We start from the raw sequence: 57,671 nt of genomic DNA on the forward strand, positions 1-57,671 counted from the left end.
GTCCACCATGAAATCCTTGCGCAGCACCGGCAGGGCGCAAGCGGCGCGGGCTTCCTGCAGATAGGGGACACCGCCCTGGAAGAACGGCTGGTCGGTCAGCACGCTCAGGCAGGCCGCGCCATGCTGTTCATAGCTGCGGGCGATGGCGGCCGGTTGGAAATCCTGCCTCAGCACGCCCTTGCTGGGGCTGGCCTTTTTGATTTCAGCAATCACGGCGCTGCGGCCGGCAGCCACGGCCCGGCGCAGCGCGGCGCCAAACCCACGGGCAGGCGCCTGGCGCGATTCCGCTTCCGCCCGCAGGGCCGTCAGGGGCTTGAGCGCCTGCGCGGCCGCGACTTCCTCGCGCTTGACGGCATTGATTCGATCGAGGATGTCAGACACGGGCAGCCTCCTGCGTCGCGGCCACGAACTGGTCCAGCTTGGTCCGCGCGGCGCCACTGCTGATGGCTTCACGCGCCTTGGCAATGCCAGCGGCGATGCTGTCCACCACATTGGCGGCATACAGCGTGGCGCCAGCATTCAGCAGCACGATGTCCCGCGCCGGGCCGGCCTCATCGGCCAGCACCCCCAGCAGCATCCGCCGGCTCTCCTCCGGGCCACTCACCCGCAGATTGCGGCTGGCCACCATCTGAAGGCCGAAGTCCTCCGGATGGACTTCATATTCGCGGATCTCGCCATTCCGCAGCTCACCCACCATGGTCGAGGCGCCCAGGGAGATTTCGTCCATGCCGTCCTTCCCATAGACCACCACCGCATGCTCGGCGCCCAGGCGCTGCATCACCCGCACCTGGATACCGACCAGGTCCGGATGGAACACCCCCATCAGGATGTTGGTGGCGCCCGCCGGATTGGTCAGCGGCCCCAGGATGTTAAAGATGGTTCGCACGCCCAGTTCCTTGCGCACCGGGGCAATGTTCTTCATGGCCGGATGGTGATTGGGCGCGAACATGAAACCGATGCCGGTCTTGTGCACGCAGTCCGCCACTGCCTGCGGGGAGAGCGACAAACTCACGCCCAGCGCCTCCAGCACATCGGCGCTGCCGGTCTTGCTGGACACACTGCGGTTGCCATGCTTGGCGATCTGCGCGCCGGCCGCAGCCGCCACAAACATGGCGCAGGTGGAGATGTTGAAGGTGTGGGCGCCATCGCCCCCGGTGCCCACCACATCCACCAGATGCGGGCCAGGTTGCAACGGCACCTTCACCGAGAACTCACGCATCACCTGCGCGGCGGCGGTGATCTCGCCGATGGTTTCCTTCTTCACCCGCAGGCCGATCAGGATGGCCGCCGCCGTCACGGGGGACATCTCGCCGCCCATGATGCGCCGCATCAGGGCCAGCATTTCGTCGTGGAAGATCTCGCGGTGGTCGATGACCCGGGTCAGGGCTTCATTGTCGGTGATCGGCATGGCCTTCAGGCTCCCGTGCGCAGGCAGTGCTCGCGGATGGCGGCGATGGCGCGGTCCACGCCAGCAGCATCCACATCCAGATGGGTCACGAAGCGCAGTCGGTACAGGCCGGTGGCCAGCACACCGCGCTGTGTGAGATGGTCCAGCAGACCGGCGCCACGCTCGGGCGCCACGTCCACAAAGACGATGTTGGTCTGCGGTGCCTCCACCGTCACGCCCGGCAGTCCTTGCAGGCCTTCGGCCAGCCGACGGGCCAGCGCATGGTCATCCGCCAGACGGTGCACATGGTGGTTCAGCGCATGGTGGGCCGCTGCGGCGAGCAGGCCCGACTGACGCAGGCCGCCGCCGACCATCTTGCGCCAGCGGTGGGCGCGTGCAATGAGCTCGCGTGAGCCGCACAGCACCGAGCCGACCGGTGCGCCCAGGCCCTTGGAGAAGCAGACCGAGACGCTGTCGAAATGGCTGCAGATGCGCCGCGCAGCGGCATAGGGGTCGGCCACGTCCACCGCCACGGCGGCGTTGAACAGGCGGGCACCATCCAGGTGGCGAGCCAGCCCATGACCTTGTGCCAGTGCACTGGCTTCGGCCAGATAGGCCATCGGCAGCACCTTGCCGCCGATGGTGTTTTCCAGCGTCAGCAGCCGGGTGCGTGCGAAGTGCGCGTCGTCGGGCTTGATGCTGGCCTGGATGTCGCCCAGAGGTAGCGAGCCGTCCGGCGCATGGTTGAGCGGCTGCGGTTGAATGGAGCCCAGCACGGCCGCGCCGCCACCTTCCCAGCGATAGGCATGCGCCATCTGGCCCACGATGTATTCGTCACCGCGCTGGCAGTGGCTCATCAGTGCACACAGGTTGCTCTGGGTGCCACTGGCCATGAACAGCGCGGCCTCAAAACCGAGCTGCTCGGCCAGCGCCTGCTGCAGCGCCTGGACACTGGGATCATCTCCAAACACGTCATCGCCCAGCTCGGCGGCCATCATGGCCTCGCGCATCGCGGCGGTCGGCCGGGTGACGGTGTCGCTGCGCAAGTCCACCAGGGCCGGGGCGTTGCGGTCGGGCAAGGTCATGGGGCCAGCTCCAGGAAATTGCGCAGCATGGCATGGCCATGTTGCGAGAGGATGGATTCCGGATGGAACTGCACGCCTTCCAGCGGCGTGCCGGTGCCGGCCAGACTGCGGTGGCGCACCCCCATGATCTCGCCGTCCTCGCTGCGGGCGGAGACTTCCAGGTCGTCCGGCAGCGTGGCCTGTTCGATGGCCAGCGAGTGATAACGGATCACACTGAAGGCTTCGGGCAGCTTGGTGAACACACCCTTGCGGTCGGTGGTGATGGTGCTGGCCTTGCCATGCATCTGCACCTGCGCCCGGATGATGCGTCCACCCAGGGCCGCGCCGATGCTTTGGTGGCCCAGGCAGACGCCCAGGATGGGCAGCCGCCCCTTGAAGCGCTCGATGGCGGGCACGCAGACCCCGGCTTCCTTGGGTGTACACGGCCCCGGCGACAGCACCAGATGGCTGGGCCGCAGGGCTTCGATTTCGTCCAGGGTGATCTGGTCATTGCGGACCACCTTCACCTCGGCACCGAGTTCGGCGAAATACTGCACCAGGTTGAAGGTGAAGCTGTCGTAGTTGTCGATCATCAGCAGCATGGCTTCGCTCCTTCTTCCTCAGAAACCTTCTTCGACCAGCTCAGCGGCACGTAGCAGCGCCCGCGCCTTGGCCTCGGTCTCTTTCCATTCGAGTTCCGGTACCGAATCGGCCACGATGCCGGCAGCAGCCTGCACATACAGCACCTGATCCATGATCACGCCGGTGCGGATGGCAATGGCCAGGTCCATGTCGCCCCCGAAGCTGAGGTAGCCGCAGGCCCCGCCATAGATGCCGCGCTTGACCGGCTCCATTTGGTCGATGATTTCCATGGCACGGATCTTGGGTGCTCCGGACAGCGTGCCCGCCGGGAAGCTGGCGCGGAACACATCCATGTTGCTCACGCCGGGCTGCAGCAGCCCTTCCACGTTGCTCACGATGTGCATCACATGCGAGTAGCGCTCCACCGCGAAGGCATCGGTGACTTTCACCGTGCCGGTGCGGGCGATGCGGCCGATGTCGTTGCGGGCCAGATCGATCAGCATCAGGTGTTCCGCCCGCTCCTTCGGGTCGGCCTTGAGCTCCACTTCCAGGGCCTGATCCAGTTCCGGTGTGCCTCCGCGCGGGCGGGTGCCGGCCAGCGGGCGGATGGTGACCTTGCGGCCTTCCGGGGTCTGTTCCTGCCGCACCAGAATTTCCGGCGACGCCCCGACGATCTGGAAATCCCCCATGTCATAGAAATACATGTAGGGGCTGGGGTTGAGCGAGCGCAGGGCGCGGTACAGACTCAGCGGCGATTCGGTATAGCGCTTCTTCAGCCGCTGGCCGAACACGATCTGCATGCAGTCGCCGGCGGCGATGAATTCCTTGGCGCGGTCCACGGCGGCGAGGAAATCCGCCTTGGCGAATTCGCGTTCCACCGGATGCGCCTGGGCCCGCGCCACGCGGGGGGCGGACACCGAATAGCTGAGCTTGTCCCGCAGTTCGGTCAGCCGCTTCTTGCCCCGGAAGTACGCCTCGGGCTGGCCGGGGTCGGCATAAACAATGAGATAGAGCTTGCCGGAGAGGTTGTCGATGACGGCCAGTTCTTCACACTGCAGCAGCATCACATCCGGCGTGGGCAGGCCGCCCTCGGGCGTGGACTCGGCCAGGCGTGGCTCGATGTAGCGGACGGCGTCGTAGCCAAAATACCCGGCGAGGCCGCCGCAGAAACGGGGCAGGCCCGGCCGCAGGGCCACCTTGAAGCGCTGCTGGTAGGCCTCGATGAAGGCCAGCGGGTCGCCCTCATGGGTTTCGATGACCTCGCCGTCGCGCACGATGCGGGTGGTGGTGCCCTCACTGCGCAGCACTGTGCGAGCGGGCAGGCCGATGAACGAATAGCGGCCGAACCGTTCACCGCCCACCACCGATTCCAGCAGAAAGCTGTGCCGGCCCTGACCACTGCCGGCGCAGAGCTTGAGGTAGAGGGAGAGCGGGGTTTCCAGGTCGGCGAAGGCTTCGCTGATCAGGGGAATGCGGTTGTAGCCGTCGGCGGCCAGGCTTTGGAATTCCAGTTCGGTGATCACGTCGTCAAACCTCTCGTCTGCTGCGCGGCGGGCCGTGTCAACGGCGTCCAGCGCGCGCGAGCGTAGTCTCAGGTCGCCTGTTGGACCTGCCCCGTGCGGTCAGGGTGCAGAAGATGATGACGGTGGCCCGAGGTCCGGGATCGATGGATCCGCTGGGGGTGGACAACGGGCGGCAAGCAGCAGGCGGCTTCAGGTGAAGTCGTGCGGGCGTCGCCAGGGCCAGGCTCCCCGGTCGTTCGACCCCTTGATGTGCTTGCGCGTGATAAACATGGTGCGGCAGTGTAGCAGGATGACTCCCGATGGTGTTCGGGCTTGCGCTTCACGCATACTCTGTTGCAGAGCTGGTCCGCCGAGGTTGAAACATGCGTGCATGAGCGGAGCTGGCCGATCCTCTAGGAGGAAGGAGAGAGACATGCGATTGACCCTGATCACCGCCTCAGTGCTGGCGGTCACGTCCCTGCTGTCGGCGCCGGTCCAGGCGCAGACCCAGGCAGGTTCCAGCGCTTCAGGCACGGTGTCGCCTGCGGCGTCCGGCCAGATGAACCCGGCCACTGCGGCGCCGGGTTCAACACCCGGCACGGCGGCTGCAGCGGCGGCCACTGCCGCCCCGCCGCATCCGATGGAAGTGGCGGGGGTGAAGTACGACGGTCAGGCCGAAGTGGCCGGACAGAAGTTGGTACTCAATGGCGCCGGCATTCGCTACAAGGCGATTTTCAAGGTCTACACGGCCGGCCTGTATCTGACTGCCCGGGCCAACACGCCAGACGGTGTGCTGGGGAACAACGGGCCCAAGCGTCTGCACATCCAGATGCTGCGCGACATCGACGGCGAAGAGCTGGGCAAGCTGTTCACCAAGGGCATGGAGCAAAACGCGACACCGGCGGAATTTGCCAGTGCGATCAGCGGCGTGCTGCGCATGTCGGAGATCTTTGTGCAGAAAAAGAAACTCAACACCGGCGAGTCGTTCGGCGTGGACTACATCCCGGGGACGGGCACGGTGGTCTTTGTCAACGGCAAACCGATGCCCGGCGAACCGATCAAGGAAGCGGCGTTTTTCAACCTGTTGCTGAAGATCTGGCTGGGCAAGTCCCCGGCGGACAACGGCCTCAAGACGGCCCTGCTGGGCGGCAAGTGAAGCCCGGGGCGCCTGACGGGGCGCCCTTCAAAGGGTGTTTCAATGGGCGGCCAGACGGCGAGTTCCAGTCCGTACCCAGAGCACCCAGAGCCATCGCGCCAGGGATGAACCGTCTTGGCTCACACCAGCTGGATCAACTGGTCCAATCGGTCCAGGTAGAGGTTGGCGGGGACCTCGCGGATCGGTTGGCCGTGGTTGTAGCCGTAGCTGACCAAGGCCACCGGGCAACCCGCCGCATGAGCGGCCCGCGCATCATTGCTTGAATCGCCCACCATCCAGGTGGTGGCCAGTGCGCTGCCAAGGGCTTCGCAGGTCTTGAGCAGCGGCAGTGGGTCGGGCTTCTTGCGCTCAAAGTCGTCGCCGCCAAACACCTGGTCGAAATACCCCTCCAGCCCCTTGCGCTTGAGAAGCTCTCGCGCAAAGGCAGCCGGTTTGTTCGTGAGGCATGCCATCGGCAGGCCCAGGGCGCGCAGGCCTCTTAATCCTTCTTCCACGCCCGGGAAGACATCTGCATGCTGGCCGTTCAGCACCGCATAGTGACGCTGATAAAGCGACCAGGCCGCTTCATAGGCGTGCTGGGGCCCACCGACTTCCTTCAGCACGCTGCGGATCAGATGCTCACTGCCCTGCCCGATGGTCAGCTCGACAAAATCTCGGGACACCCGCGGCAAGCCCAGCTCGTCCAGCACCTGGGCCAGCACAGCGACGAAGTCGCCCAGCGTGTCCACCATCGTGCCGTCCAGGTCGATCATGAAAGCCGTGGGAGACGGCTTCAGTGAAGATGTCGGGGTCGCGCCCATCTCATTCATTCCTCTGTTCAATATCCACTGAACGCCTGCGGCTTCGCTGCCGTGGTGCAGGCGTCACAACGGCACCTGAACAGTACCTGAACGGCGCCTGCACACCCGCTCCACGCGGCCCGCACCTTCAGTGCTGAGTCACCACAATCGGCTCGCCCTTGGTGATGATCATGGTGTGCTCATACTGCGCGGACAAATTGCCCGGCACCCCCACCAGCGTCCACCCATCGTCGGTTTCATTCACGATGCGGCTCTTGGTCGACAGGAAGGGCTCGATGGTGATGACCATGCCTTCCTTCAACAGCCGCTTGTCCTTGGGGTCGAAATATCCCGCGATGTGCTCCGGCGCTTCGTGCAGCGCACGGCCCACCCCATGGCTGCCCAGGTTCTCGATGATCTTGAAGCCATAGGTCTTGGCGGTGCGCTCAATGGCCGCGCCAATGCCGCTGATCGGCTGGCCGGCCCGCGCCTGCTTCATCGCCTGCTCCAGCGCCGTGCGCGTGGCATGGCACAAGCGGGTCTTCTGCGGATTGGTCGGCGGCACGACACGGGTTCCGCCGGTATCGGCAAAGTAGCCGCCCAGTTCGGCAGACACATCCACATTCAGCACATCGCCTGCGCGGATCACCCGGTTGCCGGGAATGCCGTGGGCGGCCTCTTCGTTGATGCTGATGCAGGTGTAGCCCGGAAAGTCATAGGTCAGCTTCGGGGCAGAACGAGCGCCATGCGCCTCCAGCCACTTGCCGCCAAGTACATCCAGCTCGCGGGTGGTCATGCCCGGCTCCGCCGTTTCCAGCATCTGTTGCAGCACCAGAGAGACGATCCTCCCAATGCGCTTGAGGCCAACAACGTCGTCTTCGGATTCAATGGTCATGAGGATCTCCTAGGAGCTTGTTCGAGCGGTGGAGACCCACGTCAGAACATCACCAGGGCCGGCGGCCGAGGGTCAAGGGAGGGAGGTTACCAAATCAATTGATCAGCGGCCCCGGCTCGGTTTCACCTGCCGCCCCGCGACAATCCCCCACCATGACCGCATCTCGGCCTGCCTCCTCCCCCCGCGTTTCGGGCTCCGTGTGGGAGGTGTTTGTCGCTTTTCTGGTCCTCGGACTAACGTCCTTCGGCGGGCCAATGGCTCATATGGGCTACTTCCGCACGGAGTTCGTGCAAGGACGGCAGTGGCTGAGCGATGAGGAATTTTCCGACTTGGTTGCCCTCTGCCAGTGCCTGCCGGGGCCGTCCAGCAGCCAGGTGGGCATCGGCCTGGGGTTGGGCCGCGCTGGTTGGGGCGGAGCCCTGGCCGCCTGGGTGGGGTTCACCGCGCCATCGGCCGTGTTGCTCACGCTGGTGGCGCTGGGCATCCAGCACTGGGTATCGGCACCCGTCATCGGCGCACTTCACGGCCTGAAGGTGCTGGCCGTGGCCATCGTGGCGCAGGCGGTCTGGGGCATGGCCCGCAGCTTGTGCCCGGACTGGCCTCGAGCATTGCTGGCCTGCGGTGCGGCCGCCATCGCACTCAGCCTGCCGGCGGCCCTCGGGCAACTTGGGGCCATTGCAGTGGGAGCGTGTGTGGGGGTGTGGTGGCTGCCTGGCGCCGCAGCGAGCCCTCCTCCGGCGGCTGGAACGCGCTCCCCGGTCAGCCGACGCGCCGGTCTGCTGGCACTGCTGATCTTTGTCGCGCTTCTGGTGACGCTGTTCCTCATGGCTCAGGGCACAGATTCGCGCCTATGGGGTGCCCTCTGGGTCTGCTACCGCGCCAGCTCGTTGGTCTTTGGCGGCGGACATGTGGTGCTGCCGATGCTGGAGGTGGGCTTCGTCCAGCCCGGCTGGCTGAGTGCTGAGCAGTTCCTGTCCGGCTACGGTGCGGCACAGGCCGTCCCGGGCCCCCTCTTCACATTCGCCGCCTACCTTGGCGCAACCTCGTCCCTTCCTGGACTTCCCAGTCCTTGGCTCGGTGCCGGTCTCCTCTTGCTGGCCATCTTCACCCCGGCCTTCCTGACCGTCATCGCCGCCCTGCCGTTCTGGCATGCACTGCGCGAACGCCTGGCCGTACGCCGGGCGCTGGCGGGAGTCAATGCCGCAGTCGTCGGGATGCTGGGCGCCGCATTGATCACGTCCATCGGAACCAGCGCGCTTGGGTCCATCGGCGATCTGGTCCTGGCGGTCATCGCCTGGGTGCTGCTGCTCCGCTGGCGTTGTCCACCTGTTGCGCTGGTGGTGCTGGCGGCGATGGGCGGGGCTGTATTGGGCGGAGCACCGTAGTGGCGGTCCACCAGATCCCGAGATGCCGAGATTCTGTCGACGCAGGGGTGTCATGAGCCTCTTGCCACATGGGCAGCCGCTGCAGCCCGCCACCGGTGCGGACGCAGCGCTCCGTCCCGGGCAAGACGTCTCGCAGGGCAGGCAGATTCCCCCGTGGAGCTGGCCGAGTGGCACACGATGGGCACGGCATCAAGCCCATCCCGCCAGCGACGCCAGCAACGCCACATTCGCCACGCTGACCGCTGCGAAGATCAACCAGGCGATCCCCCGCAACCACACACCGTTGGCAAACCGCCCCATCAGGGCCGGATCGCTGGTCATGCGGATCAACGGCCACATCGCAAACGGCAGCTGCAGGCTCAACACCACCTGGCTGGCCACCAGCAGCCGCCCCACCCCTGCATCCCCCAACCACCACACCCCCAGAAAGGCCGGCACCAGGGCAATCGCGCGAGTCGCCAGGCGCCGCTGCCAGCAGGGAATCTTCAGCTGGAGGAAGCCCTCCATCAGCACCTGCCCGGCAATCGTGCCGGTGAAGGTGGAACTCTGCCCGGCCGCCAGCAGCGCCACGCCAAACAGCAGCGAGGCCAGCGAGCTCCCCACCAGCGGATCCAGCAGGTGATAGGCATCCTGGATTTCCGTGACATCGGTGTGCCCGTGGGCATGGAAGGCGGTGGCCGCCAGGGTCAGGATGGCGGCATTGATCAGCAGGGCCAGCGACAGCGACACCAGCGTGTCAAAGGTGCATAAGCGCAGCCCATCACTCAGGGCCTCGGGCGTCCGCTCGATGCGCCGGGTCTGCACGATGGAGGAATGCAGATAGAGGTTGTGCGGCATCACCGTGGCGCCGAGGATGCCAATCGCCAGAAACAGGGCCTGGCGGTCATGCACCGCCAGCCCGTTGGGAATGAACCCCTGCGCCACGGCCGCCCAGTCCGGCCCCACCAGCACCAGCTGCACCGCATAACAGACGCCAATCGTCATCACCAGGCCGAGGATGATGGCCTCCACCTGCCGGAACCCCCGCCCCTTGAGCCCCAGAACGATCAAGGTGTCCAGAGCCGAGATGGCGACGCCACTCATGAGGGAGACGCCAAAGAGCAGATGCAGCGCCAGCGCGGTGCCCAGCACTTCCGCCACGTCGCAGGCAATGATGGCCAGCTCCGCCATGAACCACAGGCTCAGGTTGACCGGGGCGCGGTAGCGGGCGCGGCAGGCCTGCGCCAGGTCCCTCTGGGTGACGATACCCAGTCGCAGCGACAGGGTCTGCAGCACCATCGCCGCCAGGCTGGAAGCCAAAACTACCCACAAGAGCGCATGGCCAAAACGCGACCCGGCTTCGATATCGGTGGCCCAGTTGCCGGGATCCATATAGCCCACTGACACCAGCAGACCCGGCCCGGCCACCTTGAGCAGGCGGCGCCACACGGGGCCGGTGGTGGGCATCGGGATGGAGCCGTGGACCTCGGAAGGGCAGAACGGCGCGGTGGCCGTGGTGGGAAGACGGAACATGCCCGAATTGTGCGTGCAGTGGGCCCATGCCGCCCTGGCCCATCGGTAAGACCTGCCCCCTGTCCAGAGACGCGAACTGAGACCAGGCCGTCCCGGATCAGCGCAGCATCCGGTACAAGGTATTGCGGCCAATGCCCAAACGCCGCGCCGCTTCCGACACATTGCCGCCGCAATCGACCAGCACCTGCCGGGCATGGTGCTGCGCGTGCTTGCGCAGTGCGGCCCCTTCGGGAGAAGGACGATCGTCCGGCTGTTCCGACCGGGCCACCTTCCCTGCGGCTCGATGGCCACGGGCCCATGCAAGACCGGATTCCGCTTCGCAGCTGTCTGCCAGTGCTGCCTGAAGATCTTCGGGCAGATGCTCGGTCTGGATGACCGGCTCCGTCGCCTCCAGCATGGCCACCGCCACCCGCAGCGCCTGCTCCAGCTGACGAATGTTGCCGGGCCAGGCATAACGCGCAAACTCCGCCATCAACGCGGGCGACACCGTCAAGCGCCGCTCCGGCGACAAGCCGTCCAGCAAGCGCTCGATCAGCGGCGCCAGATCCGAGCGGGCGCGCAGCGGGGGCAGCGTCACCGCCAGTCCGTTGATGCGGTAGTAGAGATCTTCACGGAAATGCCCTGCCTCCACCAGTTGGCGCAGCGGGCGATGGCTGGCACAGATCAACTGGACATCCACCGTGACCGTGGCGCCACCGCCCAGCGGCTGCACCTGCCGGTCCTGCAGCACCCGGAGCAAGCGGGCCTGCATGGTGAGGGGCATGTCGCCGATCTCGTCCAGGAACAAGGTACCGCCATGGGCCTGGCGCAAGCGCCCCGGAGCGCCTTCACGCGCCGCCCCGGTGAATGCACCGGCGCGGTAGCCAAACAGCTCGGCTTCCATCAGCCCCTCGGGCAGCGCAGCGCAATTCACGGCCACGTAGGGGGCCATGCGGCGGGAGCCGCTGTCATGCACCGCGCGGGCCAGCACGTCCTTGCCGACACCGGACTCCCCTTGCAGCAGCAGCGCGATCGGTTTGTCCAGCACCTTGTGCAGGCGGCGGAGCACCTGATGGACGGCGGGGTCTCCCAGATCGAGCGCAGCCAGGGGAGCGGGTCGTACGTCCGACGGGCTCGCGACCGGGAGCGCAGGGGCAACAGCCGTGGCAGGCGTGGCTGTCTGATTGGCGGCGGGGGCCGCCATGGCGGGATGGGTAAGCCTTGTCCCCATTTGGGTACCAGTCCCAGTGATAGCCTCAGTGCCAGCGCGGATGCCGTCACCCGATCGATCGCCTGTGCCGGTGTGATCAGCGCCAACGCCGGCACAGCCCTGAGCAGCGGCGTCGCCAGAGCGATCTCGCGCCGTCATTGCCGGCACCTCCACGGCACCGCGCTCCCGGGCCGACACCGTCCGCGCACTCCCACCCCGGTCCGCCTCCCCCACCGCCTCCCGCAGCGCCACCCCTCTGCGTTGCCACGCGGGTGGCACCGCCACCTTCATCCACAAAACCGAGGGCTCACCATCCCTGCGCAGCGGCTGCGGCGGCGAGTCTTCTCCGCAGGCCCACGCCAGGACGCTCTGCCAGTCCATCGGCAACACCGATTCCAGCCGCAGGGAGCGCACCGCCTCCGCCCCCAGCCATCCCAGCGCGGTTTCATTGCCGCCGATGATCCATCCGTCTTCGCTGACCGCCAGCAGGCCCTCCCCCGCCGTCCCCAAGCCCTCCCGCTGCGGATGCAGCTGCAAACGCAGGCTGTCGGCGTGCCGAGTGTCAAAAAGCCGATGCTCCACCGACCGGGCAGCCATCCTCACCAGCGCCAGCGTATGCCGATGGAAGCCGCGTTGATCCCCGGAGATGTCCAGCACCCCCAGCACCCGCCCCTGCGGGTCGCGGATCGGTGCGGCGGTGCAGCTGAGAAAGCCGTTGCGCTCCAGATAGTGTTCGCTGCCCATCACCGCCACCGGCCGCCGCTCCACCAGCGCGGTGCCGATGGCATTGGTGCCCCGCCAGCGCTCGTCCCAGATGGCGCCGGGCCGCAACGCCACCCGCTGCGCCCGATCCACAAACCGACCATCGCCCAGCGCCTGCAGCAACAGCCCTTGCCCGTCGGACAGGATCACCATGCCGTCGCTGTCGCGGGTCTGCGCAAACAGGTCCTGCATGACGGGCCGGGCATGCGCCACCAGCTCATGCTGCCGTTCCAGCGCCCGCCTCAGCTGCGCCGATGACGCATGCGGCGCCCCCGGGGGCCGGCCTACCGGGCTCAGCCCGGCCGCATGGCTGCGCAGCCAGCTGCGGCCCAGGCCGGGGTCGGGCAGCGTCAGGCGCAGCTCGCCGGTTTCCAGCAGCTCCCGACGGGCGGCCCGCAGCCGGCTCGGCGCCACTGCAGCGGTCGAAATCTTGGACATCAATTGTCTCCTGGCGGCGGTTTGTGCCCATTCAGGCACCGCACTGTTCCATCGTGGAACACCTGTGCCGGACCGGTCCGTTCCGGCGCAGATGCACCTGCGCATCCTGTCCCTTCCCGCCCCGCATGGGAAGAGGCTTTGTGCGGGTACGGGGTCATTCCGGCTGGAACCGGCGGCCCACAGCCGCATTCAATCCCTCTGTGCGGGCTGGCACGAGGTCTGCAAGGAGCGGGGGGCATTTCAACCACAACGGAGACAGTCCATGATCTATGCCCAGCCCCAGCAGGCCGGTGCCCCGGTGCAGTTCAAGAAGCGTTACGACAATTTCATCGGCGGCCGCTGGGTGGCCCCGGTGGAGGGCCAATATTTCGATGTGATCACGCCCATCACCGGCAAGGTCTACACGCAGGCGCCACGCTCCGGTGCCGCCGACATCGAACTGGCCCTGGATGCCGCCCATGCGGCAGCCGCCAAGTGGGGCGCCACACCGGCGGCCGAGCGCGCCAATGTGCTGCTGCGCATTGCCGACCGGATCGAGCAGAACCTGGAAACCCTGGCCTATGCCGAGACGGTGGACAACGGCAAGCCGATGCGCGAGACGCTCAATGCGGACGTGCCGCTGGCCGTGGACCACTTCCGTTATTTCGCCGGCTGCCTGCGGGCGCAGGAAGGCGCCCTCAGCGAGATCGACGCCCATACCGTGGCCTATCACTTCCACGAGCCGCTGGGCGTGGTGGGGCAGATCATTCCCTGGAATTTCCCGCTGCTGATGGCCGCCTGGAAGCTGGCCCCGGCCCTGGGCGCCGGCAACTGTGTGGTGCTCAAGCCGGCGGAGTCCACCCCGGTGAGCATCCTGCTGATGGCCGAGCTGATTGCCGATCTGCTGCCCCCAGGCGTCCTGAACATCGTCAACGGCTATGGCAAGGAAGCGGGCATGCCGCTGGCGCAGAGCAAGCGCATTGCCAAGGTGGCCTTCACCGGTTCCACCGCCACCGGCCGAGTCATTGCGCAGGCGGCTGCCACCAACCTGATCCCGGCCACACTGGAGCTGGGGGGCAAGAGCCCCAACATTTTCTTCCCGGACATCGCCGCGCAGGACGACGACCTGTTCGACAAGGCCATCGAAGGCCTGGTGCTATTTGCCTTTAACCAGGGGGAGGTCTGCACCTGCCCGTCGCGGGCGCTGATTCATGAGTCCATCTACGACCAGTTCATTGCACGTGCCATCGATCGCGTGAAGGCCATCCGGCAGGGTAATCCGCTGGACACCGAAACGATGATGGGGGCGCAGGCTTCCTCCATGCAGCTGGACAAGATCCTGTCGTATCTGGAGATTGGCAAGCAGGAAGGCGCGCAATGCCTGATTGGCGGGGGCCGCGCCGATCTGGGGGGTGAGCTCGCGGGCGGTTATTACATCCAGCCGACGCTGTTCAAGGGCAACAACCAGATGCGGATCTTCCGCGAGGAGATCTTTGGACCGGTGCTGGCCGTCACCACCTTCAAGACGGAAGAAGAAGCGCTGGCGATTGCCAACGACACGCCCTATGGGCTGGGCGCCGGGGTGTGGTCGCGGGACATCAACACCGCGTTCCGCATGGGCAGGGCCATCCAGGCCGGGCGTGTGTGGACCAACTGCTATCACGCCTATCCGGCCCACGCCACCTTCGGCGGCTACAAGGAGTCCGGCATTGGTCGCGAGACCCACAAGATGATGCTGGACCACTATCAGCAGACCAAGAACCTGCTGGTGAGCTACTCACCAAAGAAGCTCGGCTTCTTCTGAGGCGAGAAGGCCCCAAGGGGCCTATGCCCGAGGAGCCTCAGTGATGAGGCGCACAGCCCCCAGGCCACGGCCGGGGGCTGTGGATGCAAGGCCTCAGCCCAGCCGGAATACCGACACCGCCTGCACCAGTTGCGTCGCCTGTTTCTCCAGGCTGTCGCTGGCGCCAGCCGACTGCTGCACCAGGGCGGCGTTCTGCTGGGTATTCTTGTCCAGGTCACTCACGGCCGCACTCACCTGCGCAATGCCTGAGGCCTGCTCACGCGTGGCATGACCGATGTTGGCGATCAAGCCGCTCACGCTCTGGATCTGTTCCACGATGCCGGCCATCGCCCGGCTGGCCTCATGCACCTGCCGGCCCCCGGCTTCCACACGCTCCACGCTGTCGCTGATCAATGTCTTGATCTCCCTTGCCGCCTCGGCACTGCGCTGAGCGAGGCTGCGCACTTCACCGGCCACCACGGCAAAGCCGCGCCCCTGCTCGCCCGCTCGGGCGGCTTCCACTGCGGCATTCAGCGCCAGGATGTTGGTCTGGAAGGCAATGCCGTCAATCACGCCAATGATGTCGCCGATGCGCTTGCTGGAGGCGGTGATGCCTTCCATGGTCGTGTTGACCTGACGCACCACGTCACCGCCCTGGGCCGCTGCCGCCGTGGCCTGCACGGCCAGTTCCTCGGCTTGCTTGGCCGCGTCGGCGTTGCTCTTCACCGTGGCGCTCATCTGCTCCATGGACGCAGCGGTTTCCTCCAGGCTGGCGGCGGCCTGCTCGGTGCGCGCGCTGATCTCGTTGTTGCCGGTGACCAGATGGCCGCTGGACGATTTCACCGTCACCACCTGGTCCGCGATGTCGTCAATCACCCAGCGGAACATCAGCCCCAGCTGATTGACGGCACGCAGCGCCATGCCGATCTCATCCACGCGATTCAGATCCACGCCGTCACGCGCGTCGCCACCGGCCACACGACGCGCATGCTCGGCCAGGGTCTGGAGGGGGCCAATGATCTGGTGCTCCAGGAAAAACAGGGTCACCAGCCCGATCAGCACCAGCGCGGCTGTCCAACCCAAGGACGACATCAGGCTGGTGGCACTGGCCAGTTGCGCCACCACCGCCACGATCAGCAGTGCCAGCAGCGGCAGGCGCAGACGCCAGCGCACCGGCATGGTCTTGAGCCAGTTCGTGGCGGCACCCCAGCCGCTGCGCAGCACCACGCCCTGGTGAAAGCGCACACCTTTGGCCTTGCCTTCGCGCATGTCCCGGTACAGGGCTTCAGCGCCGGCCACCTCTTCGGCACTGGGCTTGGTCCGTACCGACATGAATGCAATGGGCCGGCCCTGCCGAAGAATCGGCGCGGCATTGGCGCGCACCCAGTAATGGTCGCCATTCTTGCGCCGGTTCTTCACCAGCCCGGTCCAGGACTGTCCGGACTGCAAGGTGTGCCACATGTCTCGGAAGGCTTCCGGCGGCATGTCCGGGTGACGGATCATGTTGTGGGGCTGCCCGGCCAGTTCTTCCGCGCTGAAACCGCTGGCCTCGATGAAGGCTTCGTTGGCATAGCGGATGTGGCTCTGGGTGTCCGTGGTGGACATCAACGTGGAATCGGCCGGGATTTCATAGGCCTGTTGAGTCACCGGCAGGTTTTGTCGCATCAGAGTCCTCCTGGTTGGATTCGATCCGGGCAGGCAGCGGTGCGGGCTACTTTTTCAAGGCCCCGGCCGGACGAAAGGGGCCGCCTTGTACCGCTGTGCCCTGCAAGGGTATTCCAAGGATGTGCGATCTGGGTAGCAGAGCGCCCCCTGTCTTGAGAATCGACAAACTCGGTTCGTACCAAATTCACACAACTCTGCAGGGCGATTGAAATCAAGACTTTTGTCCAATCGTGCAAACATTTGTCTAGAATCACCTCATGAATCATTCCAAGGACCAGTTGCTCGCCCTGGTCGAAGCCAACCCGTTCATCAGTCAGCAGGCCTTGGGCGAAGCCCTGGGCTTGTCCCGTTCTGCTGTCGCCGGGCACTTGGCCCAACTGGTCAAGGAGGGGCGCATCCTCGGCCGCGCCTATGTGCTGCCCAGCCGGCAGCCGCTGGTCTGCATTGGTGGCACCAACCTGGACCGCAAACTGCGGTCCGATGAACCGCTGCGCATGGGCAGCTCCAATCCGGCCCGCCAAATGGAATCGGCGGGTGGGGTGGCGCGCAACCTGGCGGAGAACCTCGCGCGGCTGGGCCTGCCGGTGCATCTGCTCACCGTCGTCGGACGCGATGCCGCCGGCCAGGCCTTGCTGGCCGAGCTGCAAGCCCTCGGTGTGGACTGCACCGGCTGCGTGCAGGCCACGGATGTCCCCACAGGCAGCTACACGGCGGTGCTGGATGCCCAGGGTGACCTGTTGCTCGCCATGGCGGACATGGCCCTGACCGATCGGCTGGATCCGGACTTCATCCGCCGCTGCGCGCCGCAACGCGCCGCCGCCCGCTGGGTGGTGGCCGACCTCAATCTGCCCGCCGCCTCGCTGGAGCTGCTGCAGCAGGAGGCCCTGCTGCGCAAGCAAAGCCTCGTGGTGGTGGCCGTGTCGGCGCCGAAGATGCGGCGACTCGGCCCCTTGCTGGAAGGCATTGAGCTGCTGGTGCTGAACCGCGCAGAGCTCGCTGCCCTGCTGGATCACCCCCTCGACACCGATGCCTCGCTGCAGGAGGCCTGGCTGGCGCTGCGTGAACGCGGCCTGCAGCGTTTGGTGGTGAGCGACGGTGCGCATGGCCTGCGGTTCAGCGACGGCAACACGCTGCTGTCATTGCCCGCGCCCAAAGTGCCTCGCAGCCGCCTGCGTGAAGTCACCGGCGCGGGCGACGCCCTGACCGCCGGCATCGTGGCGGGTCTGCATCGGCAGGCGGACGACCTGCGCGCCGCTTGCAAGCTGGGCTTGTCGCTCGCTGCGCTCACGCTGCAGACTGACGCCACCGTCAGCCGGGATCTCAGCCCGGCGTTGCTGGCCTAGGCTGCTGCCCGGCGCCATCATCCGTGACATCACCAGTGACATCACCCCTGACATCGCCTCTGACATCCCATGCGTCATCCACCCCGGTGGATCGCCCCGTCTTCTCCTCTGAAAGTAGCCCATGACTGCCCACGCTCCCTCCCTGCCTGCCGGCGCTCAGCCCCTGCTGGCCTTCTCACCGGAAGTCGCCGCCGCGCGGGATGCGGGTCGGCCCCTCGTGGCGCTGGAGTCCACCATCATTTCCCACGGCATGCCGTATCCGCAGAATGTGCAGACGGCGCGTGAAGTCGAAGCCATCGTCCGCGAACACGGCGCGGTGCCAGCCACCATCGCCGTCCTCGACGGCCGCATCCGTGTCGGGCTGGATCAGGCGCAGCTGGAGCTGCTGGGGCGCTCCCCCGACGCCATGAAGCTCAGCCGCCGCGACCTGCCGTTTGCCATCAGCACCGGCCGCATCGGCGCCACCACCGTGGCCGCCACCATGATCTGCGCCCACCTCGCCGGCATCGAGGTGTTTGTCACCGGCGGCATCGGCGGTGTGCACCGCGGCGCCGAAACCTCCTTCGACATCTCGGCCGACCTGCAGGAACTCGCGCGCACGCCGGTGGCCGTGGTGTGTGCGGGCGCCAAGAGCATCCTGGACCTCGCCCTCACCCTGGAATATCTGGAGACCCACGGCGTTCCGGTGCTCTCCGTCGGGCAGGAGAACTTCGCGGCGTTCTACACGCGCGACAGCGGGCTGAAGGCCGACTTCCGCATGGATGCCGCCCTGCAACAAGCGGCGTTCCTGCGGACGAAGTGGGCGCTGGGGCTGGGCGGCGGAGCGGTCATCAGCAATCCGGTGCCGGTGCAGGACGAAATGCCGGCCGCCGTGATTCAGGGCTTCATTGACCAGGCCTTGTCCGAAGCCGCCGCTGCCGGCATCAGCGGCAAGGCCGTGACCCCCTATCTGCTGGCTCGCATCAAGGACTTGAGCGGCGGCGCCAGCCTCGCCACCAACATCGCGCTGGTCAAGCACAACGCCAAGGTGGGCACGGCGCTGGCAGTGGCATTAAAGGCGAACAACGCCTCTGCATGAACAGCCACAGTGGCGTGACACCGCTTTGACGCCACGCTCCCACTGCCGCGCCCCCGCGACAACACCCTTCAGGCCATCAACGGAAAGTCCTTCAACCGACTTCGGCTTCCCCGCATCAACGTGACGTCCGGCACCCCGCCTCCGGGAAAACTTCCGGCCATGCGGACAGGGTCACGCTCCAATCGCACAGGTTCGCCGGGACAATCCGGCGATTAACGAAAGCGAAACAATCGTCAGCAAACGCTGACCTAAGCTTTCGCGCCCTGCCAGCCGTCGTTGGAGAAAGTTAAAAGCATGCGCCGCAAGCCTGTTGTCCTGTCGCTGATCATCGTCCTGCTCCTGGCAGGAGGCGGCTGGTGGTGGAAATCCCATGGGGCCAAGACCGGTGCGGCGGACTCGGCCACAGCCCCGGGTGCGCGCGCCTCGGGCGCCGGCGGCACGCAGACGGTGGGGGTGGTGCTGGCACGCCAGCAGGATGTGCCGGTGGTGGTGGACGCCAGCGGCACCGTGGCCGCGCTGAATCAGGTGGACATCCGGGCGCAGACCAGCAGCATCGTGCGCGACGTGCTGGTGAAGGACGGCCAGACGGTGCAAAAGGGCCAGGTCTTGTTCCGCTTTGACGAACGGGCGGACCGGGCCAACCTGGACAAGGCCCGCGCCCAACTGGCGCGCGACAAGGCGGCCCTGTCCGACCTGCAGCGCCAGTACGAACGGGCCAAGGAGCTGGTGGCCCAGAACTTTGTTTCGCAGAGCGCGCTGGATACCGCCCTGGCGAACCTGGAGGGCGGACGCAGCCTGGTGGTGGCCGATGAGGCCGCCGTGCAATCGGCCCAAGTGGCCCTGGGCTACAACGAGATCCGGGCGCCGTTCAGCGGCCGTGCGGGTGCGGTGAATGTCTGGCCCGGCAGCCTGGTGCAGACCAATGCCACCGGCACGCCCCTGGTGAACATCGTCCAGATCGATCCCATCGGCATCACCTTCAACCTGCCCGAAACCGAACTCGCCCCGGTGCTGGAAGCCATGCGCCCCGGCGCCGAGGGGGCGCGCGTGACGCCGCCCGAAGTGCAGGTGGTGATTCCCAACATCGACGCTGCCGGCCGCAACAGCCGCAATGAGCCGGTGGTCCGGGGCAAGCTGATCTTTGTCGACAACCTGGTGGATGCCAGCACCGGCACCATCAAGCTCAAGGCTGAGTTCGACAACAAGCAGCAGAAGCTCTGGCCCGGCCAATACCTGCGGGTGCGGATGCTGCTGCGCAGCATCAAGAATGCGGTGGTGATTCCGCAGGCCGCGATCATCCTGCGCGGCACCGACCGTCAGGTCTACGTGGTGGGGCCGGACAAGACGGCCGTGCTCAAGACCGTTCGCCTGCGTTATGTCTTCGGTGAAATGGCGGTGGTGGACGGCGTCGATGCCGGCGCCACGGTGGTGCTGGACGGCAAGCAGAACCTGCGCCCGGGCGTGCCGGTACGCACGCAGCCCGCAGCGGTAGACCCGGCGGCGGCGGCGCGCCAGCAGGCCGAAGCCGCTGCTGCTGCGGCCTCCACCCAGCTCGCGGCCGCTTCGTCCGCGCCAGGCGCCTCGCATGCCAGCGGCAAGGCAGACGCCACCGGCGAATAAGGGAATCGGCATGAACCTCACCGAACTGTTCATCCGGCGGCCCGTCATGACGGTGCTGCTGAACATTGCGCTGGTCATCGCCGGCCTGGCGGCCTGGAGCCGGATTCCGGTGGCCGCCCTGCCCAGCTTCAACACGCCCATCATCAACGTGCAGGCCACGCTGGCCGGTGCCAGCCCGGAGACGATGGCTTCATCGGTGGCCCTGCCGCTGGAGAAGCAGTTCTCCACCATCGCCGGCATCACCACCATCTCGTCCACCAACACCCTGGGCAACAGTTCGCTGACGCTGGAGTTCGATCCCTCCCGGGACATCGATGCCGCCGCCGTGGACGTGCAGGCCGCGCTGTTCCGCGCCCTGCGCTCCTTGCCCACGGAAATGACCACGCCGCCCTCCTACCGGAAGGTGAACCCGGCCGATGCGCCGGTGCTGCTGGTGGCGCTGACGTCCCCGTCGATCAACCTTTCCGAGTTGAACGACTATGCCGAGAACCTGATCACCCCCAGCCTGTCCACCATCGACGGCGTGGCCCAGGTCTCCATCTACGGCCAGAAGCGGTATGCGGTGCGCATCAAGGCCCGCAATGAGCTGCTCCAGCAACGCAACATCACCCTGGACGAACTCCAGGCCGCCATCAAGGGTGCCAATGCCAACACCCCGGTGGGCACGCTGGATGGGTCCCGCCAGACGCTGACCATCCAGGCCAACAAGCAACTGCGCGACGCGCAGGCGTTTGGCGGCATCGTGGTGGCCACCCGCAACGGCGCGCCGGTGTTCCTGCGGGAGGTGGCCGATGTGCAGGACAGCTTCGAGACGGTGAAGTCCTTCTCCAATTTCAACGGCGAACGCTCCATCGTGCTGGCTGTGCAGCGCCAGCCGGATGCCAACACCGTCCAGGTGGTGGATGCGGTGAAGGACATGCTGCCGCGCTTTGCCGCGCAGCTGCCGGCATCGGTGAAGATGAGCACGCTCAACGACCGGTCGGTCTCCATCCGCGAATCCTTGCATGACGTCTACTTCACCCTGGCGCTGACGGTCGGCCTGGTGGTGATGGTGATCTATCTGTTCCTGCGCCGGCTGGTGGCCACCCTGATCCCCACGCTGTCGCTGCCCATTTCGCTGATCGGTGCGCTGACCCTGCTCTACGCGCTGGGCTACAGCCTGGACAACATCTCGCTGCTGGGGATCACCCTGGCGGTGGGCCTGGTGGTGGACGATGCGATCGTGATGCTGGAGAACATCGTCCGGCATGTGGAAGACGGCATGGCGCCGTTCGACGCCGCCATCCGGGGCGCGCGGGAAATGGCTTTCACCATCCTGTCCATCTCCATCTCGCTGGTGGCGGTGCTCATCCCCATCTTCTTCATGCCGGGGGTGATCGGCCTGCTGTTCCATGAATTCGCGGTGGTGGTGTCGCTGTCGATCCTGGTGTCGGCCGTGGTGTCGCTAACGCTGGTGCCCATGCTCTGCAGCCGCTTCCTGAGCCACCACCATGAGGCCAAGGAAAATGCCCTGGGCCGTGTCTTTGAAGCCGGTTTCACCGGGCTGGTGAATTTCTACACCCGCACGCTGGACTGGGCCCTGGCCCACCGCGTGCTGGTGGGCGGCGTGGCGGTGCTGAGCTTCATTGCCAGCGCCTGGCTCTACATCGCCATCCCCAAGGGCTTTTTCCCGGAAGAGGACATCGGCCAGATCCAGGCCAGCACCGAGGCGTCGGAGGACATCTCCTTTGCCGCCATGACGGTGCTGCAGGAGCGGGTGGCCGAGATCGTCAAGAACAATCCGGCGGTGGCCAGCGTGTCGGCTGCCGTGGGCGGTGGCGGCGGTGGGGGCCAGGTCAACACCGGCCGGCTCTTCATCAACCTGAAGCCGCGCGGTGAGCGGTCGGCCATGCCGCAGGTGCTGGAATCGCTGCGCAAGGACCTGCGCACGGTGCCCGGCATTGCGGTCTACCTGCGGCCGGTGCAGAACCTGCAGCTGGGCGGGCGCCAATCCAAAAGCCGCTACCAGTTCACGCTGCAGTCGGTCAGCGCGGGCGAGCTGAACAGTTGGGCGGAGAAACTGCAGGAGAAGCTGCGCAACGACACCCTCTTCCGCGACGTCACCAGCGACTCCCAACTGCGCGGCCTGCAGGCCAACCTGGTCATCGACCGCGAACGCGCCACCCTGCTGGGTGTGCAGATGCAAGACCTGCGCAATGCCCTCTACAGCGCCTTTGGTGAGCGGCAAGTCTCCAGCATCTATGCGGAGAGCAACACCTACCAGGTGATCATGGAGGCGACCGATGGGGACCGACTGAGCGAAGACGCCTTCAGCAAGATCTACCTGCGCGGGAAAAACGACACCTTGGTGCCGCTGACCGCCTTTGCCAGCGTCAAGCGGGAACTCGGCCCCACCGCCGTGAACCACCAGGGGCAGCTGCAGGCCGTGACGCTGAGCTTCAACCTCGCGCCCGACGTGCCGCTGGGCCAGGCCACCGGCCGCGTGGATGCCTACACCCAGGAGATCGGCCTGCCGCCCACCATCATCACCAGCTACGGCGGCGATGCGGCGGTGTTCAAGGACTCGCAGGGCGGCCAGCTGATGCTGATCGTGCTGGCCGTGGCGGTGATCTATGTGCTGCTGGGCGTGCTCTATGAGAGCTACATCCATCCCATCACCATCCTGGCCGGGCTGCCTTCAGCCGCCGTGGGGGCGCTGATCACGCTGCAGTGGGCCGGCATGGAACTGACGGTGATCGCCACCATCGGCATCCTGATGCTGGTGGGCATCGTGAAGAAGAACGCGATCATGATGATCGACTTCGCGCTGGATGCGCAGCGCAATGGGGGCATGTCGCCGGCCGACGCCATCCGCGAGGCCTGCATCCTGCGGTTCCGGCCGATCATGATGACGACGCTGGCAGCGCTGATGGGGGCCCTGCCGATCGCATTGGGGCTGGGGGCCGGTGCGGAATTGCGCCAGCCGCTGGGCCTGGCGGTGGTGGGCGGCCTGATCCTGTCGCAGGCCGTGACGCTCTACATCACGCCCGTGATCTATCTGGCGCTGGACCGCTTCAGCGGCACCGGCCCCGACACGCGTGAAGTGGCACCAACGCGCTTGACCGAACACCCGCATCCCCAGCCCCACCCGCAACCCGTCCCGGGACAGGCGGACTGACCCTCGAACCGCACAGCAGCAGGCCCGGCATGGGGCCGGCGCTTGCTCAGACGTCGAGGAAGTGCCGGTCCAGATCGGCCGGCCGCGGCCAGGCCAGCACCCGGGCTTCGATCAGGTCCATTACCCGCTCGAAGCCTTCGGTGGTGCCGAAATACGGGTCCGGGACCTCGTCCCGCCCCAGGCCGGTCATGCCATGCAGAAACAGACCCACCCGGGCCAGCGACCGGGCCGGCCGCTGCGCCAGCAGCCCGCGCAAGACCTCGCGGTCCATGGCCAGGATCAGGTCATGCTGATCAAAATCATCCGGACGCACCCGGCGCGACCGCCAGCGTCGGTCCAGGCTGTAGCCCCGCTGGGCCAAGGCCTGCACGGCACGCCGATCCGCCTCCTGCCGCTTGGACGCCGCAAAAACGCCTGCTGAAGCCACCTCGCTCAGGCCCAGGCTGGCGGCACGGGACCGCAACACAGCCTCGGCCATGGGAGAGCGGCACAGATTGGCCGCACAGACCAGCAGCAGGCGGGTCAAGTTCAGCGGGCCAGCTCGGCGCGCATGGCGTCGATCACGGCCTTGTAGTCGGGCTTGCCAAAGATGGCCGAGCCGGCCACGAAGGTGTCGGCCCCCGCATCAGCAATCTCGCGGATGTTGTCCACCTTCACCCCGCCGTCGATTTCCAGGCGGATGTCGCGGCCGCTGGCCAGAATCATGGCCTTGGCCTGTTGCAGCTTCTTCAGCGCCGAGGGAATGAAGCTCTGGCCGCCGAAACCCGGGTTCACGCTCATGATCAGCACCAGATCGACCTTGTCGATCACCCACTCCAGCACATCCAGCGGCGTGCCGGGGTTGAACACCAGGCCGGCCTTGGCGCCTTCACCCTTGATCAGTTGCAGCGTGCGGTCCACATGCTGGCTGGCTTCCGGATGGAAGCTCACCAGATCGGCCCCGGCGCGGCAGAAGGCCTGGGCCAGCGCGTCCACCGGCTGCACCATCAGATGCACATCGATGGGGGCCGGTGTGCCGTCCGGCTTGACCGCATGTTTCTTGAGCGCTTCGCAGACCATCGGCCCGAAGGTCAGGTTGGGCACGTAATGGTTGTCCATCACGTCGAAATGAATCCAGTCCGCGCCGGCGGCCAGCACCTGGCGGACTTCGGCACCCAGGTTGGCGAAGTCGGCGGACAGGATGCTGGGAGCGATGCGATGGGTGGGGGGCGTGGCGGAGGGCGTGGCGGAGGTCATGGCGGAAGGCCGCAGGGGCGGGTTGGAACCGGAAAGACCGTGATTGTAGAAAGGCCGGTGGGATTGGCGTCGGGATGCGGGCGATGGTGGAGGCGCTCAGCGGTAACGATCCACGATACGGCCCAGTTCACCGCTGGCCTGCAGCTGACGCAGCCGCTCCGTCAGCCGCTCCACCGCCGGTTCGGGCAGGCGGCGGGAGACGGCGGCCAGTTGGGGCTGCTCGTCAAACGCATGGGGGCCGAATTCGATCAGGGCGCCCTGGACACCGGACAGCCGCACCGCATGCCGCAGTGCCACATCCTGCCCATACACCGCATCGGCCCGGCCGCGCAGCAGCATCTGCACCGCGTCCACTTCGGAGCGGGCCGCCTCCACATGCGCCACATCGGCCTGCTTCAGCGTCACCGCCAGCTGGCTGCCCTGCACCAGCAGCAAGGGCCTGCGCCTGGCAAACGCCCGCAGCGCCGTCCAGCTTTGCGGCGTCGGGGTGCCCGCCCGCACCATCAGCACATGCCGAACGCGATACAGCGGAATCGGCAGAAAACGCATCATCTCCCGCCGCCGTTCCGACGGCAGCAGGCACAAAAACACATCCAGTTCATCCGAGGCCAGCATCAGCTCCAGCCGCCGCAGCGGCACCGTCCGGTCCAGGCCCTCCAGATGCAGATGAGGGTCGAGCCGCTGCAGGGCCACGGCGATCTCGGTACACAGGCCGGGGTGATCCCGGTCGCCTGGGGCGTACTTGAGCAGCGAGCCGCTCTGGGCGGCGCTGCGCAGCGTCAGTGGGGCCGGCGACACGGTGGTCGCCCCCAGGGGCGGAGGCGGCAACACCCGGGAGGGCCCGGGAGGACTGGCGGCCAGGGACAGGCTCGCCGATGCGGCCCCGGCGGCCTCTGCCCAGAGGGTGGCCGACGCCCCGGCCAGCGCGCCGGTGCAAAAACGGAGCACACAACCGCGCCGCGACAAGCGGTGTGCGGGCGTCGCATCAGCCGAGCGCTCGGGTGTCTCCATGGGTTCTGCAAATGTGTGATGGTCAGCATAAACCAAGCCCACCCTAGAATCGACGCAATGGCACATCCGCACTTTCACTGCACCGTGGTCGTGGAACCCCTGGCCGAACATACCGTCCCCGAGCGGGGCCAGTATGCGTTCAGCTACACCATCACCATCGAAAACCAGGGCGACGTGGCCGCCCAGCTCATCGGCCGGCACTGGACCATCACCGATGCCAATGGCCACACCCAGGAGGTGCAGGGTCTGGCGGTGGTGGGCCATCAGCCGCTGCTGCAGCCGGGTGAGCGTTTTCAGTACAGCTCCTGGGCCCAGATCGCGACCAAGCAGGGCAGCATGAGCGGCCGCTACCTGTGCGTCACCGACGCGGCGCAGGTGTTCTACGCCGACGTCCCGGAATTCCTGCTGGCCGAGGCCGGCTCGCTGCACTGATGCTGAAGCAACGCGGCTGGGATCTCACCGCGCTGCTCAACGCGGCGCATCCACAGGCGCCGCTTGCGGAGCGCAATCTCTGGCTGGTCCGCCTGGTGGACTGGCTGCGGCGGGCCCCGTTGAAGGACGTTCGTGCCGCGCCGCCGGCAGCCGACCCCACGACAGCTGGCAGGGCCGCCCCCACCGCGACGGCCCACGCCGTCCCCGCCGCCGACTACACCCCCCTGCCGGTGCGGCGGCTCAAGCATCTGCTGACCCTGCTGGAACGCCACCCGGAGCATGCCCAAGCCTTCGCGGGTGTGATGGCCAGCGTCTGGGCGGAAACCGACGCGATCAGCTTGTTTGCAGAGGTTGGCTTTGCGCCTCGCATGGCCCTGTGGGGCGAGTTTCTGGGCCGCCTGCGCCGACGCCTGCTGCCGATGACGGCCGACACCCGCGACCTGGCGGAACTGTTCGAGTTGCTGTTCCATGACGAAAACGATCCGGACTGGATCCGCGCCATCGACGATGAACTGCTGGAACGTCTGAGCCTGCTGTTTGCCGGTGCGCCCGAAGGAGACTGGCGTGACGAAATGCGCGCGGCCATCACCGTGCTGGTGAGTTCGGTCCGCTCGGCAGGTCTCTCCGGGGCGCTGCGGGTGCGCATGGATTCCAGGCGCCTGGTCAGCCGCCCCTTCCGCAATCTGGCAACCGCCTGGGAGCGGGTGGAACATTCGCTGGAGGACGAGGACCGGACCCATCTCCCCGCCCAGCTGCAATACCTGCGCGCCCTGCTGGATGAATGCCGCACGGCGGTCGGGTCGGTGCCGGACCATCTGGAAGAACACGGCGTCTCGGTGGACCTGATGTTTGGTGTGGAACAGATGCAGGCCCGTCTGCGCCGCATCGAGGAACTGCTGGACTGCCTGCTCGCGGCCCATCCGCGCCGGGAGTTGCTGCGCCTGGTGGGCAACCTGGTCCAGGTGGTGCATGAACGCCGCAGCATCCGCACCTTGTTCGGCCGGCACTATTCGCTGCTGGCCCGCAAGGTGGCCGAGCGCAGCGCGGAAACCGGCGAGCACTACATCACCCGCAACCGCGAGGAATATGGCGACATGCTGCGCCGGGCCGCTGGCGGCGGTGTGGTGATTGCCGGCACCACCTTTGCCAAGTTCGCCATCATGGCGGTGGGCCTGTCCGCCTTCTGGGGGGGCTTCTGGGCCGGCGCCAACTATGCGATCAGCTTTGTGATCATCCACCTGCTGCACTGGACGGTGGCCACCAAGCAGCCGGCCATGACGGCACCCGCGCTGGCAGAAAAGCTGCGCCACATCGACAGCGAATCGGGGCTGCAGAGTTTTGTGGATGAGGTGGCCCACCTCTTCCGTTCCCAGACCGCCGGCATCATCGGCAACCTCGCCCTGGCCGCACCGGTGGTGCTGGGGGTGCAGTTGCTGGCGGGGCTGGTGTTCGGTCGGCCGCTGGTGGGGGCGAAGGAGGCGGAATATGTGCTGCACAGCCTCACCGTGCTGGGCCCGACGCTGTTGTTTGCGGCCTGTACCGGCGTGCTGCTGTTTCTCTCCAGCCTGATTGCCGGCTGGGTGGAGAACTGGTTTGTCTTCTTCCGGCTGGACAGCGCCATTGCCTGGAATCCCCGCATCGTTGCGGTGCTGGGCAGCAACCGCGCCCGCCGCTGGTCGCAGTGGTGGCGCGAGAACATCTCCGGGCTCACAGCCAACATCAGCCTGGGCCTGATGCTGGGCCTGGTGCCGGCCCTGCTGGGCTTTTTCGGGCTGCCGCTGGAGGCGCGCCATGTGACGCTCTCCACCGGACAGTTGGCGGCGGCTGCGGGCGCGCTGGGGCTGGACGTGGTGAAGCACTGGCCCTTCTGGTTGTGCGTCATCGGCATCCTGGGCACCGGCCTGTTGAATGTGGGCGTGAGCTTCACCCTGGCCTTCCGGGTGGCGCTGCGGTCTCGTGGCATCAAGCTGGCGGACCGCCGCCGCGTGCGCGCAGCCATCTGGGGCCGCATCCGCAATCGGCCGCTCAGCTTCTTCCTGCCGCCCAAGGAATGATCAGCGCTCGTGGTCGTCCGGGCGTTCGCCGCCTTTGCGGCCGGAGAACATGGTCCACCAGACAATAAAAACGAGCAGCGCCAAGGCGCCTAAGGCCTCCATCAGAATCACGCTCATGATGTATTGCGGTCTCCTTCGCCCGGGCTCTGGGGTCCATCGAAACGTCCTGCTCAGGCCGATTCGTGCCTGCCGCCCCACGGCGGTGCTGACGATTCTAGGCCTGCTGGCCGCCTGCGCTGCACCGCCGGTGGTGCGGGAACCCGGGAGTGCCGGGCCGGCCACGCAGGGCTCCGGTGCGAGCCGGCCTGCCTCGCCCGGGGCCCCAATGGCGCCGCCCGCGTCGGTGCCAGCGTCTCCGGCAGCCCGCGTGCCTGTGGACCCAGCCCGGCTGCTCAATGGGGACATGGACACCACGCCGCGCCGCAGCCTGATGCGGGACCGCGCCCGCTGGGTGGAAGCGCAATGGAATGAACTGCCCGGCTGGGGGCAGGACCGTGCGCTTGAATGGTGGCCGGCCCTGCTGCGCGGCTGCGAGCGGCCGATGCCAGGCTGGCAGTCGTTCTGCGCCGAAGCGCTGCGCCTGCGCCCATCGGACGACTGGGTGGTCACCACCTGGTTGATGAAACGGCTGCAGCCCTACCAGGTGGAATCGCTGGACGGCGAAGCCAAGGGCCTGGCCACCGGTTATTACGAACCGCAGCTGGAGGCGCGCCGTCAGACTGCCGGGGAGTTCCGGGTGCCCCTGCTGGCGCCGCCCCAGGACCTGTCCACCCGCAAACCCTACGACACCCGCCAGCAGATCGAAACCAGCAACCGCCTGAACCGCTTCAGCCTGGCCTGGGTGCAGGACCCGCTGGATGCGCTGGTGATGCAGATCCAGGGCAGTGGCCGCCTGCGGCTGCTGGAGCCGGATGGCAGCAGCCGCTGGGTGCGACTGTCCTTTGCGGCCCACAACGAACAGCCCTACCGGTCGGTCGGTCAGTGGTTGGTGGCGCAGGGGGAACTGCGGCCCGGGGAGGCGTCCTGGCCGCTGATCAAGGACTGGGCGCGGCGCAATCCGCAGCGGCTCAAGGATGCCTTGTGGGCCAACCCGCGTTATGTGTTTTTCCGGGAAGAGCCGCTGCTGGACCCGGCCGTCGGGCCCAAGGGCGGCCAGGGCGTGCCGCTGACACCTGGCCGCTCGATTGCGGTGGACAAGGCCAGCATCCCCTACGGCACACCGGTCTGGCTGGACACCACCGAACCGCTCTCCACCACCCCCTTGCGCCGTCTGGTGATGGCGCAGGACACCGGCGCCGCCATTGTGGGCGCCGTGCGGGCGGACTTCTTCTGGGGCTGGGGCGAGCAGGCCGAAGCCAATGCCGGCCGCATGAAGCAGCCCTTGCGTCTCTGGGTGCTGTGGCCCCGGGACAGCTGAGCCGCCCCAAGCTCAATCCACCTCAATCCACCTCAATCGACGACTTGCACGCCCTTCCAGAAGGCCACCCGGTCCTTGATGGCGGCCGCAGCTTCGCTGGGCTCCGGGTAGTACCAGACGGCATCCGGGTTCATGTCACCGTTGACCAGCAGGCTAAAGTAGTGCGCCTGGCCCTTCCAGGGGCAGGAGGTGCGGTGATTGCTGAAGGTGGTGAATTCACGCTTCAGGGACGCGGCGGGGAAGTAGTGATTGCCTTCCACCACCACGGTGTCATTGCTCTCGGCGATCACTTCGCCGTTCCAGATTGCCTTCATCAAAGCTCCTCGTGCTTAAACGTTATTACGCCCATCGGGGCAAAGACATCTTCATCACCTCCGGGTCCGCCCGCGATCTTGCAGCGGGCAGCTTCGGCGTGTGTGCCATCGGCGGTGGGGCCGAGGGCTGGTCGGTGGTGCATGTCGGGCCGGAGGGCGATGTCGCCGACTTGGGTGGGGACTACTACTTTGCCACCGCTGAAGAAGCCCTCGCCTTCGCCCGTGAAATCATCGACCTGTTGATCGATGGGGGTGAGCCCGAAGGTTTGCAGGAGGATTGACCGGGTCCATCCAGGGTGAGCCGGTCCGCCCATGGCGCCTCGGCCGCTGGATCACGCCTTGATCAGAGCGGCCGCAGATCTTCCCCCACCAGGTTCACCAGCAGGGCCCGACCGTCCGGCAGCAGCCGGAATTCCCCATATCGCGCGGCGGACCATCGCTGCTCCTCCCCCTGGCGGAAGTACCAGGCATCGGTGACGAAGGTCCAGCCACTGCCGGAGGGGGAGAGCTCCAACAGCACCATGCCGGCCGGCACGGCCTCGCCCGGCTGCAGCAGGCGCGGGGTTTGCACAATGCCTCGCGCATCCAGGGTCGCCGCCACACGGGGACGCTGGCCCCACAGCAGGCGGTTGGCACGCCAACTGCTGAGGCCGGGCAGGGCGTAACTCAGCCGCATGTAATCGCCCTGCATCAGCGAGCGGGGGTCCACCGGCGCGAGCCGCACAAACACCGGCTGGCCCTCGTCGATCAGTTGTTCCTTTTGCAGGATCAAGAGATTGACCGTGATCAGCACCAGCAGGCCAAAAGCGCCGATGGCCGCCAGGGCCCATCGGCGAGGCGCAGGTGACAGCGGAGCCGGTATGCCAGCGGGGCTAGATCCACACGTTGCGCTGGGTACACCCGGCGCGCTCTGTACGCCCTCAGCGCACTGTGCACCCGACGCGCCCGATGTGCCATGAGCGGCCTGCGCTTGAAGCGCGCCCACGAGGCCCACCGCCGCAAGCGCGGGCGCCGCGACCGCCATCCATCGCGCCCAGGCAGCCAGCAAGGCACCAGCGCCCACCATCACCCAGGCCTTGTCCTGTAGCGGCAGTTGCCAGCTGTAATAGAAGCTGCCCAGGACCCACAGCGCCGCCACGGCCGCGAGCAAGGCCAGGGTCCAGCGGCGAGTGGCCAGCATCAGTGCCAGCACCACCACCGAGCCGCCCAGCACCGGCATCTGGGTGGCCACGGCGGCGATCACTGCCACGGGCGGCAGCAGCCGCCAGGCCTGGGCCGGTCTCCAGGCGCGCACCAGACCGCCCGCCCCGGCCAGCACCAGAGCCGCCGACACGCCGCCCCTGGTGGCACGCGCCCAATCGATGCCCCCCGCCGTGCGAGCCCCTTCCGTCTGCGCCCACGAATGAATGGACAGGGAGCCGCTCACCAAAAAGGCGGCGCCGGCCAACCACATCAGCATCAGCAGCAGCACCACCCACCATCCGCTCAGGGCCGGTTCCATCACGGCCGCCCACCGAGCCCCACGCGCGTGGCCTCCGATCCGATGCTGAGCCGCCATCAAGCCCAGGCCGATCCCTATGGCTGCGTGTACCTGCGCCCAGCCTTCCAGCGCGCCGCCCTCAAAGGCGGTGACATGCCAGAGCAGCATCATCACCAGCACGGCAGCCGCCGCGCCAAGCAGTTGCCGCATCCACGACAGCGGCAGAGCTTTGATGAGCACCACCGACATCAGCAGCCCCGCCGCTTCCAGTTGCGGATCGCTCAGGCTGCGATCCAGGGCATGGAGCAGACTCACCAGCCCTGTCAGCAGCAAGGGCACGCCGAGTTGCTCCAGGAACAGGGAGCGTTGTTGCCCCCGCAACAGCGTCACTCCCAGCCCCGTCATCAGCAGCCCCACAAAATAGTCGTTCGGGCCCTGCGCCCAACTGGCGCCAAACAACAGGGCCAATGCGCCCACCAGCGGCACCACGGCGATCCAGGCCGCCAGACCGGTCAACGCCACAACGGGCCAGGGCCGAGGCGACACCGCACTGGCACCCCCCGCAATCAGGCCCTGCGCTTGGGCCTCATGCATCCATGGGGCGCTCACCCTTGCACCCCCGTGCTGCGGACGCGCCGCACAATGAGCTGCACGCTCCCCGCCAGCAACACCGCTGCAGTGCCGCCCAACACCAGCAGATCAACCACCGAATCCAGGCGCCTGCCGTGGAACTGCCAGGCCACCAGCACGATGTTGAGGGACAGCGCCAGCAAGCTCATGGCGTACACCTCACGGTGCCACCAGGCCAGGCTAAGCGCCACGATCAGGGTGCCAAGACTCCACCAGAATTGCGGTGCAAGCTCCTTGTGGAACACACTGCCCAGGGCCAAGGTCACCACCAGCACACTGCCGGTCAACACGGACATGCGCCACGCCCACGGTTGTCCTGTGCGCACCTCCCGCCAGGCCATCACCAGGCTCAGCAACAGGCTGGCGCCCAAGCCGGCGCCATGAACAGGCAGCGTGCTGGCCTCGAAATGCCAGCCATGCCCGCCGAAGGTCTCGACCCACAGGCGGATGGCCAGACTGGTCACCACCACCCAGGGGGTCCAGATCAGGTCGGACCCCACCGCCAGCGCCAAGGGGAAGGCCAGACCGGCCCATAGCGCAAACAGCGTCCAGGCATCGGCCCCGGTCTGATAGGTCTGACCAAAATAGGCCAGCAGGCCGCCGAGGGTGAGAAAGGCCAGCAGCCCCAGCGGCCCGCGCCATCCCGGTCGCACAGCCGCGCCCAGCAGGCTCACCACCAGCAACCCCTCCAGCAGGCCAAAGCGCGCCGCACGCCCCAGCGTGTCCCAATTGGCTGCGACCCAGAGGATCACCCCAAATCCGATCAGCCCGGTGGCCAATACGCCCGTACCGCGCCGCAGCCAGGTCCACAGGCCTGCGGGGGGCTGCCCGGCGCCGCTGAGCTGCCATAAGCGGCGTGCGCTGATCGCATCGAGGCCACCTTGGGCCGTCCATTGGTACAACTGCTCGTGCAGACTCACTGATTCCTCCTCAGGATTCGTCCGCTGATCGCGGTCGTCTTGTGGACCTTGATGATACGGACCGGCGCCTTCATCCGGGACGCCGGTGATGCAACTGATCGATGGAGAACCCCATGGGACAAATGATCGAATTCAGCCGCCCGGACGGCGGCAAAAGCGCCGGCTGGCTGGCCTCGGCCGGTGCCGGTGCACCGGGCCTGGTGCTGATCCAGGAATGGTGGGGCCTGGCGCCGCACATCAAGAACATCGCCGACCGCCTGGCCGAAGCCGGCATCACCACACTGGCCCCGGATCTCTATCGCGGGCGTCTGGCCTCCAGTGCGGATGAAGCCAGCCATCTGATGAATGACCTGGACTTTGGCGACGCCACCCGGCAGGACCTGCAGGGCGCGGTGAACCATCTGAATCAGCTCGGCAGCGCCAAGGTCGGCGTGATGGGCTACTGCATGGGTGGCGCGCTGACCATCGCGGCGGCGGTGCATGTGCCGCAGGTGGCCGCTGCGGTCTGTTATTACGGCATTCCGCCGGCGGAGTTCGCCGATCCGGCGAAGATCAAGCCGCCCTTCCTGGGCCACTTCGCCACCCGGGACGACTGGTGCACGCCGGAGAAGGTGCAGGAACTGGAAACGCGCATGACCGGCGCGGGCCTGCATCCGCAGATCCATCGGTATGAAGCCGACCACGCCTTCTCCAATGTCACCCGGCCGGACGTGTACGACGCCAAGGCCGCGCAACTGGCCTGGGACCGCTCGCTGGCGTTCCTGAAGCAGCATCTCGCCTGAGCTTGACCCCGCCTGGCAGCAGCCGTCCGCGCGCCATCGTCCGCGCGCACCGTCTGCTCGCCAGGCATGACGGCTCTCCCCTTCCGCCACCTTTGCTTCGCCTCAACCGCCCATGCGTACAAATGCCCTGGCTCATGCCGCTGCCCTGACCCTTGTCCTCCTGTCCGGCGGGGCCTTGGCCCAGAACGCCAAGGGCTTCAATCCCAACGGCAAGGATCCTCTGGACCCGCGAGTGGCACCGATGCTGGCGGAGGTATCCGCCAGCCGCATTGAGCAGACCATCCGCACGCTGGCCGCCTTTGGCACGCGCCACACGGCCTCCGAGACCCAGAGCGACACACGCGGCATCGGCGCCGCCCGCCGCTGGATCGAGCGGCAATTGCGGGACTGCAGCGCCCGCACCGGGGGCCGATTGCAGGTCACGATGGAAGCCTTCATCGAGCCGGCCGGCCGTCGTCTGAGCCAGCCGACCGAACTGGTGAACGTGGTGGCCACGCTGCCCGGCGCTTCCGCCGGCACGCCGCGTGAACGGGTGCTGGTGGTGAGTGGCCATTACGACTCCCGCAACAGCGATGTGATGGATGCCAAGGGCGAGGCGCCGGGCGCCAATGACGACGCCTCCGGCACGGCAGCCGTGATGGAAATGGCCTGCGCGATGGCGCGGCAGAAGTTCGATGCCACCTTGGTGTTCATGGCCGTGCCGGGGGAAGAGCAAGGTCTGCTGGGGGCGCAGGAATGGGCGCGGCGGGCAAGGGCGCGCAACCTGAATGTGGAGGGGATGATCACCAACGACATCATCGGCAGCTCCCATGGCGACGGTGGGCAACACGACGCCAAGCGCCTGCGGCTGTTTGCCGACGGGTTTGACCCGGTGCTGCGACAGTTGGTGAACACCGGCAGCAACCGCACGCCAAGTGATGACGAGACCAACACCAACGCCGCCATCCGCGCGCAGTTGCAGCCGCTGGCGGTGGCCGGCGGGGGAGACGACCTGCCCACGCAGCAGTTCGCCCGCCATTTGAAGGCGCAGGGCGAGCGCTATCTGCCGGGCTTCAGTGTCGATCTGATCGAGCGCCGTGACCGCTATCTGCGCGGCGGGGACCACCTGCCCTTCCTGGAGCGCGGTTATGCCGCCGTGCGCTTCAGCGAGCCGTTTGAGGACTTCCGCCATCAGCACCAGGACCTGCGCTCCGACAAGGGCGTGGTGTATGGGGACCTGCCGGAGTTCGTTGACTTTGCTTATGTGGCCGATGTGGCCCGGGTCAATCTGGCCGGGCTGGCCACGCTGGCCTGGGCTCCGGCGCCGGTGAAGGACGCCCGCATTGATGCGCGCGAGCTGACCAACGACACCACCCTGCAATGGGCCGCCAGCCAGGATCCGGAACTGGCGGGTTATCGGGTGGTGTGGCGGCGCAGCGGCATCCAGCAGTGGGAAGGCGCCAAGGATGTGGGCATGGCGACCCGGGTCACCCTCCCGCTCTCCAAGGACAACCTGATTTTCGGTGTGCAGGCCCTGTCCAAGTCGGGCCATGCCAGCCTGGCGAGTTATCCGTTGCCGCTGGCGCGCTGAGTCTGCCCTTCATCACGGGATGCATCCCGCCCGCCACAGGCATGGCGCAGCGGGGCCCGCTTCAACTCAAACCATCAACCCGCGCAGCAACAGCCGCGCGCTGGACACGTTGGTGGCGCACGGGACGTCATGCACGTCACAGGCGCGCACCAGCGCATTGATGTCGGGTTCATGCGGCTGGGGCGTCATCGGGTCACGCAGGAACACCACGGCATCGATACCGCCCACGGCCAGGCGGGCACCAATCTGAAGGTCGCCCCCATGTGGCCCGGACAGCATGCGTTCAACCTCCAGGCCCACCTCCGCCTGCAGGCGCGAGCCGGTGGTGCCGGTGGCGACCAGCTCGCACTGCTTGAGCAGTCCGGCGAATTCGGTGGCCAGCACCACCATCTCGTCCTTTTTTCCATCGTGGGCAATCAAGGCGATGCGCAGGCGACGGCCGGCCACGTCCTGCATGTCGGCGGTGCCGGATTCAAGGGCGGTGCTGGCGGCAGCAGTTGGGAAGGAAGCAGATGCAGTCATGCCGTGATGGTAGGGCGCGAACGGGCCGGGCGGGTTACTGATCAGGTTCTTTCTGGGCACCCTGTGCCCGCATCCCCAGATTCATGGCGTTGAGCAGGTCGCCGTTGTCCTGGCTCAATTCCCAGGCGAACACACCGGCCAGACCTTCGGCGCGCGCTGCCCGCGCCTTGGCCCAGACCGCGCGGGGGTCGTCATAGCCCAGCCATTGGTGATTGCCGGCATGGAAAAGCGACCAGGCCTGCGTGACCGGGTCCCACACCGCCTTGTAGCCGCGTCGGCCCCGCCCCTGCCGGTCCAGCAGACGGCCGGCAATCTCCCGATACGGCGTAGCGCCCTCCCCGTCCGGAAACACACCGGTCTTGGCCGCGCCAGCGCGGGGCTGTTGAACGCCGGTGAAACCGCGTCCGTACATCGCCACACCGGCCACCATCTTGGCGGATGGCACCCCCGCCTCGCGCAGATTGCGGATGGAGCGCAGCAGGCTGTCGTCCGCATCAGGGGCGGAACTGGCCAGGGTGCTGTGATGCCCGGCGACCGGCGACCAGCCGCCGTAGAAGTCGTAGGTCATCATGAAGACCAGATCGAGTGCGGGCGCGGCCTGACGGAAGTTGATGCGCTGCACGATGGCTTGTGTCGTATTGACCGCCATCGTCACCAGATAACGGCGCCCCGTCTCCTGGCCGAGGGCATCCAGGGCGTGCCGCAGGTCCGTCAGCAGATCGGCATAGGCCTGACCATCCTGCGGGCTGCCCAGCGGGACACCATGGGCGGAACCGTTGTCTCCGGGATGCTCCCAGTCGATGTCGATGCCGTCAAAGGCGGGATGCTCGCGCAGGAAACGCTGGGCGGAGGCGACGAACACGGCGCGCCGGGCCGGGTCATTGGCCAGATGGAAGAACGGGTCGGAGCCGCCCCAGCCCCCCACCGATGCCAGCACTTTCACCTGGGGCGCTCGCTGTTTGTAGCGTGTGAACACCTCGTTGAAGCGGGTTTCCAGGCGGCTGACCGCCAGCTCGAAGTCTGGCCGCCCGTGGCAGTGGGCCGCGTCCTTGGCCAGTTGGCCGGGACCGCAGAGGCGCAGGAAGGCGTAGAGGATGTGGGTGAGGTTGCCGGGAGGCACCGGGTCGATGAGCGATTCCGGCATCCAGTTCGGCACGTAGACGCCAACGACTCCGGACGGGAGGGCCGGGAATGGGTGGGGCTTCCCGGTGAAGAGAATGGAAGGGGCGGGGGCGGGGGCGGCGGCGGGGGAGGAAGAGACGGCGGTGGCGATGGCGGCGGCGGACGCTTCAGGGCCCGCAGCCACTGCAGTGGCGGGTGCTGTGATGGGTGCAGGGCTGGCGGCCCATGATGCAAGCGGGAGCGCAGTTCCCACCGCCACAGCCAGCACACGCACGGTGACGGACACGCGAGCCGATAGCCCGGACGCCAGAACAAAAGGATCAACAGCAAGGCGGCGGCAGAACATGCGATCAGACTCCGGGACGGACAGTGCCTGAGCCTATCGCATCAAAACTACCAGTCAAATACCAATTAACCACAAGTCCACGACTGGTATGCAGCACGATACTTGCTGCATTGCGTCCCAGCAACGCGGTGGTATCAACGCGCCATCCAGGCTCAAGGCGCCAGATCCACCCGCACCTGCAGCTCCTTCATGCGCTGCACTTCGGCATCCCGTGTGCTGTATTGATTCGCCGAACTGCCGGCGTAATAGCTCCCCGAGCGCGCGATGGTCACCCATTGGCCCAGGGGCACCTGCACCGTGCTGAGCACGCTGGCATCTTCCGACGGCGGCTGGCCGCTCGGGTCGACCGCACCACTGGGCCGGACGGTCTGCTCCTGGGTCCGGATTTCAACCGTGACCGGTGACCGCCCGCCCGACCAGGAGGGTTTGACGGTCACGCCCCGGGAGCGTTCCGCCACCCCTTGGCGCGGGGCGACGTAGTAGCGGTCCTGGCGGCCTTGCTGCCGGTCCAGCCCGATATCCACCCACTGCAGCGGGGTCACCTCATTGAGTGTCACCGAGGCCTGCTGACCATTCAGCACCATCAACCGGGGCAGCGACTGCTCGCGCTGGCTGCGCCGCTCGGTGCTGAGGGTCACGCCGCCTCGGGGGGACACCGATCCTCCGGTGCTGACCACCACACTGCCATCCCGCACGCCGGCGGCGGCCGCACCGCTCAGCGCCTGATCCACCCAGCGCAGTTCCACCCACAGGTTCTGTCGGGGGAGTTCGGCCCAGGCCGGAGCTGCGGTCAGGCAAACAGCCGCAAGCATCGGGGCGCCGATCCGGCGCAGCATCCATCGGCGGTGTGTGTTCATGGGGAAAGGATACGAGATTCCGACCCCACTGAGGCGCTTGTGCCATTCAGCGCCCGGCACCGTTCAATGTCACAGGCGGTTGGCAGCATCGAGCGGTACTCAATGACACTGCCCCAGGTGGAGGGGTCGCGCAGGGTGCAGCGGTGGCCTTTGCCGTCGTCGTAATAGGACATCACATCCACACAACGCCGCGAGTGCGCGGCCATTCCATAGAAATGGCCCATTTCATGCGAAAGCACCATCTGCAAGGTCTGATCGGACGGATACCGTGGATTGCGCTGCCGCAGCAGGCGAAACGGGCTGGGGCCCAGTGACAGCGTACGCGCCTTCACATTGGCCACGCCGAACTGGCCCTGGCTGCCCAGGTCGGTCCAGACAATCTGGATGTCCTCATCGGCCGGCGCCCGGCCTTTGGGCAGTGCCTGCACGGTGGCGGGCACGCCGCAGGCCAACCACGCCTGCACCGCCCGCTGCGCCAGTGCCAGCACCTGAGCGGCCGTCATCCATTCCGGTGCGGCCTCATGCCGGTACACAAAGCGCAAGGGGCGAGACACCGCACTGCGGTCCCGACCGTCACCCCACGTACTCCATTCACCGGGCCGGCAGGAAGCGATTTCCTGGTCCCGCACCGAGGGCGCGGCCGAGGCGGCGGCCCCAGGCACCGCCGAGGCTGCAGCGCCTGCCGTAGACGGAGACGGCGACGGCCGCTGCGCCCAGCCCGCCAAAGGGCTGCACAGCCCCATGACCAGCACCGTGAGCAAGGCTTTCATCATGCAGAGCGCAGCCGCCACGCCTGGCGCATGCGGGGCCACAGCAGGTTGATGGCCAAACCGCTCATCACCAGCGCGGCGGCGATCAACTTCCAGGGCGGCAGTCCCTCGCCCAGCAACAGCGCGGAACAGCTCATGCCAAAGATCGGCACCAGCAGCGCCATCGGCACCACCGTAGCCGCCGGATGGCGGGAGAGCAGCCAGCTCCACGCTCCATAACCAAACAGCGTGTTGGCGGCCGCCTGCCAGATCACCGCGCCCCAGGCGCCCAGGCCGGCATGGCTGAAAGCCGTGGCGATGCGTTGAGGGCCCTCCATGGCCAAAGACAGCACCAACAGGGCCGGCGCGGCAAAGGCACTGCTCCACACCACGTAGGCCAGCATGTTGACGCCCACCGCCCTCTTTCCCACCACATTGCCGCTGGCCCATGAAAACGCTGCCAGCAGCACCATGGCCAGCCCCAGCACCGTGGTGGAGCCGTCGGTATGGGAAGCGATGATGCCAATGCCGCAAGCCGCCATCAGCAGCGCCAGCCACTGGAAGGGCTGCACCCGCTCGCCGCTGGTGCGCATGGCCAGCATCAGCGTGAAAAACACCTGGGTCTGGATGACCAGAGAGGCCAGCCCCGGGGAGATCTGTGAGCCCATGGCCAGATACAGCAGACTGAACTGGGCGACCCCCACCAGCGAACCGTACGCCGCCAGGTTGCGCCAGCTGACCTGGGGGCGCGGCAGCAAAAAGATGGCAGGGAGCGTCGCCAGGGTGAAGCGAAGGGCGGCAAACAGCAGCGGGGGAAACGCATTCAGCCCCCAGCGAATCACCACGAAATTGCTGCCCCAGATGGCGACAACGGCAAGGGCAAGCAGGAAATGGCGAAACGGAAGCGTCATGGCGCGCCAAGGCGTTGGGGGCTGAACGCCCACTATGCCAGCAACCCCCTGACGCGGCCCGGTACAGATCGGCGGCAAACCCGCCAGTACAGCGTGGATGCGCTTGCCAAGCGAACAGGCGGGCGCAGACGAAAAAAAAGAGAGCAGGGGGTGACCCCTGCTCTCCCTGGACGCTGTGGTAACCCTCTGCGTCTGGTTGGAATCCGAGGACGCTGGCTGACGTGTCCCCGTTCCATGCCCCTCGGCCCCTGATCGCCGGTGGCGGCGCCTTTGAGGCGTTGCCACCGGCGGGGTCGGCGCGCTTACTTGGCGGCGGTGAAGCGCAGCACCACAGCCCGCACCTTGTTGACGCTGGCACCCGTCGCGGCCTTGAGCGCGCTCAGCGCATAAGCGCTCAGTGTGTCGCGGCTCATGGAGGCCAGCGTATCCGGCACCAGGGCCACCAGCGTGCCGTCTTCCAGCAGCGTGAGCTGCATGACAGCGCGGTCGCCACCTTCCAGCGGCAGGACCGCCTGGGTGCGGACGCTCACCGAGCCGGTCAGTTGCGGCTGGCTGCCCTGCTGGCCGTCCTGTCGCTGCAGCGACAGGCTGGTGCCTTGATCGACCACACGATATTGGCCTTGGAAGCTGAGGGCAGTGTCGGTCTCGGCCACGAAGATCGGCATCACGGTTTCGGTCACCGTGGACGCGCCATTGCCGCTGCCCTTGCTGCCGCTCGATGCGCCGTTGCTGCCGTTACCGGACGAAGCGCTGCCATCGGCAGAGCCGGTGGAACCGGTGGAAGCGGAAGCACCCGCAGACCCGGCGTCATTGCCGGCTCCGGTGCCGCTGGCACCCGTCGAGGCATTGCTGCCGCTGCCGCTGCCGCTGCCGCTGCCGCCGACGGTACTCACGCTGACGCCATCGGCGGTGCGGAATTCACCTTCGGTGGTGAGTTGGACGGTCGTTGCAGAAGCAGTGGTGCCTTGAGCACCGCCGTCCGCCTGGCCTTGCGATCCCGAGTTGCTCGTCGACCCGGTGCCCGCTGCAGAACCAGCGCTGGAGCCGGCGTTGGAGCCTGCACCGCTGCCGTTCCCAGAACCCGAACCGGAACCAGAGCCGTCACCGTTGCTGGTGCTGTTGGCGTTGCTGTTGCCGTTGCTGTTGGCGTTGCCGTTGGCGTCGCCAGCACCGGATCCGTTGCCACTGCCGTTGCCGGAACCGTTGCCGTTGCCGGAACCGTTGCCGTTGCTGGAACCGTTGCCGTTGCCGTTGCTGGAACCAGCGTCACCGCCAGTTCCAGTTCCAGTTCCAGTTCCAGTTCCAGTTCCAGTTCCAGTTCCAGTTCCAGTTCCAGTTCCAGTTCCAGTTCCAGTTCCAGTGCCGGTGCCAGTGCCCGTGCCGGTGTCCGTGCCAGACCCGGAACCCGAGCCATTGCCCGAGCCATTACCGGATCCCGCAGAGCCACCGCCGTCAGTGCCGCTACCGCTACCGCTACCGCTGCCGTTCCCGTTGCCGGACGCGCCGTTGCCACTGCTGCCACTGCTGCCACTGCTGCCACTGCTGCCGCTGCCGCTGCCGTTGCTGCCGGAGCTGCTGTTGCCCCCCGTGCCGCCATTGCCGCTGTCACCAAACAGTTCCGTCGTGCCCGCCGCGCCCGGCAGCAGGGTCGAACCGGTGCCGCCCTGGCCACCGCCGCTGGAACCGCCGGTCTCGGAGCCCTTGGTCCCGTTGCTCGTATCGACCTTGGCCACCAGGCTGTCCAGCGCGCCCGTCGCCGGGTTCGCGTTGATGGCACCGCTGGTCGTCACCTGGCTCTTGTCCAGCTGATAGTTGGCCGCGTCCGTGCCGCTCAGGCCCAGGTCCACCGTCACCGTCTTCGACACACCCACGGCCGCGTTGTCATAGCTGCCGGACAGGGTCGTGTTCACCGTGTCACCCGCCACCACGCCGGACAGCGCGCCGCCACTGACCTGCGCCACCGTGCTGCCGTCATAGAGCTTGGTCGTGACGGTCACGTCACCGGCGGAGATCACCTTGGCCGTCACCGTTCCGGTGCTGGTCAACGCGCTCGACTGGAAGGTGTAGTTGCCGGCATCCCCACCGCTGAGCTGCAGGTCCAGGTTCACCGTCTTGCCCGTGCCCGCATTCTTGTTGGCAAAGGCGGCCGAACCGTTGGCAGCCACATCATCGCCCTCCACCACGTTGCTCAGGCTCACCGAGTTCAGCGTGGCCGAGGTGTTGCCGTCGTAGACCTTGGTGGCCACGTCCGCGCTCACCACCACCGTGCGCGGCGTGATGCTGGCCGTCGCCGATGTGTCAAACGCGTAGTTGGCCGCATCGGTGCCGCTGAGCGTCACGCCATTGATGGTGACCGACTTGCCGCTGCCGACGTTCTTGTCGGAGAAGCTGGCGCTCCCCACCGCCCCCACGGACACGCTGTCACCCGCGAGCACACCGCTCAGGCTGACGGTGCCGACGGTGGCCGTGGTGGTGCCGTCATACACCTTGTCCTGCACGCTGCCGGCAGCCGCACTAACGCTCTTGGGCGTGATGGCCGCAGTGGCCGAGCCGTCGAACACATAGTTGGCCGCGTCGGCGCCGCTCAGGCTCATGCCGCTGATGGTCGCTGCCTTGGTGCTGCCAGCGTTCTTGTCCGTGAAGCTCGCGCTGCCCGTGCCGCCGATGCTGACGGTATCACCCGCCACCACACCGCTCAGGCTCACCGTACCGAGTGTGGCGGAGGTGGTGCCGTCATACACCTTGTCCTGCACGCTGCCGCTGGCGGCACCAATGGCCTTGGGCGTGATGCTGGCCGTCGCCGAGGTGTCGAAGGTGTAGTTCGCAGCATCCGCGCCGCTCAGCGTCAGGCCGCTGATGGTCACCGCCTTGTTGGTGCCGGCGTTCTTGTCGGAGAAGCTGGCGCTGCCCGAGCCGCTGACACCCACGGCGTCGCCCGCCACCACACCGCTCAGGCTCACCGTGCCCAGCGTGGCGGTGGTGGTGCCGTCATACACCTTGTCCTGCACGCTGCCGGTGGCCGCACCGATGGCCTTGGGCGTGATCGTGCCGATGTTGCCGCTGGCCGTGGTGCTGGTCAGGGTGTAGCCATAAACCACCACACCGCCATTGCTGGCACCCGTCAGCGACACCCCGTCCACGCTCACCAGCTTGCCGGTGGCCACGTTCTTGTCGCCGTACTCCGCGCTGCCGGTCACGCTGTAGGTGACCACGTCACCGTCGATGGTGCCGCTGCTGGTGTAGTTGCCAGCGCTCAGGCTGGCCGACGTGGTGCCGTCGTAGACCTTGCTGGTGGAACCCGTCAGGCTCACCGTCACCGTGGGTGCCACGGTGTAGAGCAGGCCGTTGCCGGTGCCCAGCACCGTCGAGGCTGTGGTGGCCTGGTATTGCTTGAAGTCGGGGCTCAGCCCGCCCCGCACGTCGTTCAACGGCGAGGTGGAGTACACCAGCCAGCGGCCGGCATCCGACTGAAGCGCGGTGGCGCCCGCGTTGTTGATGAAGTTGCGGCCGGACGCCAGCAGGATGCCGGTGGTCGCGCCGCCGCTGTTGGTGGCGTGCACCGCCTGATCCAGCGTCAGATCCGAGGTGCTGCCGGTCAGGCGCAGGTCCACCGTCTTGTCCACGGTGATGCCGCTCACGCCGTCCACCGTGCCCACGGTCAGGCTCTTGCCGTTGGTCAGCGTCAGCGAACCGGCCTGGGCGGCCACGGTGCTGACTTGCTGGGTGCCGCTCAGGGCTACATCGCCGCTGCCGGCTTCGATCGCCAGCTTCGAGGCGGTGACCACCGTGCTGCCGGTGATGTCGCCGCCGGCGGTCTGCAGGATGACGGTGTTGCCGGCCGTCAGCGGTGCATTCAAGGTCAGGTCATCGGTCAGCACATGCAGGCGCAGGCTGCCGGTGTTGGCGGTGATGGCATAGGGCAGCGTCATCGAGTCGCCCACCAGGGTCAGCTCATGGCCGACGGTGGTGGTCACGGCGCCTTGCGCTTCCAGGGTCGTACCGGCACTGCCGATCACGATGTCCTGCGAGCCGTTGAACTTGCTCAGCGAGGTCTGGGTCAGCGCGCTGCTGGAACCGCCCACGGTCAGCACCTGGCTCTGATCGACCGTGTCGAAGCTCACCGTGGCCAGGCTCTGGCCGCTCACGGTGGCGCCGCTGGCGTCGAAGCTGAGGGCCTTCAGGTTCAAGGTGGCATCGCCGCCGCCGAGCTGGATGCCGGCGTTCAGGCCCAGGCTCGCCTGGGACACCAGGGTCACCGTGGTGGGCGTCGTGGTGGAGATGGTCAGGCCATTCACGCCGTCGACGGTGCCCAGGCCCCAACCGCTGGTGTTGCCGGTCTGCACCAGCGTGTCGCCGCCGACATTCAGCGCCAGATGGGTGAAGTCGAAGGTGCTGCTGGTCAGCGTGGCGCCGTCAGTGGCCGTCACCGCCAGATTGGCGGCCGACACGCCGCCGTTCACCCCTTCTACATGGCCGCCGCTGATGATGTGAACAGTGGAGGCATTGGTGCTGATGTCGCCATCAAACACCACGTCGCCGCCGTCCGAACGGCCGACCACCAGCGTGGCTGCGTTCACGGCCGAGGTGGAACTGCTCGACAAGGTGGAGCCCAGGTGCAGATCCGTCCCAGCGCCTTCCTGACGCAATGTCACGGTGCCGCTACCGCCATTGGCGGTGACGGTCTGTGCCACGTTGATGTTGTCACCGCTCAGCGTGACGTTGCCGGTGGTGTTGGTCAGCGTACCGGCGCTGATGTCGATGTTTTTGTTGACCAGTTCCAATGTGCCGGTGGCGCTGAAACTGAAGTTGTTGGCCAGCGTGATGGTGCCCGTGCCGTCTTCCCGGCCGATGGTCAGGTTCTTGATGCCTTGCAGCATCGAGAGCTGGGACACCGACGCAAAGCCGGTGCTGTCGCCCAGCACCATGCTGGTGGTGACATCCGCAGGCTCCAGTCGGATCGAGGCGGTGCTCAGGTTGTTCAGTGTGGCGCCGGTGAAATCGATGGCGCTGCCACGCAAGGTCAGCACACCGCTGCCGGTGTTGAGGTTGACCGTGCTGGAGAAGGTGATGACGCCATCCGTCAGGATGCTGGCGCCGGCGTTCATGGTGAAGGGTGTGTCAATGTCCACATCACCGCTGGCACTGAGCACACCCCCGAGATAGCGGGTGCCGGTGGTGTAGCTGCCGTCGGCCTTGAAGTAGAGACGGCCGCTGCCCAGCGTCATGCTGGAGTTCAGATAGATCTCACCGGTACCGGCGGAGATGTAGAGATTGCCGCCGTTGGTGGTGACCGGCGCGGACAGGGTCAGACCACCGCCGCTGGCGTTGTCCGAATCGGCCCAGATGCGCACGTAGCCGCCATTCGTGGTCACCGAACCGCCCACGGTGACACCGTCGGCGCCATACAGCGTGACCGAGCCGGCGCCCGGCGTGCCGCTGCCCACGGAGCTGACCGAGTGCGTCGGCAAGGTGGTCGGATTGGTGCCGGAGCCCCAGGCGATCAGGTTGCCAATGTTGGTCAGGTAGCCGGTGCCGGTGGAGCCGGCCTGCATGTAGATGCTGCCGGTGCCAAACACTTCCACCGTGTTGCTGGCGTTGGCAAAGGAGATGGAGCCCGAGCCCGTAGTGCCGGCTTCCAGCCGCAGACTGACGTTGTTGAGCATCGTCAGCCGACCATCGCCGCCGTTCAGGTTCAAGTCGGAGATCGTGATGTTGCCCGTGGCCTGCAACGTGACGTTGGCCTGCTGAGCTTCCAGATCATTCACATAGACGGTGCTCCCGGAGATGTCGCCGGAGCCACTGCCACCGCTGATGGTGACCGTGTCGGGGTCCAGCAGCAGTTCACCGGTGTTGCCCTTGTCAGCACGTGCATCGGTGACGCCGCTGTAGCTCAGCGATTGCTTGCCTGACACTTCCGCCTGACCGCCGTCGCCGCCATTGGCACCGCCGCGCACTTCAATGCGGCCGGCGAAGCGGGTGGTGTCGTCGGACCAGAACACCACCTGGCCGCCGTTCCCGTTGTCGGTGGCGCTGGCGGTGGCCTTGACCGTGCTGTCGGCGGTCACGGTGGTGGCATTCATCACGCTGCTGTCCGCGCCTTGATAGCCGCCGCCCACCTGGATGGTGCCGCCGCCGGTTGCGCCGTTGGCATTGAGGGTGGCCCCGCCATCCAAGCTGATCTGCTGGCCGGTGACGGTGATGCGGCCGCCCTGGGCGCCCGACGAGCTGGCGTCCAGCGAACCGGAGACATGCACGGCACCGTTGCTGCCGCCATCCAGCACGATGCGGCCGCCGTTGTCAGACAAACCGGTCGCCTCGATCACGCCTTCGTTGTTCACCACCGTGGTCATCGCGGTGCTGGCGCTGCGGGCGCTCAGGGTGACGTTGTCGCCCTGGATGCTGCCGGTGTTTTCCACCAGGCCGTCCAAGGTGGCGCGATCCACGGTGAAGCTCAGCAGGCCGTCCCCGCCGAAGTCCAGGGTGACCTGGTCACCGGCCGCCAGGGCCACGGTGGACGCCTGGATGCTGCCGCTGTTGCGCACCACCGGGGCGATCAGGGCCACCACACCACCCGTCGCCTGGATGTTGCCGGCGTTGGTGACGGCACCGGCAGAGCCGTTGCTGGAGAAGGTGTAGTTGCCCGACAGGAAGTCGTTGTCCGACACATTCAGCGAGCTGGCCACCAGGCCGCCCACATTGACCTGTGCGGTCTTGCCAAAGATCACCCCGGCGCTGTTGAGAATCCAGACATTGCCATTGGCCGTCAGCGATCCCTGGATCTGGCTGGGCACGCCGCTGTTGACGCGGTTGAGGGCAATGGAGGCGCTGTTGGGCTGGCTGAAGGTGACACCGGCGCCGGAGCCGATGTCAAAGCTGTTCCAGTTGATGACCAGCTTCTGGCTTTGCTGCTGGACATTCAACGCGCTGCCGTTCTGCGACATCGTCGCTGCACCGGCGGCCACGGTGGCGCCGGTGGGCAAGGTCCCCGCATCGAGGGCCGACGCGGCTTGGCCTGCCAGGCCCAGCACCAGGGCGGCGGCGGCGCAGCGGACGGCGCCGGAGGCGCGCTTGCCGCGCGCCCGGGTGGTTTCGGCGACGGCCACGTAGGCGCCGGTGGCCTCGTTCCAGACCAGGCGGTAGGCGTGATTCAGAGAGTTCTTCATATCGTGCGTGTTCTGCTTGGTGTGGGGGGGCTCAATAGGCGACGTTCAGCTGCACCCAGGCGCGCTGGCGGTCATCACGACCATCGGCATCCAGGCCGGCGGCACTGCGGCCGGCGTTGTGGCCGATGGCGTGTGCCCAGGCGGTGCGAACGCTCCAGCGCTCTCCCGACACGTTGAAGCCCAGGCCGGCGCCGGCCAGGCGGTAGTGATTGGTGGAGGGGTCCGCCAGCGCGCCCGTCCACGGGTTCTGGTGCTGGGTGATGCCGCCCACGTCCACAAAGCCCAGCCCCTGGGCCCGCAATCCGTAGAAGCGGAAGTCGCGACGCAGTTCCATGCTGGTCAGCCAGCCGCTGTCGCCAGAGGCCTCGCCCACGGCATAAGCGCGCACGCCGGCCGGTCCGCCCAGCATGAACTTCTCGGAAGAGTCCAGGTTGTCGGTGGCGAGCTGGCCGTTGGCCGAGACGAACAGCGTCCAGCTGCCCAGGCCCGGCAGGCTCTGGTTGCGGGCCACATGCCAGTTCACCTTGGTGAAGCTGCCCTGGGTGGATGCACCGGCGGCATCGGCGCGGGCATCATCCGGGTTGCGGCCCAGAGACACCTGGCCGCTGGCCACACCAGCGCCCCAATCGGTCTGGCCGCCGCCCAGCATGTCGTCCCAGGCATTGGCCGAAACGCCCACGCTCATGCGGTCCACCCGGCGCCGATGCAGGGACACGCCCAGCGAGTCGTCGTCCAGACGGCGCTCTTCAGCATCCAGCGTCAGCCAGACGTTGCGCTCCCGCGCACGCTGCAACGGGAAACTCAGGCCGCCACCCAGGCTGCGGGCGGTGCCACGCAGTTCCAGCGGCGCCAGGTCCAGGCCCACGCTGTAGCGCAGGTAGGAGGCATTCAGGTTGGCGCGCAGCCCCTTGGGCGACAGGGCCCAGGCGTAGGACACCGCCGCCTGGCTGGTGTCGCGGGTCTTGCTCAGCGAAACAAACGCCTGGTCTTCACGCTCCAGCGGGCGGTTCAGCACACCGCGCACCGTGGCGCGCGCCTCACCGGTGTAGCGGTTGGCAAAGTTGTCCAGCGAGGCGGAGGCGCCCCACGACGGCTGCTCTTCCACCTTGGCTTCGATGCGGCTGGTGCCGGGCTGGTCGCCCTTCTCCAGCGCGGAACGGACGGTGACGCCGGGCACGTCGCGCATCAGCAGCAGCGCGCGCTCCAGGTCCTCGGCACGGGCCGGGCCTTGCGGCAGGTTGGCATCGGCGATGGCGCGCAGGCGGGCCTGCAGTGCAGCGTTGCCACCGGTCAAACCGAGGCGGCCGGCGCCGTCCTGCAGACGGCCCGGCACCACGGCGATCTGAAGCTCCCCACCGCTGAGGTCCTGACGCGGCAGATAGGCACGTGCCAGCAGGAAACCCTTGGCCTGCAGCCGCGCCGTCACGCGGGCCGCCAGGGCCTGCATCTGGCTGTGGTTCAGGCGCTGGCCCACACCGTCGGTGACCCAGGTCTGGAGTTCGGCCTCGGTGGCCAATCCATCGGCACCGGTGAAGCGCACCCGCTCCACCAACGCAGTCAGGCCGTGGCTGGAGACCGCAGCACCCAGCGCGGTGTCGGCCTTGGGTTCGGTGCTGGGTCGCCCGACCGGTGCTTCCACCCGCTGTCGTTCGTTCAACAGTTGCCCGGCATCGGGCGTGGCGGCGATTGTTAACAAAGGCGACATGCTCAGCAGAGCAGCCGCCATGCGCAAATTCTTGATGTCTTGCACCTGGGTTCCCTTGGTCTTGTGTGCGTGGGTCGCGTTTATCCACGCGCCTGGACCGGGGGGGTTTTGCGAAAACGCCTGCACTCTTTGCCAAAAGGAATCGAGGCACACATTGAGTGCAACGATGTGAAATTTTTACGTGGCAGTTGTGCGCGCTGCGCGACGTCTCAGCGGGCGCGACCCGCACAAGGAAGGAGGGGCACCGGACAATCGATCCCTATGACGGAGACCGATACCGCCGTCCCCCCTGGGGCCGCGGCGCCACTGATACTGCTGATCGACGACGTGCCCGAGGATCTGCGCTGGCTGAACGAACTGCTGCGCAAGGAATACCGCATGGCCTTCGCCCACAACGGCCACCAGGGCCTGCAGCGGGCGCAAGCCTTGCGTCCGCAACTCATCCTGCTGGACGTGGGCTTGCCGGACATGGATGGATTTGCGCTGTGCCGGCTGCTCAAGAGCGACCCGCTCACTGCAGCCACGCCGGTACTTTTTCTCAGTGCTCACAACCAGCCGGATGACCGGGTGAACGGGCTGGGCCTGGGCGCCGTCGACTTCATCAGCAAGCCCTTCTGGCCGGAGGAAGTACTGGCCCGTGTGCGGGTGCATCTGGCACTGTCGGCCCAGTTGAACGGCAAGGACGACCCGGAGGCCTCCACCGACAGCGGCAGCGGCAGCCCGGAGGGTGGCGCCCGCAATCCGGACGGGCTGCTGGTGCAGGAAGCGGTGCGCTACATCCGCGCGCATCTGGCCGAACTGCCCCCGGTGCCGGAACTGGCACGCCGGGTGGGGCTGCATGAAAAACGCCTGCTGGCGCTGTTCCGGGATCATCTGGGGCAGACCGTCTCCGGTTTTGTCAGCGAAGAACGCATGCGCCACGGCGCGCGGCTGCTCGCCGAGACGGCCATGACCGTGCAGGACGTGGCGCTGGCCGTCGGCTTCAACAACCCCGGCAACTTCGCCACGGCCTTTCGCACCCGCTTCGGACAGAGCCCGGTGGCCTACCGCATGTCGGCGCGCGAAGGCACCCTGCAGTGACGCGGGGTGAGGGCCGCCTCACCGCCAAGGGGCGGCCCGGTGCGGTGGTCGAGCGGGGCCCATGGGAGGCCCGGTTTGAGGCGATGTTTGGCTTGCTCTTTCACTCGCTGCTTCACTGGCTGCTTCACTCGCTGTTTGGCTCAGGGATTCGCTCGCCGTGGAGCATGCGGCTGGGCGTCCTGCCAGGCACTCTTGCAGGCGCTTTCTTCCTGCTGCTGGCGTTGCCCACGCGCGCCCAGGCCATCCTGGAGCTGGACCCGCATCAACCGCAGATCGACCTGACCCCCTACGTGGCCCTGCATGTGGACCCGCAGGGAGACCAGGGCCTGGGGGCGGTGCTGACCGCCCAGGATTTCAAAGCCGCCAAGCGCAAGGACCTGCAGCCCAGCTACAGCCCGTCGGCCTACTGGCTGCGGATCCGGCTGCACAACCGGTCCCCGGAGCCGCTGCGGCGTGAACTGCGGGTGCCGCCGGCGCGGCTGGAGCAGATCACCTTGTTCACGCATGCCGAGGGCATGGGCTGGCGCCGCTCCGATGCAGGCACGGCCGTGCCATTTTCCCAGCGCGACCTGCCCCACCGGGTGAGCACCTTCACGGTGGAACTGGAGCCCGGCGAGCATGTGGAACTGCTGCTGCGCGTGGCCAGCCGAAGCTCCATCAACCTGCGGCCGCAGTTGTGGGAGCCTGCAGCACTGGCACTGCGTCAGCAGCGGGAACTGCTGGCTGACGGCCTGATGCTTGGCATGATGTGCCTGTTGCTGCTGCTGGCACTCGCCCTGGGTGCACTCCTGCGGGAGCGGGCCTACGTCTACACCGCGCTCTATGTGCTGAGCTACATGCTCTATGAATGTGGCATGCGAGGCACCAGCTTCATGCTGCTGTGGCCCAACGCCACCGACTGGGCGCTGCGTTCGCTGTCCACCTTTGCCATCCTCTCCACCTTGCTGCAGGTGCTGGCGTTGTCGCGCATGCTGAAGCTCTCCACCACCCAGCCGCGTCTGCAGCGCACCCTGCGCATCCTGGCGCTGGCCAATGTGCTGGGCATCTCGGTCTGCCTGTGGGGCAACTATCCGCTGGGCACCTTCATCACCGCCCAATTCAACACGGTGATCCTGCTGACCATGCTGGTGGCGACCTGGCGGGCGTGGCAGGCGCGTCATCCGCTGGCCAAGCCCTGGATGGGCATGCTGGTGGCCGGCATGATGGGCATGGCTCCCCGATATGCGGAGTTGCTGGGGCTGCTGCCTTACAGCGCGCTGAGCGACTACGCACCGCCGATCGCCAGCCTGCTGGGAACGCTGCTGGTGCTGGGCGGCCTGCTGCGGCGGATGCAGCGACAGAAGGCGCGGCAGGAACTGCGCCTGGAACTGGCCGTGCGTGAACGGACCCTGGCCCTGGACGAAGCCCGTCAGCGGGCAGAGCGCAGCGACCAGGCCAAGGGCCGGCTGCTGGGCTATCTGGGCCATGACCTGCGTGCGCCGCTGGCTTCCATGGTGCAGGTGGCCCGGCAGCTCAAGCCCGATGCGGACTTCGAAGCCAGCCGCCACGCCATCGAGCACAGCAGCCTGCTGGCGCTGGAGATGATCGACGAGATGCAGCATTTCTCGCGGGCGCCGGAATCGGAGGCGCGGCTGGTGATCCTGCCGGCGCCGCTGTATCTGCACGGTCTGCTGCAGGAGATCGTGACGCAGAGCCAGGCCCTGGCACGCGCGGGTGGCAACACGCTGACGCTGGTGATCCACCACGAACTGCCGGCCGTGGTGCAACTGGACGCGCGGCGTCTGCGGCAGGTGCTGGTGAATCTGCTGGCCAATGCCGCCAAATTCACGCGCGGAGGGCGCATCGTGCTGCAGGCCGGTCTCTCGGCCGAAGGTCAGTTGGCGCTGGCGGTGAAGGACAACGGCCCAGGCATTGCCGAGGCGGATCTGGGCCGGGTGTTCGAGCCGTTTGTGCGGGGCGCCTCGGAAGGGTTCCGGCCGGGAATCGGGTTGGGGCTGAGCATCGTGCAGCAGTTGGTACAAGCCATGGAGGGCGAGATTGCGGTTCACAGCCGGCCGGGGCATGGGGCGCGATTTGAAGTGCGTCTGCCCTGGATGACGGCGCAGGAGCAGGAAGTGTTGTGGCCTCCCGCCCGGCCATGGCTGGCGCAGCCGATGGGCGAGGGTCAGGTGGCCTTGCTGCTGGACCGCTGCGACACCGTGCGCGACTCCCTGCGGGAGCGGCTGGTGCTGGCTGGATTCGAATGCCTGGAGGCCAGGACGCCGCAGGAAGCGGATGCGCTGCTGCGCGAGCAAGCGGTGCGCCTGCTGGTGGCGGAGCCGGAGCTGACGGAGGACATGCCCACCTGGCTGGCCCAGTGGCATCGCCAGCCGGGGCTGGCGCTGCTGCTCTGCAGCCAGTGGCACACGGTGCGGCGCGGCGGGCCGCCGCGGCTGCTGAAGCCCGCACCGGAGAGCGACTGGTGGCTGACGCTGACCGGACTCCTCCGGCATGAAGAGGCAATGTCCTGAGCGGTGGGGGCATTCAGGTGCTCAGGTGCCCGGGTGCTCAGGCGGTAGGCGGTAGGCGGTAGGCGGTAGGCGGTAGGCGGTAGGCGGTTAGGCGGTTAGGCGCTGGGGTGAGCGCGGACAACATCGCAGATACGTCACGGGCCACCTCACGGGCCCAGTCACTGGCTATTTGAGCGGCCGCGCATCACCGGCTGCATCATCGGACGCATCATGGGACACATCACCGGCGGCTTCATCACGCAGCCGTGCGGAGAACCACAGGCGCTGTGCATCCAACGCTTCCGGTGTGGCAAAGCCTTGCGCGTGCAGCAAAAGCACGATCGGTGGCTCTTCCAGCGCGATGACGCTGAAGGCATGGGTCCAGGTGTCGTCTCCGAGCTGATAACGCAGGGTCATGCGGACTTGCACGCCATCCCGGTCCGGGCTTCTCGAGACGGAGAGAACCTCCATGGATGCCGTACCGGTGCTGCTGGCGTCGCCCACGGCGGCGGTGGTCAGCCAACCCGGGGGCTGACGCTTGAGGATCAACCGGCCGTCCGGTGCGACATGACGGGCGGCAGCGGCGACGAAAGCGCGTCGCACGGCGGCGTCTGCATGGTTGATCATGCCGCTGGGCAGCAGCACGACGTCAAAGCGTTGAGGCAGTTGCAGGGATTCAATGTCCGCCTGCACGCGATGAACGGCATCGCAGACGTACCGCAGCATGTCGGGTGAGTTGTCGACGCCGGTCACCACGCAGCCCCACTCCACCAGCCGGTGGGTGAGCCGGCCGGTCCCGCAGCCGAGTTCCAGCACGGTGGTGCCTGCCGGCAACCAAGGCCTCAGATGCTCGATCTCCCCGGCATGCACCGAGCGTCGATACAGCTCCACCGAGCAGCCATCCGGCGCCTGCGGGCCGGGGCCTGTTCCGCTGAAATGCAGGGGGGGCTGTGGCATGGCTGACGGTCTCCATATCCAAGATATCCAAGATATCCAAGATGTCCAAGATGTCCAAGATGCGTTTGATGAGGACACGGTAGGCAGCATACCGAGGGACCTTACTGCGCGTGGGCTTGCGGCATCTCACCCCTCCCACAGCGGTGTCAGCGCATGGATAGAGAAGCACACCACCCTCACCGCCATGACCCGCGCTACATGATCACGCTCGCTGTGGCAATCGCCGCATGGCCGGATTGCGGCCCCGCCATCGGCGACATACAACACGCGGTGTATCTGTCACCAGCGCCGAGGGAGGCGTCATGAAAACCACAACCGCAGCGGCCCTGCTGGCCGCCGCATTGCTCGGGGGCTGTGCATCGTCCACGCAGACCATCACCAACACCAAGGCCTCGGACGAGGTCAAGGCGAAGAGCTTCAGTTCCTACAAGGAAGTGCTGTTCGTTCCCCCCAAGGAGGACCCGCGCCAGGTCGTGCCACGTGTCGTCAAGGAAATCGAAAGCCTGGGCCTGAAGGTCACCAGCCTGGACCCCAACAAGCCGATCGAGCCGCCACAGGGCACGGCCTTCGTCATCAGCCCCGACGGCTGGATGCTGACCTGCGCCCATGTGCTGAAGGACGAGAAGGAAGCCACCATCACCCTCAACGGTCAGCGCTTGCTGGCCGACGTGGTCAAGGCCGACACCAAGGTCGATCTGGCCTTGCTCAAGCTGCGTGAACCGCTGCCCAAGGACACGCCGGTGCTGGCCTTCCGGCAGGCCCGGCCGGCGGCCATGGGCGAGGATGTCTTCACCATCGGCTACCCGCTCAGTCGCCTGCTGGGCAACAACGCCCGCATGACCAAAGGCCTGCTCTCCGCCACCAGCGGCCTGCGCGACGACGCCAATGAACTGCAGGTGTCCGCCGAAATCCAGCCCGGCAACAGCGGCGGCCCGCTGCTGGACGCAAACGGCCAGGTGCTCGGCATCGTCCGCCAGACCCTGAACCCAGGCGCCGTGGCCCAGGCCACTGGCGGCGCCCTGCCCCAGAACGTGAACTTCGCAGTCAAGGACGAGCCCGCGATCAAGTTCCTGCAGGACGCCGATGCTGAGGGTGCCAAGGCCCTGGTGTTCGACCGTGTCTCCCCCCTGGACACCGCTGCCAAGGCCGTGGCCAAGGTGCAGGCGGGGATTGTGGAGGCCGACGGCAACCGCAACGACAAAGTGCTGGTGAAGCTGTTCTACACCAGCCACTGGGACATCTGGTGGCGCTTCCGCGTCTTCATCGTCGCGGCTTATGACTATGAGACGCTGGAACCCCTGTTCGCAACCGGCCAGGGTCGGGACAACCTCATCAGCAATGAAGATGTGGTGATCCACGACACGATGGAGAACTTCCGCAAGTCCCTGCGGGACAAGCACTGACCCCGCCCGCCGCCGACCGGCGGCCCTGCCTCACGGCTTCAGATGCCCCAGGGGCAAGGCGCCGCCGGCCTTCACCTCCCCCAGCGAGAAGCTGGTGTGGATGTCCTTCACATTCGGCAGGTTCAGCAGGGTGTCGATGGAAAAGCGGCTGAACGCATCCAGGTCGGTGGCCATGACCTGCAGTTCAAAGGTGCCCGCCCCGCTGATGTAGTGGCAGGCAATCACCTCCGGCAGCGCCCGGATGGCCTGCTCCAGCTCCCGTGTGGCCGCACCGTTGTTGCGGTCGGCATCCACCCGCACAAAGGCCAGCACCCCCAACCCCAGCTTGCGTCGGTCGATCTCGGCCCGGTAGCCGGTGATGAACCCGTGCTCCTCCAGCCACCGCACCCGTCGCCACGTTGGCGCGGCGGACAGCCCGATCCGCGCCGCCAGTTCCGCGTTCGACAGGCGCGCTTCCCGCTGAAGCGCCGCCAGGATGGCCACGTGATAGCGATCCAGGCCACTGACGGTGGTGCCGCTGCCGCCATCGTCTGGGTCACCAGACGGGTCTCCGGATGAGCCGCACGAAAGATCGAGCGATGAAGCGGCAGATGAAGCGGTCGATGAAGCGGCCAAAGAATTGGGCCGAGACGGGGCCACGGAAGGGCCCGATGTCGAGGTCGCCAGCGGTGCCGGCGGCGTCAGGGTTTTCCCTTGACGTTGATTTCGCGATGCCAATGGATAGCTCCGGCGTTGTCTCCAGCAAGATTCTTGCTCAAGTTGGCTTGTACAGGGCATAAAGAGCAAGCACTCGCCGCGGGGTATTTCCTACACTGAGGTGCTGGTCCGCCCCCTGCCCCTTGGCCGGCAAGTCATCACTTGCCCCAGCCAGCGGCGGGGATTCCACCAGCATGACAACATGGCGCTGAAGACATTCAGCGGTATCTGGCAGCACGGCCTCGCAGGCCCGCCACAAGCGGGACCCGACGGTGCCGGCCACCAACAGGAGACACCCCTCATGAATGCCCCCTTGCCCGAACACATCCTGCGTGCACTGGAAACAGTCAGCCTGGACGACAAATACGCGTTGGACGAGGGCCGCGCCTTCATGAGCGGCATCCAGGCGCTGGTGCGCCTGCCGATGCTGCAACGCACCCGCGACGCCATGGCCGGCCTGAACACCGCCGGTTTCATCTCCGGCTATCGCGGCTCGCCGCTGGGCGGCTACGACCAGGCGCTGATGGCCGCGCGCAAGCATCTGGCCAAGCAGCACATCGTTTTCCAGCCGGGCGTGAACGAGGAACTGGGCGCCACGGCCGTCTGGGGCACACAGCAGCTGGCCCTCTTCCCCGACAAGAAGAAGTTCGATGGCGTGTTCGGCATGTGGTACGGAAAAGGTCCCGGCGTGGACCGCTGCATCGACGTGTTCAAACACGCCAACATGGCGGGCACCTCCCAACATGGCGGGGTGATTGCGATTGCCGGTGACGACCACATCGCCAAAAGCTCCACCGCCGCGCACCAGAGCGACCACGTCTTCAAGGCGGTGGGCTTCCCGGTGTTCTTCCCGTCCAGCGTGCAGGACATCCTGGACATGGGCCTGCATGCCTTCGCCATGAGCCGCTTCTCCGGCCTGTGGTCCGGGCTGAAGACCATCCAGGAGATCGTGGAATCGTCCAGCAGCGTCAGCGTGGACCCGGACCGGGTGCAGATCCTGCTGCCCGAGGACTTCCCGATGCCGGCCGGTGGCCTGCATATCCGCTGGCCGGACCCGCCGCTGGACCAGGAAGCCCGCATGATGGACCACAAGTGGTACGCGGCGCTGGCCTATGTACGGGCCAACCGCCTCAACCACAACGTCGTGTCCACGCCGAACGACCGCTTCGGCATCATCGCCAGCGGCAAGGCCTGGAACGACACGCGCCAGGCCCTGCATGACCTCGGCCTGGATGACGACGCCTGCCGCCGCCTGGGCATCCGCCTGCACAAGGTCAATGTGGTGTGGCCGCTGGAAGCCACCATCACCCGCGACTTCGCCCAAGGCCTGCAGGAGATCCTGGTGGTGGAAGAGAAGCGCCAGATGATCGAATATCAGCTCAAGGAAGAGCTGTACAACTGGCGTCCCGATGTGCGCCCCAATGTGCTGGGCAAGTTCGACGAAACCGAGGACGACCTCAGCGGCGGTGAATGGAGCCGCCCCAACCCGAGCAGCCACTGGCTGCTGCGCCCGCAGGCCGACCTGACCCCGGCCATCATTGCCCGCGCCATCTCCAAGCGCCTGCTCAAGCTGGGCGTGGATGCCGACACGGCCGAGCGCCTGCGTGCCCGCGTGGCCCTGATCGACGCCAAGGAGCAGTCGCTCAAGAGCGAAGAAAAGACCGCCGGCGGCGCCGACCGCACGCCGTGGTTCTGCTCCGGCTGCCCGCACAACACCAGCACCCGCGTGCCGGAAGGCTCCCGCGCAGTGGGGGGCATCGGCTGCCACTACATGGTGACCTGGATGCCGGGCCGCAACACCGCCACCTTCACCCAGATGGGCGGTGAAGGCGTGCCGTGGGTCGGGCAGGCCCCGTTCACCGACGAGAAGCACATCTTCAGCAACCTGGGTGACGGCACCTACTTCCACAGCGGCATTCTGGCCATCCGCCAGAGCATCGCGGCCGGGGTGAACATCACCTACAAGGTGCTCTACAACGATGCGGTGGCCATGACCGGCGGCCAGCAGGTGGGCGAACGTCCGGAAGGCCACAGCGTCTTCCAGATCATGAACAGCCTGATCTCCGAAGGCGTGGCCAAACTGGTGATCGTCACCGATGAACCACAGAAGTACGAAGGCAAGGCACTGGCCCCCGGCGTGACCGTGCATCACCGCGACGAGCTGGACGCGCTGCAGCGCCAGTTCCGCGAGATCACCGGCACCACCGTCATCATCTACGACCAGACCTGCGCCACCGAAAAGCGCCGCCGCCGCAAGCGCGGCAAGCTGGTGGACCCGGCCAAGCGCACGGTGATCAATGAAGCGGTGTGCGAAGGCTGCGGCGACTGCTCGGTGCAGTCCAACTGCCTGTCGGTCGAGCCGCTGGAGACCGAATTCGGTCGCAAGCGCCAGATCAACCAGAACACCTGCAACAAGGACTTCTCCTGCGTGAAGGGCTTCTGCCCCAGCTTCGTCACCATTGAAGGCGGTGAACTGAAGAAGCCGAAGAAGGACAAGCGCCTGAACCCGTTCGACGCCAGCCTGCCGCCGGTGCCGCAGCCGCTGGTGC

Annotated in this window: 42 protein-coding genes (2 of these 42 only partly in view); 17 read left to right on the forward strand and 25 right to left on the reverse strand. The window is 66.9% G+C overall.

Annotation, left to right across the window (positions count from 1 at the left end; translation table 11 throughout):
• The 5 genes in view from trpC to trpE are tightly spaced (at most 18 nt apart) and all read right to left on the reverse strand, a layout consistent with a single transcriptional unit that may run on beyond the window.
• Positions 1 to 381, reverse strand: partial view of an indole-3-glycerol phosphate synthase TrpC gene (trpC, locus tag OU995_RS02730; RefSeq protein ID WP_267833812.1) — the 5' portion only. 411 nt of this gene lie to the left of the window's left edge; 381 of the gene's 792 nt are visible here — the first part of the coding sequence; it begins with the start codon at positions 379 to 381; the stop codon falls past the left edge of the window.
• Positions 374 to 1,408 (reverse strand): anthranilate phosphoribosyltransferase, encoded by a 1,035-nt coding sequence (gene trpD / locus OU995_RS02735; protein ID WP_267833814.1) that lies wholly within the window; start codon positions 1,406 to 1,408, stop codon positions 374 to 376. The genes trpC and trpD overlap by 8 nt, the downstream gene beginning before the upstream one ends.
• Positions 1,409 to 1,413: 5 nt before the next feature.
• Complete coding sequence (gene ltaE, locus OU995_RS02740; protein ID WP_267833816.1) at positions 1,414 to 2,472, reverse strand: low-specificity L-threonine aldolase; 1,059 nt, start codon at positions 2,470 to 2,472, stop codon at positions 1,414 to 1,416.
• Positions 2,469 to 3,053 (reverse strand): anthranilate synthase component II, encoded by a 585-nt coding sequence (locus OU995_RS02745; RefSeq protein WP_267833817.1) that lies wholly within the window; start codon positions 3,051 to 3,053, stop codon positions 2,469 to 2,471. Before OU995_RS02745 ends, ltaE begins: the two co-directional genes overlap by 4 nt.
• Before the next feature lie 18 nt (positions 3,054 to 3,071).
• On the reverse strand, positions 3,072 to 4,556 hold the full coding sequence (gene trpE, locus OU995_RS02750; protein WP_267833818.1) for an anthranilate synthase component I: 1,485 nt from the start codon (positions 4,554 to 4,556) through the stop codon (positions 3,072 to 3,074).
• Positions 4,557 to 4,968: 412 nt separating this feature from the next.
• Here trpE and OU995_RS02755 point away from each other — a divergent pair, with 412 nt between their 5' ends.
• Entirely contained in the window at positions 4,969 to 5,691 is a 723-nt protein-coding gene (locus OU995_RS02755) for a chalcone isomerase family protein (protein ID WP_267833819.1), read from the forward strand.
• 119 nt (positions 5,692 to 5,810) lie between these two features.
• Here the strand turns inward: OU995_RS02755 and gph are convergent, their stop codons facing one another.
• The gene (gene gph / locus OU995_RS02760) at positions 5,811 to 6,491 is read right to left on the reverse strand and encodes a phosphoglycolate phosphatase (RefSeq protein ID WP_267833820.1); all 681 of its coding nucleotides are present in this window, start codon (positions 6,489 to 6,491) and stop codon (positions 5,811 to 5,813) included.
• 127 nt (positions 6,492 to 6,618) lie between these two features.
• Positions 6,619 to 7,365: a type I methionyl aminopeptidase gene (map, locus tag OU995_RS02765; protein ID WP_267833822.1), complete on the reverse strand. Its 747-nt coding sequence runs from the start codon at positions 7,363 to 7,365 to the stop codon at positions 6,619 to 6,621.
• A gap of 152 nt (positions 7,366 to 7,517) precedes the next feature.
• Between map and chrA the strand changes: the two genes are divergently transcribed.
• Positions 7,518 to 8,750 carry a chromate efflux transporter gene (gene chrA / locus OU995_RS02770; RefSeq protein WP_267833823.1) on the forward strand — a complete coding sequence of 411 codons (1,233 nt, stop codon included), beginning with the start codon at positions 7,518 to 7,520 and terminating at the stop codon, positions 8,748 to 8,750.
• A gap of 189 nt (positions 8,751 to 8,939) precedes the next feature.
• Here chrA and OU995_RS02775 read toward each other — a convergent pair whose 3' ends face one another.
• Both OU995_RS02775 and OU995_RS02780 read right to left on the reverse strand, forming a co-directional pair.
• Positions 8,940 to 10,262, reverse strand: a complete 1,323-nt coding sequence (locus OU995_RS02775) for an Nramp family divalent metal transporter (RefSeq protein ID WP_267833824.1) — start codon at positions 10,260 to 10,262, stop codon at positions 8,940 to 8,942.
• A gap of 97 nt (positions 10,263 to 10,359) precedes the next feature.
• Positions 10,360 to 12,651, reverse strand: a complete 2,292-nt coding sequence (locus tag OU995_RS02780; RefSeq protein ID WP_267833825.1) for a sigma-54-dependent Fis family transcriptional regulator — start codon at positions 12,649 to 12,651, stop codon at positions 10,360 to 10,362.
• Positions 12,652 to 12,913: 262 nt separating this feature from the next.
• Here OU995_RS02780 and adh point away from each other — a divergent pair, with 262 nt between their 5' ends.
• Complete coding sequence (gene adh, locus OU995_RS02785) at positions 12,914 to 14,434, forward strand: aldehyde dehydrogenase (RefSeq protein WP_267833827.1); 1,521 nt, start codon at positions 12,914 to 12,916, stop codon at positions 14,432 to 14,434.
• Positions 14,435 to 14,527: 93 nt separating this feature from the next.
• On the opposite strand, the gene OU995_RS02790 is transcribed toward adh, so the two are convergent.
• Positions 14,528 to 16,078 carry a PAS domain-containing methyl-accepting chemotaxis protein gene (locus OU995_RS02790; protein ID WP_267833828.1) on the reverse strand — a complete coding sequence of 517 codons (1,551 nt, stop codon included), beginning with the start codon at positions 16,076 to 16,078 and terminating at the stop codon, positions 14,528 to 14,530.
• A 257-nt stretch (positions 16,079 to 16,335) separates the two neighbouring features.
• On the opposite strand from OU995_RS02790, the gene OU995_RS02795 reads away from it, so the two are divergent.
• The 4 genes from OU995_RS02795 (at position 16,336) to OU995_RS02810 (ending at position 23,276) form a co-directional block, all read left to right on the forward strand.
• Positions 16,336 to 17,421, forward strand: a complete 1,086-nt coding sequence (locus OU995_RS02795; RefSeq protein ID WP_267833830.1) for a carbohydrate kinase — start codon at positions 16,336 to 16,338, stop codon at positions 17,419 to 17,421.
• 121 nt (positions 17,422 to 17,542) lie between these two features.
• Entirely contained in the window at positions 17,543 to 18,499 is a 957-nt protein-coding gene (locus tag OU995_RS02800) for a pseudouridine-5'-phosphate glycosidase (RefSeq protein WP_267833831.1), read from the forward strand.
• 294 nt (positions 18,500 to 18,793) lie between these two features.
• Positions 18,794 to 20,119, forward strand: a complete 1,326-nt coding sequence (locus OU995_RS02805) for an efflux RND transporter periplasmic adaptor subunit (protein ID WP_267833832.1) — start codon at positions 18,794 to 18,796, stop codon at positions 20,117 to 20,119.
• Between the two features lie 10 nt (positions 20,120 to 20,129).
• Entirely contained in the window at positions 20,130 to 23,276 is a 3,147-nt protein-coding gene (locus OU995_RS02810; RefSeq protein ID WP_267833833.1) for an efflux RND transporter permease subunit, read from the forward strand.
• A gap of 46 nt (positions 23,277 to 23,322) precedes the next feature.
• Here the strand turns inward: OU995_RS02810 and OU995_RS02815 are convergent, their stop codons facing one another.
• The 3 genes from OU995_RS02815 to OU995_RS02825 all read right to left on the reverse strand — a co-directional run bounded on the left by OU995_RS02815 (position 23,323) and on the right by OU995_RS02825 (position 25,523).
• Positions 23,323 to 23,802: a low molecular weight protein-tyrosine-phosphatase gene (locus OU995_RS02815; RefSeq protein ID WP_267833834.1), complete on the reverse strand. Its 480-nt coding sequence runs from the start codon at positions 23,800 to 23,802 to the stop codon at positions 23,323 to 23,325.
• Positions 23,803 to 23,804: 2 nt separating this feature from the next.
• Entirely contained in the window at positions 23,805 to 24,512 is a 708-nt protein-coding gene (rpe, locus tag OU995_RS02820; protein WP_267833835.1) for a ribulose-phosphate 3-epimerase, read from the reverse strand.
• A 96-nt stretch (positions 24,513 to 24,608) separates the two neighbouring features.
• Positions 24,609 to 25,523 (reverse strand): substrate-binding periplasmic protein, encoded by a 915-nt coding sequence (locus OU995_RS02825; RefSeq protein WP_267833836.1) that lies wholly within the window; start codon positions 25,521 to 25,523, stop codon positions 24,609 to 24,611.
• Positions 25,524 to 25,580: 57 nt separating this feature from the next.
• Between OU995_RS02825 and apaG the strand changes: the two genes are divergently transcribed.
• The 3 genes from apaG to OU995_RS02840 all read left to right on the forward strand — a co-directional run bounded on the left by apaG (position 25,581) and on the right by OU995_RS02840 (position 29,426).
• Positions 25,581 to 25,955 (forward strand): Co2+/Mg2+ efflux protein ApaG, encoded by a 375-nt coding sequence (gene apaG, locus OU995_RS02830; RefSeq protein WP_267833837.1) that lies wholly within the window; start codon positions 25,581 to 25,583, stop codon positions 25,953 to 25,955.
• Positions 25,955 to 28,009: a site-specific recombinase gene (locus OU995_RS02835; protein ID WP_267833838.1), complete on the forward strand. Its 2,055-nt coding sequence runs from the start codon at positions 25,955 to 25,957 to the stop codon at positions 28,007 to 28,009. The genes apaG and OU995_RS02835 overlap by 1 nt, the downstream gene beginning before the upstream one ends.
• Before the next feature lie 202 nt (positions 28,010 to 28,211).
• Positions 28,212 to 29,426 carry a murein transglycosylase A gene (locus OU995_RS02840; RefSeq protein WP_267833840.1) on the forward strand — a complete coding sequence of 405 codons (1,215 nt, stop codon included), beginning with the start codon at positions 28,212 to 28,214 and terminating at the stop codon, positions 29,424 to 29,426.
• A 32-nt stretch (positions 29,427 to 29,458) separates the two neighbouring features.
• On the opposite strand, the gene OU995_RS02845 is transcribed toward OU995_RS02840, so the two are convergent.
• Positions 29,459 to 29,740, reverse strand: a complete 282-nt coding sequence (locus OU995_RS02845; RefSeq protein ID WP_267833842.1) for a DUF427 domain-containing protein — start codon at positions 29,738 to 29,740, stop codon at positions 29,459 to 29,461.
• Positions 29,741 to 29,751: 11 nt separating this feature from the next.
• Between OU995_RS02845 and OU995_RS02850 the strand changes: the two genes are divergently transcribed.
• Complete coding sequence (locus OU995_RS02850) at positions 29,752 to 30,021, forward strand: hypothetical protein (protein ID WP_267833843.1); 270 nt, start codon at positions 29,752 to 29,754, stop codon at positions 30,019 to 30,021.
• Between the two features lie 62 nt (positions 30,022 to 30,083).
• Here the strand turns inward: OU995_RS02850 and OU995_RS02855 are convergent, their stop codons facing one another.
• Complete coding sequence (locus OU995_RS02855) at positions 30,084 to 31,814, reverse strand: GDYXXLXY domain-containing protein (RefSeq protein ID WP_267833845.1); 1,731 nt, start codon at positions 31,812 to 31,814, stop codon at positions 30,084 to 30,086.
• A gap of 11 nt (positions 31,815 to 31,825) precedes the next feature.
• Positions 31,826 to 32,770, reverse strand: a complete 945-nt coding sequence (locus OU995_RS02860) for a DUF2157 domain-containing protein (RefSeq protein ID WP_267833848.1) — start codon at positions 32,768 to 32,770, stop codon at positions 31,826 to 31,828.
• Positions 32,771 to 32,883: 113 nt separating this feature from the next.
• Between OU995_RS02860 and OU995_RS02865 the strand changes: the two genes are divergently transcribed.
• Entirely contained in the window at positions 32,884 to 33,552 is a 669-nt protein-coding gene (locus OU995_RS02865; protein WP_267833849.1) for a dienelactone hydrolase family protein, read from the forward strand.
• A 112-nt stretch (positions 33,553 to 33,664) separates the two neighbouring features.
• A complete protein-coding gene (locus OU995_RS02870; RefSeq protein ID WP_267833850.1) occupies positions 33,665 to 35,122 on the forward strand; it encodes a M28 family peptidase in 1,458 nt (485 codons plus the stop codon).
• A 66-nt stretch (positions 35,123 to 35,188) separates the two neighbouring features.
• Here the strand turns inward: OU995_RS02870 and OU995_RS02875 are convergent, their stop codons facing one another.
• From OU995_RS02875 to OU995_RS02905, 7 genes are all read right to left on the reverse strand, one after another.
• Positions 35,189 to 35,578, reverse strand: coding sequence for a methylglyoxal synthase (locus OU995_RS02875; protein ID WP_267836156.1), 390 nt, complete (start codon positions 35,576 to 35,578; stop codon positions 35,189 to 35,191).
• Between the two features lie 100 nt (positions 35,579 to 35,678).
• Complete coding sequence (locus tag OU995_RS02880; protein WP_267833852.1) at positions 35,679 to 37,112, reverse strand: glycoside hydrolase family 18 protein; 1,434 nt, start codon at positions 37,110 to 37,112, stop codon at positions 35,679 to 35,681.
• A gap of 152 nt (positions 37,113 to 37,264) precedes the next feature.
• The gene (locus tag OU995_RS02885; protein WP_267833853.1) at positions 37,265 to 37,969 is read right to left on the reverse strand and encodes a hypothetical protein; all 705 of its coding nucleotides are present in this window, start codon (positions 37,967 to 37,969) and stop codon (positions 37,265 to 37,267) included.
• Positions 37,966 to 38,742: a hypothetical protein gene (locus tag OU995_RS02890; RefSeq protein WP_267833855.1), complete on the reverse strand. Its 777-nt coding sequence runs from the start codon at positions 38,740 to 38,742 to the stop codon at positions 37,966 to 37,968. Before OU995_RS02890 ends, OU995_RS02885 begins: the two co-directional genes overlap by 4 nt.
• The gene (locus OU995_RS02895; protein WP_267833856.1) at positions 38,739 to 39,629 is read right to left on the reverse strand and encodes an EamA family transporter; all 891 of its coding nucleotides are present in this window, start codon (positions 39,627 to 39,629) and stop codon (positions 38,739 to 38,741) included. Before OU995_RS02895 ends, OU995_RS02890 begins: the two co-directional genes overlap by 4 nt.
• 302 nt (positions 39,630 to 39,931) lie before the next feature.
• Positions 39,932 to 46,792: a YDG domain-containing protein gene (locus OU995_RS02900; RefSeq protein WP_267833858.1), complete on the reverse strand. Its 6,861-nt coding sequence runs from the start codon at positions 46,790 to 46,792 to the stop codon at positions 39,932 to 39,934.
• A 31-nt stretch (positions 46,793 to 46,823) separates the two neighbouring features.
• A complete protein-coding gene (locus tag OU995_RS02905; protein WP_267833859.1) occupies positions 46,824 to 48,518 on the reverse strand; it encodes a ShlB/FhaC/HecB family hemolysin secretion/activation protein in 1,695 nt (564 codons plus the stop codon).
• 240 nt (positions 48,519 to 48,758) lie between these two features.
• On the opposite strand from OU995_RS02905, the gene OU995_RS02910 reads away from it, so the two are divergent.
• Both OU995_RS02910 and OU995_RS02915 read left to right on the forward strand, forming a co-directional pair.
• Positions 48,759 to 49,577 (forward strand): DNA-binding response regulator, encoded by an 819-nt coding sequence (locus OU995_RS02910; RefSeq protein ID WP_267833861.1) that lies wholly within the window; start codon positions 48,759 to 48,761, stop codon positions 49,575 to 49,577.
• Positions 49,574 to 52,087 (forward strand): sensor histidine kinase, encoded by a 2,514-nt coding sequence (locus tag OU995_RS02915; protein ID WP_267833863.1) that lies wholly within the window; start codon positions 49,574 to 49,576, stop codon positions 52,085 to 52,087. The genes OU995_RS02910 and OU995_RS02915 overlap by 4 nt, the downstream gene beginning before the upstream one ends.
• A 165-nt stretch (positions 52,088 to 52,252) precedes the next feature.
• On the opposite strand, the gene OU995_RS02920 is transcribed toward OU995_RS02915, so the two are convergent.
• Positions 52,253 to 53,023: a class I SAM-dependent methyltransferase gene (locus OU995_RS02920; RefSeq protein WP_267833864.1), complete on the reverse strand. Its 771-nt coding sequence runs from the start codon at positions 53,021 to 53,023 to the stop codon at positions 52,253 to 52,255.
• Between the two features lie 302 nt (positions 53,024 to 53,325).
• On the opposite strand from OU995_RS02920, the gene OU995_RS02925 reads away from it, so the two are divergent.
• Positions 53,326 to 54,426: a S1C family serine protease gene (locus tag OU995_RS02925; RefSeq protein ID WP_267833866.1), complete on the forward strand. Its 1,101-nt coding sequence runs from the start codon at positions 53,326 to 53,328 to the stop codon at positions 54,424 to 54,426.
• A 30-nt stretch (positions 54,427 to 54,456) separates the two neighbouring features.
• Here OU995_RS02925 and OU995_RS02930 read toward each other — a convergent pair whose 3' ends face one another.
• The gene (locus OU995_RS02930) at positions 54,457 to 54,924 is read right to left on the reverse strand and encodes an Lrp/AsnC family transcriptional regulator (RefSeq protein ID WP_267836157.1); all 468 of its coding nucleotides are present in this window, start codon (positions 54,922 to 54,924) and stop codon (positions 54,457 to 54,459) included.
• Between the two features lie 499 nt (positions 54,925 to 55,423).
• Here OU995_RS02930 and OU995_RS02935 point away from each other — a divergent pair, with 499 nt between their 5' ends.
• Positions 55,424 to 57,671, forward strand: the 5' portion of a protein-coding gene (locus OU995_RS02935) for an indolepyruvate ferredoxin oxidoreductase family protein (RefSeq protein WP_267833867.1). 1,310 nt of this gene lie beyond the right edge of the window; only the first 2,248 of its 3,558 coding nucleotides appear in the window; it begins with the start codon at positions 55,424 to 55,426; its stop codon lies beyond the right edge, outside the window.

The organism is Roseateles sp. SL47, assembly GCF_026625885.1.
GTDB lineage: Bacteria > Pseudomonadota > Gammaproteobacteria > Burkholderiales > Burkholderiaceae_C > Roseateles.

Coding starts and splice junctions, on each gene's coding strand:
- OU995_RS02920 (WP_267833864.1), bottom strand. CDS start 53,023: ATGCCACAGCCCCCCCTGCATTTCAGCGGAACAGGCCCCGGCCCGCAG.
- adh (WP_267833827.1), top strand. CDS start 12,914: ATGATCTATGCCCAGCCCCAGCAGGCCGGTGCCCCGGTGCAGTTCAAG.
- OU995_RS02835 (WP_267833838.1), top strand. CDS start 25,955: ATGCTGAAGCAACGCGGCTGGGATCTCACCGCGCTGCTCAACGCGGCG.
- OU995_RS02905 (WP_267833859.1), bottom strand. CDS start 48,518: ATGGCGGCTGCTCTGCTGAGCATGTCGCCTTTGTTAACAATCGCCGCC.
- OU995_RS02900 (WP_267833858.1), bottom strand. CDS start 46,792: ATGAAGAACTCTCTGAATCACGCCTACCGCCTGGTCTGGAACGAGGCC.
- OU995_RS02790 (WP_267833828.1), bottom strand. CDS start 16,078: ATGCGACAAAACCTGCCGGTGACTCAACAGGCCTATGAAATCCCGGCC.
- OU995_RS02755 (WP_267833819.1), top strand. CDS start 4,969: ATGCGATTGACCCTGATCACCGCCTCAGTGCTGGCGGTCACGTCCCTG.
- OU995_RS02745 (WP_267833817.1), bottom strand. CDS start 3,053: ATGCTGCTGATGATCGACAACTACGACAGCTTCACCTTCAACCTGGTG.
- OU995_RS02885 (WP_267833853.1), bottom strand. CDS start 37,969: ATGAACACACACCGCCGATGGATGCTGCGCCGGATCGGCGCCCCGATG.
- OU995_RS02865 (WP_267833849.1), top strand. CDS start 32,884: ATGGGACAAATGATCGAATTCAGCCGCCCGGACGGCGGCAAAAGCGCC.
- ltaE (WP_267833816.1), bottom strand. CDS start 2,472: ATGACCTTGCCCGACCGCAACGCCCCGGCCCTGGTGGACTTGCGCAGC.
- trpD (WP_267833814.1), bottom strand. CDS start 1,408: ATGCCGATCACCGACAATGAAGCCCTGACCCGGGTCATCGACCACCGC.
- OU995_RS02800 (WP_267833831.1), top strand. CDS start 17,543: ATGACTGCCCACGCTCCCTCCCTGCCTGCCGGCGCTCAGCCCCTGCTG.
- OU995_RS02810 (WP_267833833.1), top strand. CDS start 20,130: ATGAACCTCACCGAACTGTTCATCCGGCGGCCCGTCATGACGGTGCTG.
- OU995_RS02895 (WP_267833856.1), bottom strand. CDS start 39,629: ATGACGCTTCCGTTTCGCCATTTCCTGCTTGCCCTTGCCGTTGTCGCC.
- OU995_RS02780 (WP_267833825.1), bottom strand. CDS start 12,651: ATGTCCAAGATTTCGACCGCTGCAGTGGCGCCGAGCCGGCTGCGGGCC.
- apaG (WP_267833837.1), top strand. CDS start 25,581: ATGGCACATCCGCACTTTCACTGCACCGTGGTCGTGGAACCCCTGGCC.
- OU995_RS02880 (WP_267833852.1), bottom strand. CDS start 37,112: ATGTTCTGCCGCCGCCTTGCTGTTGATCCTTTTGTTCTGGCGTCCGGG.
- OU995_RS02925 (WP_267833866.1), top strand. CDS start 53,326: ATGAAAACCACAACCGCAGCGGCCCTGCTGGCCGCCGCATTGCTCGGG.
- gph (WP_267833820.1), bottom strand. CDS start 6,491: ATGGGCGCGACCCCGACATCTTCACTGAAGCCGTCTCCCACGGCTTTC.
- OU995_RS02795 (WP_267833830.1), top strand. CDS start 16,336: ATGAATCATTCCAAGGACCAGTTGCTCGCCCTGGTCGAAGCCAACCCG.
- map (WP_267833822.1), bottom strand. CDS start 7,365: ATGACCATTGAATCCGAAGACGACGTTGTTGGCCTCAAGCGCATTGGG.
- OU995_RS02870 (WP_267833850.1), top strand. CDS start 33,665: ATGCGTACAAATGCCCTGGCTCATGCCGCTGCCCTGACCCTTGTCCTC.
- OU995_RS02910 (WP_267833861.1), top strand. CDS start 48,759: ATGACGGAGACCGATACCGCCGTCCCCCCTGGGGCCGCGGCGCCACTG.
- rpe (WP_267833835.1), bottom strand. CDS start 24,512: ATGACCTCCGCCACGCCCTCCGCCACGCCCCCCACCCATCGCATCGCT.
- OU995_RS02805 (WP_267833832.1), top strand. CDS start 18,794: ATGCGCCGCAAGCCTGTTGTCCTGTCGCTGATCATCGTCCTGCTCCTG.
- OU995_RS02845 (WP_267833842.1), bottom strand. CDS start 29,740: ATGAAGGCAATCTGGAACGGCGAAGTGATCGCCGAGAGCAATGACACC.
- chrA (WP_267833823.1), top strand. CDS start 7,518: ATGACCGCATCTCGGCCTGCCTCCTCCCCCCGCGTTTCGGGCTCCGTG.
- OU995_RS02890 (WP_267833855.1), bottom strand. CDS start 38,742: ATGATGAAAGCCTTGCTCACGGTGCTGGTCATGGGGCTGTGCAGCCCT.
- OU995_RS02825 (WP_267833836.1), bottom strand. CDS start 25,523: ATGGAGACACCCGAGCGCTCGGCTGATGCGACGCCCGCACACCGCTTG.
- OU995_RS02775 (WP_267833824.1), bottom strand. CDS start 10,262: ATGTTCCGTCTTCCCACCACGGCCACCGCGCCGTTCTGCCCTTCCGAG.
- OU995_RS02875 (WP_267836156.1), bottom strand. CDS start 35,578: ATGCAGGACGTGGCCGGCCGTCGCCTGCGCATCGCCTTGATTGCCCAC.
- OU995_RS02855 (WP_267833845.1), bottom strand. CDS start 31,814: ATGCATGAGGCCCAAGCGCAGGGCCTGATTGCGGGGGGTGCCAGTGCG.